At 72.7% G+C, this 55,167-nt stretch carries 58 protein-coding genes and 1 riboswitch (2 of these 59 only partly in view); of the genes, 33 read left to right on the forward strand and 25 right to left on the reverse strand.

What is annotated here, in order from left to right; genetic code table 11:
• Positions 1–163 carry the start of an N-acetylglucosamine-6-phosphate deacetylase gene (nagA, locus tag ACTFAP_RS16715; RefSeq protein WP_436979508.1) on the reverse strand. Its footprint begins 1,016 nt before the window's first position, so the window shows 163 of its 1,179 coding nt (coding positions 1–163); its start codon is at positions 161–163; the stop codon falls past the left edge of the window.
• A complete protein-coding gene (locus tag ACTFAP_RS16720; protein WP_495681321.1) occupies positions 150–1,166 on the reverse strand; it encodes an ROK family protein in 1,017 nt (338 codons plus the stop codon). The genes nagA and ACTFAP_RS16720 overlap by 14 nt, the downstream gene beginning before the upstream one ends.
• 134 nt (positions 1,167–1,300) lie before the next feature.
• On the opposite strand from ACTFAP_RS16720, the gene ACTFAP_RS16725 reads away from it, so the two are divergent.
• From ACTFAP_RS16725 to ACTFAP_RS16745, 5 genes are all read left to right on the forward strand, one after another.
• Positions 1,301–1,765 carry a hypothetical protein gene (locus ACTFAP_RS16725; RefSeq protein ID WP_500466730.1) on the forward strand — a complete coding sequence of 155 codons (465 nt, stop codon included), beginning with the start codon at positions 1,301–1,303 and terminating at the stop codon, positions 1,763–1,765.
• A 233-nt stretch (positions 1,766–1,998) separates the two neighbouring features.
• Positions 1,999–3,279 (forward strand): ABC transporter substrate-binding protein, encoded by a 1,281-nt coding sequence (locus ACTFAP_RS16730; protein ID WP_500466731.1) that lies wholly within the window; start codon positions 1,999–2,001, stop codon positions 3,277–3,279.
• Between the two features lie 100 nt (positions 3,280–3,379).
• Entirely contained in the window at positions 3,380–3,598 is a 219-nt protein-coding gene (locus ACTFAP_RS16735) for a DUF3263 domain-containing protein (protein WP_043177166.1), read from the forward strand.
• A 27-nt stretch (positions 3,599–3,625) separates the two neighbouring features.
• Complete coding sequence (gene otsB, locus ACTFAP_RS16740; protein ID WP_500466732.1) at positions 3,626–4,489, forward strand: trehalose-phosphatase; 864 nt, start codon at positions 3,626–3,628, stop codon at positions 4,487–4,489.
• 121 nt (positions 4,490–4,610) lie between these two features.
• Positions 4,611–5,924, forward strand: a complete 1,314-nt coding sequence (locus tag ACTFAP_RS16745; protein ID WP_495681325.1) for a serine hydrolase — start codon at positions 4,611–4,613, stop codon at positions 5,922–5,924.
• Positions 5,925–5,993: 69 nt separating this feature from the next.
• On the opposite strand, the gene ACTFAP_RS16750 is transcribed toward ACTFAP_RS16745, so the two are convergent.
• Entirely contained in the window at positions 5,994–7,472 is a 1,479-nt protein-coding gene (locus ACTFAP_RS16750; RefSeq protein WP_495681326.1) for a trehalose-6-phosphate synthase, read from the reverse strand.
• Positions 7,473–7,648: 176 nt separating this feature from the next.
• Positions 7,649–8,617, reverse strand: a complete 969-nt coding sequence (locus tag ACTFAP_RS16755; RefSeq protein WP_390125264.1) for a glucosyl-3-phosphoglycerate synthase — start codon at positions 8,615–8,617, stop codon at positions 7,649–7,651.
• A 246-nt stretch (positions 8,618–8,863) separates the two neighbouring features.
• A riboswitch (SAM riboswitch) is annotated at positions 8,864–9,002 on the forward strand.
• Positions 9,003–9,018: 16 nt separating this feature from the next.
• Here ACTFAP_RS16755 and thrC point away from each other — a divergent pair.
• From thrC to groL, 4 genes are all read left to right on the forward strand, one after another.
• Positions 9,019–10,317, forward strand: coding sequence for a threonine synthase (gene thrC, locus ACTFAP_RS16760; RefSeq protein ID WP_390125266.1), 1,299 nt, complete (start codon positions 9,019–9,021; stop codon positions 10,315–10,317).
• Positions 10,314–10,592, forward strand: a complete 279-nt coding sequence (locus tag ACTFAP_RS16765; RefSeq protein ID WP_390125269.1) for a MoaD/ThiS family protein — start codon at positions 10,314–10,316, stop codon at positions 10,590–10,592. The genes thrC and ACTFAP_RS16765 overlap by 4 nt, the downstream gene beginning before the upstream one ends.
• Before the next feature lie 422 nt (positions 10,593–11,014).
• On the forward strand, positions 11,015–11,218 hold the full coding sequence (locus tag ACTFAP_RS16770; protein WP_004986573.1) for a cold-shock protein: 204 nt from the start codon (positions 11,015–11,017) through the stop codon (positions 11,216–11,218).
• Between the two features lie 306 nt (positions 11,219–11,524).
• On the forward strand, positions 11,525–13,150 hold the full coding sequence (gene groL / locus ACTFAP_RS16775) for a chaperonin GroEL (RefSeq protein WP_386538977.1): 1,626 nt from the start codon (positions 11,525–11,527) through the stop codon (positions 13,148–13,150).
• Positions 13,151–13,320: 170 nt separating this feature from the next.
• Here the strand turns inward: groL and murQ are convergent, their stop codons facing one another.
• The gene (murQ, locus tag ACTFAP_RS16780) at positions 13,321–14,259 is read right to left on the reverse strand and encodes an N-acetylmuramic acid 6-phosphate etherase (RefSeq protein WP_495681327.1); all 939 of its coding nucleotides are present in this window, start codon (positions 14,257–14,259) and stop codon (positions 13,321–13,323) included.
• Positions 14,260–14,309: 50 nt separating this feature from the next.
• Positions 14,310–15,260 (reverse strand): MurR/RpiR family transcriptional regulator, encoded by a 951-nt coding sequence (locus tag ACTFAP_RS16785; protein WP_500466733.1) that lies wholly within the window; start codon positions 15,258–15,260, stop codon positions 14,310–14,312.
• Between the two features lie 75 nt (positions 15,261–15,335).
• On the opposite strand from ACTFAP_RS16785, the gene ACTFAP_RS16790 reads away from it, so the two are divergent.
• The 4 genes from ACTFAP_RS16790 (at position 15,336) to ACTFAP_RS16805 (ending at position 16,652) form a co-directional block, all read left to right on the forward strand.
• Positions 15,336–15,716: a DUF8819 family protein gene (locus ACTFAP_RS16790; RefSeq protein ID WP_500466734.1), complete on the forward strand. Its 381-nt coding sequence runs from the start codon at positions 15,336–15,338 to the stop codon at positions 15,714–15,716.
• Positions 15,713–15,982 carry a DUF4031 domain-containing protein gene (locus ACTFAP_RS16795; protein WP_495681329.1) on the forward strand — a complete coding sequence of 90 codons (270 nt, stop codon included), beginning with the start codon at positions 15,713–15,715 and terminating at the stop codon, positions 15,980–15,982. Before ACTFAP_RS16790 ends, ACTFAP_RS16795 begins: the two co-directional genes overlap by 4 nt.
• A gap of 104 nt (positions 15,983–16,086) precedes the next feature.
• Complete coding sequence (locus ACTFAP_RS16800) at positions 16,087–16,401, forward strand: hypothetical protein (protein WP_148236119.1); 315 nt, start codon at positions 16,087–16,089, stop codon at positions 16,399–16,401.
• Positions 16,398–16,652 (forward strand): type II toxin-antitoxin system RelE family toxin, encoded by a 255-nt coding sequence (locus ACTFAP_RS16805; RefSeq protein WP_375879605.1) that lies wholly within the window; start codon positions 16,398–16,400, stop codon positions 16,650–16,652. The genes ACTFAP_RS16800 and ACTFAP_RS16805 overlap by 4 nt, the downstream gene beginning before the upstream one ends.
• 75 nt (positions 16,653–16,727) lie before the next feature.
• On the opposite strand, the gene ACTFAP_RS16810 is transcribed toward ACTFAP_RS16805, so the two are convergent.
• Positions 16,728–17,768 carry a hypothetical protein gene (locus ACTFAP_RS16810; RefSeq protein WP_495681330.1) on the reverse strand — a complete coding sequence of 347 codons (1,041 nt, stop codon included), beginning with the start codon at positions 17,766–17,768 and terminating at the stop codon, positions 16,728–16,730.
• Positions 17,769–17,938: 170 nt separating this feature from the next.
• Between ACTFAP_RS16810 and pstB (ACTFAP_RS16815) the strand changes: the two genes are divergently transcribed.
• The 6 genes from pstB (ACTFAP_RS16815) (at position 17,939) to pstB (ACTFAP_RS16840) (ending at position 23,598) form a co-directional block, all read left to right on the forward strand.
• Entirely contained in the window at positions 17,939–18,715 is a 777-nt protein-coding gene (gene pstB / locus ACTFAP_RS16815; RefSeq protein ID WP_107046973.1) for a phosphate ABC transporter ATP-binding protein PstB, read from the forward strand.
• 58 nt (positions 18,716–18,773) lie between these two features.
• Positions 18,774–19,451, forward strand: a complete 678-nt coding sequence (locus ACTFAP_RS16820; protein ID WP_030729504.1) for a response regulator transcription factor — start codon at positions 18,774–18,776, stop codon at positions 19,449–19,451.
• Between the two features lie 168 nt (positions 19,452–19,619).
• The gene (gene pstS / locus ACTFAP_RS16825; RefSeq protein WP_495681331.1) at positions 19,620–20,720 is read left to right on the forward strand and encodes a phosphate ABC transporter substrate-binding protein PstS; all 1,101 of its coding nucleotides are present in this window, start codon (positions 19,620–19,622) and stop codon (positions 20,718–20,720) included.
• Between the two features lie 159 nt (positions 20,721–20,879).
• Positions 20,880–21,863, forward strand: coding sequence for a phosphate ABC transporter permease subunit PstC (gene pstC, locus ACTFAP_RS16830; protein ID WP_386538993.1), 984 nt, complete (start codon positions 20,880–20,882; stop codon positions 21,861–21,863).
• Complete coding sequence (pstA, locus tag ACTFAP_RS16835; protein WP_495681332.1) at positions 21,860–22,795, forward strand: phosphate ABC transporter permease PstA; 936 nt, start codon at positions 21,860–21,862, stop codon at positions 22,793–22,795. Before pstC ends, pstA begins: the two co-directional genes overlap by 4 nt.
• Positions 22,796–22,824: 29 nt before the next feature.
• Positions 22,825–23,598, forward strand: coding sequence for a phosphate ABC transporter ATP-binding protein PstB (gene pstB, locus ACTFAP_RS16840; protein WP_200365417.1), 774 nt, complete (start codon positions 22,825–22,827; stop codon positions 23,596–23,598).
• Here pstB (ACTFAP_RS16840) and ACTFAP_RS16845 read toward each other — a convergent pair.
• Positions 23,579–23,827 (reverse strand): DUF397 domain-containing protein, encoded by a 249-nt coding sequence (locus ACTFAP_RS16845; RefSeq protein WP_390125289.1) that lies wholly within the window; start codon positions 23,825–23,827, stop codon positions 23,579–23,581. The two genes, pstB (ACTFAP_RS16840) and ACTFAP_RS16845, sit on opposite strands and share 20 nt — an antisense overlap.
• The gene (locus ACTFAP_RS16850; RefSeq protein WP_495681334.1) at positions 23,824–24,666 is read right to left on the reverse strand and encodes a Scr1 family TA system antitoxin-like transcriptional regulator; all 843 of its coding nucleotides are present in this window, start codon (positions 24,664–24,666) and stop codon (positions 23,824–23,826) included. Before ACTFAP_RS16850 ends, ACTFAP_RS16845 begins: the two co-directional genes overlap by 4 nt.
• Positions 24,667–24,831: 165 nt before the next feature.
• On the opposite strand from ACTFAP_RS16850, the gene ACTFAP_RS16855 reads away from it, so the two are divergent.
• The 4 genes from ACTFAP_RS16855 (at position 24,832) to ACTFAP_RS16870 (ending at position 30,092) form a co-directional block, all read left to right on the forward strand.
• Positions 24,832–27,657 (forward strand): helicase-associated domain-containing protein, encoded by a 2,826-nt coding sequence (locus ACTFAP_RS16855; RefSeq protein WP_500466735.1) that lies wholly within the window; start codon positions 24,832–24,834, stop codon positions 27,655–27,657.
• Positions 27,658–27,716: 59 nt separating this feature from the next.
• Positions 27,717–28,172, forward strand: a complete 456-nt coding sequence (locus tag ACTFAP_RS16860) for a nuclear transport factor 2 family protein (RefSeq protein ID WP_500466736.1) — start codon at positions 27,717–27,719, stop codon at positions 28,170–28,172.
• 145 nt (positions 28,173–28,317) lie between these two features.
• A complete protein-coding gene (locus tag ACTFAP_RS16865) occupies positions 28,318–29,154 on the forward strand; it encodes a M23 family metallopeptidase (RefSeq protein WP_500466737.1) in 837 nt (278 codons plus the stop codon).
• A gap of 26 nt (positions 29,155–29,180) precedes the next feature.
• Positions 29,181–30,092, forward strand: a complete 912-nt coding sequence (locus ACTFAP_RS16870; protein WP_500466738.1) for an aminoglycoside phosphotransferase family protein — start codon at positions 29,181–29,183, stop codon at positions 30,090–30,092.
• Between the two features lie 32 nt (positions 30,093–30,124).
• Here ACTFAP_RS16870 and ACTFAP_RS16875 read toward each other — a convergent pair whose 3' ends face one another.
• Positions 30,125–30,757, reverse strand: a complete 633-nt coding sequence (locus tag ACTFAP_RS16875; protein ID WP_495681339.1) for an RloB domain-containing protein — start codon at positions 30,755–30,757, stop codon at positions 30,125–30,127.
• Positions 30,720–32,096, reverse strand: coding sequence for an AAA family ATPase (locus ACTFAP_RS16880; RefSeq protein ID WP_500466739.1), 1,377 nt, complete (start codon positions 32,094–32,096; stop codon positions 30,720–30,722). Before ACTFAP_RS16880 ends, ACTFAP_RS16875 begins: the two co-directional genes overlap by 38 nt.
• A 266-nt stretch (positions 32,097–32,362) precedes the next feature.
• On the opposite strand from ACTFAP_RS16880, the gene ACTFAP_RS16885 reads away from it, so the two are divergent.
• Positions 32,363–34,072 (forward strand): DNA repair helicase XPB, encoded by a 1,710-nt coding sequence (locus ACTFAP_RS16885; protein ID WP_500466740.1) that lies wholly within the window; start codon positions 32,363–32,365, stop codon positions 34,070–34,072.
• Positions 34,073–34,091: 19 nt separating this feature from the next.
• Here ACTFAP_RS16885 and ACTFAP_RS16890 read toward each other — a convergent pair whose 3' ends face one another.
• Positions 34,092–34,259, reverse strand: a complete 168-nt coding sequence (locus ACTFAP_RS16890; RefSeq protein ID WP_400010432.1) for a hypothetical protein — start codon at positions 34,257–34,259, stop codon at positions 34,092–34,094.
• Positions 34,260–34,498: 239 nt separating this feature from the next.
• Here ACTFAP_RS16890 and ACTFAP_RS16895 point away from each other — a divergent pair, with 239 nt between their 5' ends.
• Positions 34,499–36,565 carry a HelD family protein gene (locus tag ACTFAP_RS16895; protein ID WP_500466741.1) on the forward strand — a complete coding sequence of 689 codons (2,067 nt, stop codon included), beginning with the start codon at positions 34,499–34,501 and terminating at the stop codon, positions 36,563–36,565.
• A 181-nt stretch (positions 36,566–36,746) separates the two neighbouring features.
• On the opposite strand, the gene ACTFAP_RS16900 is transcribed toward ACTFAP_RS16895, so the two are convergent.
• The 3 genes from ACTFAP_RS16900 to ACTFAP_RS16910 all read right to left on the reverse strand — a co-directional run bounded on the left by ACTFAP_RS16900 (position 36,747) and on the right by ACTFAP_RS16910 (position 38,966).
• Positions 36,747–37,622 (reverse strand): hypothetical protein, encoded by an 876-nt coding sequence (locus tag ACTFAP_RS16900; RefSeq protein WP_500466742.1) that lies wholly within the window; start codon positions 37,620–37,622, stop codon positions 36,747–36,749.
• 274 nt (positions 37,623–37,896) lie between these two features.
• Positions 37,897–38,211 carry an AzlD domain-containing protein gene (locus tag ACTFAP_RS16905; RefSeq protein WP_390125315.1) on the reverse strand — a complete coding sequence of 105 codons (315 nt, stop codon included), beginning with the start codon at positions 38,209–38,211 and terminating at the stop codon, positions 37,897–37,899.
• Entirely contained in the window at positions 38,208–38,966 is a 759-nt protein-coding gene (locus ACTFAP_RS16910) for an AzlC family ABC transporter permease (protein ID WP_495681345.1), read from the reverse strand. The genes ACTFAP_RS16905 and ACTFAP_RS16910 overlap by 4 nt, the downstream gene beginning before the upstream one ends.
• A gap of 89 nt (positions 38,967–39,055) precedes the next feature.
• Between ACTFAP_RS16910 and ACTFAP_RS16915 the strand changes: the two genes are divergently transcribed.
• Positions 39,056–39,592: a helix-turn-helix domain-containing protein gene (locus ACTFAP_RS16915; RefSeq protein ID WP_495684964.1), complete on the forward strand. Its 537-nt coding sequence runs from the start codon at positions 39,056–39,058 to the stop codon at positions 39,590–39,592.
• Between the two features lie 25 nt (positions 39,593–39,617).
• Here the strand turns inward: ACTFAP_RS16915 and ACTFAP_RS16920 are convergent, their stop codons facing one another.
• Positions 39,618–39,785, reverse strand: coding sequence for a hypothetical protein (locus tag ACTFAP_RS16920; protein ID WP_390125319.1), 168 nt, complete (start codon positions 39,783–39,785; stop codon positions 39,618–39,620).
• A 22-nt stretch (positions 39,786–39,807) separates the two neighbouring features.
• Positions 39,808–40,572, reverse strand: a complete 765-nt coding sequence (locus ACTFAP_RS16925; protein ID WP_500466743.1) for a copper homeostasis protein CutC — start codon at positions 40,570–40,572, stop codon at positions 39,808–39,810.
• A gap of 99 nt (positions 40,573–40,671) precedes the next feature.
• On the opposite strand from ACTFAP_RS16925, the gene ACTFAP_RS16930 reads away from it, so the two are divergent.
• On the forward strand, positions 40,672–41,283 hold the full coding sequence (locus ACTFAP_RS16930; protein ID WP_495681347.1) for an HD domain-containing protein: 612 nt from the start codon (positions 40,672–40,674) through the stop codon (positions 41,281–41,283).
• On the opposite strand, the gene ACTFAP_RS16935 is transcribed toward ACTFAP_RS16930, so the two are convergent.
• A complete protein-coding gene (locus ACTFAP_RS16935; RefSeq protein ID WP_500466744.1) occupies positions 41,244–42,560 on the reverse strand; it encodes a Cmx/CmrA family chloramphenicol efflux MFS transporter in 1,317 nt (438 codons plus the stop codon). The two genes, ACTFAP_RS16930 and ACTFAP_RS16935, sit on opposite strands and share 40 nt — an antisense overlap.
• 61 nt (positions 42,561–42,621) lie before the next feature.
• Between ACTFAP_RS16935 and ACTFAP_RS16940 the strand changes: the two genes are divergently transcribed.
• Positions 42,622–43,233 carry an HAD family hydrolase gene (locus ACTFAP_RS16940; RefSeq protein WP_390125331.1) on the forward strand — a complete coding sequence of 204 codons (612 nt, stop codon included), beginning with the start codon at positions 42,622–42,624 and terminating at the stop codon, positions 43,231–43,233.
• Here ACTFAP_RS16940 and ACTFAP_RS16945 read toward each other — a convergent pair.
• A complete protein-coding gene (locus ACTFAP_RS16945; RefSeq protein ID WP_495681349.1) occupies positions 43,215–43,502 on the reverse strand; it encodes a hypothetical protein in 288 nt (95 codons plus the stop codon). The genes ACTFAP_RS16940 and ACTFAP_RS16945 overlap by 19 nt on opposite strands.
• Before the next feature lie 214 nt (positions 43,503–43,716).
• On the opposite strand from ACTFAP_RS16945, the gene ACTFAP_RS16950 reads away from it, so the two are divergent.
• Positions 43,717–44,100, forward strand: a complete 384-nt coding sequence (locus ACTFAP_RS16950; RefSeq protein ID WP_030729435.1) for a cold-shock protein — start codon at positions 43,717–43,719, stop codon at positions 44,098–44,100.
• Here ACTFAP_RS16950 and ACTFAP_RS16955 read toward each other — a convergent pair.
• The 4 genes from ACTFAP_RS16955 to ACTFAP_RS16970 are packed head-to-tail and all read right to left on the reverse strand — an operon-like array spanning position 44,085 to position 47,749.
• Positions 44,085–44,993 (reverse strand): 1,4-dihydroxy-6-naphtoate synthase, encoded by a 909-nt coding sequence (locus tag ACTFAP_RS16955; RefSeq protein ID WP_500466745.1) that lies wholly within the window; start codon positions 44,991–44,993, stop codon positions 44,085–44,087. The genes ACTFAP_RS16950 and ACTFAP_RS16955 overlap by 16 nt on opposite strands.
• A complete protein-coding gene (locus ACTFAP_RS16960) occupies positions 44,990–45,706 on the reverse strand; it encodes a futalosine hydrolase (RefSeq protein ID WP_500466746.1) in 717 nt (238 codons plus the stop codon). Before ACTFAP_RS16960 ends, ACTFAP_RS16955 begins: the two co-directional genes overlap by 4 nt.
• 7 nt (positions 45,707–45,713) lie before the next feature.
• On the reverse strand, positions 45,714–46,298 hold the full coding sequence (locus tag ACTFAP_RS16965; protein WP_500466747.1) for a hypothetical protein: 585 nt from the start codon (positions 46,296–46,298) through the stop codon (positions 45,714–45,716).
• A 26-nt stretch (positions 46,299–46,324) separates the two neighbouring features.
• A complete protein-coding gene (locus ACTFAP_RS16970; RefSeq protein ID WP_495681353.1) occupies positions 46,325–47,749 on the reverse strand; it encodes an MFS transporter in 1,425 nt (474 codons plus the stop codon).
• Positions 47,750–47,974: 225 nt separating this feature from the next.
• Here ACTFAP_RS16970 and ACTFAP_RS16975 point away from each other — a divergent pair, with 225 nt between their 5' ends.
• The 3 genes from ACTFAP_RS16975 (at position 47,975) to ACTFAP_RS16985 (ending at position 52,871) form a co-directional block, all read left to right on the forward strand.
• Complete coding sequence (locus ACTFAP_RS16975; RefSeq protein WP_390125347.1) at positions 47,975–48,757, forward strand: DUF3027 domain-containing protein; 783 nt, start codon at positions 47,975–47,977, stop codon at positions 48,755–48,757.
• A gap of 92 nt (positions 48,758–48,849) precedes the next feature.
• Positions 48,850–52,014: a sacsin N-terminal ATP-binding-like domain-containing protein gene (locus tag ACTFAP_RS16980; RefSeq protein ID WP_500466748.1), complete on the forward strand. Its 3,165-nt coding sequence runs from the start codon at positions 48,850–48,852 to the stop codon at positions 52,012–52,014.
• Between the two features lie 11 nt (positions 52,015–52,025).
• Complete coding sequence (locus tag ACTFAP_RS16985) at positions 52,026–52,871, forward strand: endo alpha-1,4 polygalactosaminidase (protein ID WP_500466749.1); 846 nt, start codon at positions 52,026–52,028, stop codon at positions 52,869–52,871.
• A gap of 42 nt (positions 52,872–52,913) precedes the next feature.
• Here the strand turns inward: ACTFAP_RS16985 and ACTFAP_RS16990 are convergent, their stop codons facing one another.
• On the reverse strand, positions 52,914–53,732 hold the full coding sequence (locus ACTFAP_RS16990; protein ID WP_495681355.1) for a helix-turn-helix domain-containing protein: 819 nt from the start codon (positions 53,730–53,732) through the stop codon (positions 52,914–52,916).
• Between the two features lie 100 nt (positions 53,733–53,832).
• Here ACTFAP_RS16990 and ACTFAP_RS16995 point away from each other — a divergent pair, with 100 nt between their 5' ends.
• On the forward strand, positions 53,833–54,672 hold the full coding sequence (locus tag ACTFAP_RS16995; RefSeq protein ID WP_500469483.1) for a TSUP family transporter: 840 nt from the start codon (positions 53,833–53,835) through the stop codon (positions 54,670–54,672).
• Positions 54,673–54,829: 157 nt separating this feature from the next.
• Here the strand turns inward: ACTFAP_RS16995 and ACTFAP_RS17000 are convergent, their stop codons facing one another.
• A protein-coding gene (locus ACTFAP_RS17000) for a zinc-binding dehydrogenase (protein WP_500466750.1) crosses the window boundary here: on the reverse strand, positions 54,830–55,167 show its final stretch. The gene runs 604 nt beyond the window's last position; the window shows 338 of its 942 coding nt (coding positions 605–942); its start codon lies off the right edge, out of view; its stop codon occupies positions 54,830–54,832.

Raw genomic sequence — 55,167 nt, forward strand, 5'->3', positions numbered from 1 at the left:
CCGTGGCGTGCCCGGTGGCCCCGTTCCGGTCGTCGGCGGTGGCGGCGGTGGCGGCGATACGGGAGCCCTCGACGGTCACCCGGCCGCCCTCGTCGACGCCGCCGGGGCGTACGACGTGGGCGCCGGCGAGCACGGTACGGGCACGGGCGTCAGTGGCGGTCATGGCTGCGGCCTTTCGGGGCGTGGGGGAGGGCGCCTGAGCCGGCGGGGGTGACGGCGGGGGTGACGGCGTCCCAGGCGAGCAGGCCCGCGCCCAGGCTGCCCGCGGCGTCCCCGAGGGCGGCCGGGACCAGGTCCGGCAGCCGCTGGAAGGTCGCCTTGCGGGTCAGTGCGGCGCGCAGGGGGGTGAGCAGGGTCTCGCCGGCTTCGCCGAGTCCGCCGCCGATGATGACCAGTTCGGGGTCGAGCAGGCTGATGCCGGTGAGCAGTCCGTCGGCGAGCGCGTCGACAGCGGTGTCCCACACGGCGAGGGCGGCCGGGTCGCCGGCGTCGACGGCGCGGGCGGCGTCGGCCGCGGTGGCGGTGGGGTCGCCGCCGGCGACGGCCCAGGCGCGGGTGACGGCGGCGGCGGAGGCCAGGGTCTCCAGGCAGCCGTGCTGTCCGCAGCCGCACTGTTCGCCGCCGGGCCGTACGACGATGTGGCCCAGTTCGCCGGCGCCGCCGTGCGCGCCGGTCTCCATCCGGCCGTCCCCCGTGCTGATGGCGCAGGCGATGCCGGTGCCGAGCGAGACGAAGAAGAACCGGCCGCCGGCGGCCCGTGCCCCGGCTCCCAGGCGGGCCTCGGCGAGTCCGCCGGCGCGGACGTCGTGGCCCACCCGTACGGCGGTGCCGTGCAGCCGTTCGCTGAGCAGGCGGCGCAGTGGTACGTCGCGCCAGCCGAGGTTGGCGGCGTACACGGCGGTGCCGCGCTCCTCGTCCACGATGCCGGGGAAGATGACTCCGGCGGCGAGCGGGGGTGCGCCGTAGCGGTCGCGGCCGGTCTCGTACAGCTCGTGGGCGAAGCCGAGTACGCCCTCGACGACGGCGTCGGGGCCGGCGGCGCGCCGCGTGGGGCGGCGCTCCTCGTACCGGACGTGTCGTCGATCGGGGCCTATCAGGGCGCCTTTGAGGCCCGTCCCGCCGACATCGAGGGCGAGGACGTAACCGTCGTCGTGATCACTGGTCACGCGCCCAGTCTCACCCGGCGGCGCCAAGAGGTCTAGTCCACCTGTCCCCCCTGAGGGCGAACGGGTTGCTCCCGCAGGGTGATACGGGGCGGGTCGGCCGTCCTGTCGTGCGGGCGCGGGGCGTTGGGGAGGACATGAAACGGAGCATCGCGGTACTGCTGGGTTGTCTGGCCGGTCTGGGCTGTGCGGGGTGTGTGTCGGTGCACCCCGGGGGCGGTGACGCCGCCGAGGTCAGCGGGGTGACGGAGGCGGACGGGGGCGCGGACGGCGCCGGGGGTGAGGAGAAGACGGCGCAGGAGGCGGGGGAACGGGCCGCCGCCCGGGACAGCAAGCCCGCGCCCGAGGGCGAACCGCAGCCACATCCGGTTCCCGAGCCCGGGCCGCAGGCCACGGGCGGTTCGGGGGCCACTCCCGCACCGTCGGCCGCGGCGTCGGCGGCGGAGGCGGCGGCCACGGCGCCCCGCCCGGGGGCCGGGATGGTTCCGGAACTGCCCGACGGCGCCGGTGGCGTTCCCTCGTCGTGGGCGCAAGCCTGTGAACTGGGGAAGGACATGATCGACCCGGGCGTGCTCGACCTGTGCCGGTCGGCGGGCCACTGACGGGAACGGATCGTCAGCCGTTCCGCCGGGGCTCTTTGCCCGTCCCGTACGTCTGTCAAACCTCCCCGGGCGCATAGCTGTTGTGAAAGCGATACCGATGGTTACGGTCGTGATCACGACGCCGCAAGGCAGACTCTCCTTCATCGCGCGCGGCCCTCGGCGGGCGCGCTCGGGGCAGAAATGATTTTCTGGACAAAGGGGTTGTGGACGTGCGACGTCGGAAGTTCTTGGGAATGACGGCCGGTCTGACCGGGGCCGTCGGCCTTTCGGCGACCGCGTGCGGGGGCGATGACTCCGGCAGCAGTTCGGAGACCGTACTGAAGCTGGTGGCGGCCGAGGCCGGGGAGGCGTCCGACACCGGCAGTACGCAGCGCTACTGGAACGAATTGGTCGCGGATTTCCGGCTGGAGCACCCGGAGATCATCATCGATGTGACCACGCTGCGCTGGCAGGACGCGAATGCCGAGGTCGCCCGCATGGTGGCCGAGGGAAATGCCCCTGATATCGCCCAGATCGGCGCCTTCGCGGATTTCGCGTCGGCGGGCAAGCTGTACAAGGCGGATGAGCTGCTGCCGATATCCCAGCTCGCGGACTTCATCCCCTCGCTGGCGATCGCGGGCGAGATGCGGCGGGTGCAGTACGGCATGCCGTTCGCGGCGCGGATAGGCCGGCTGTTCTACAACAAGGACCTGTTCGAGGACGCGGGTCTCGACCCGGACGTGCCGCCGGAGACCTGGGAGGAACTGCTGGAGGCGGCGACGGCGCTGCGCACGACGGGGGTTCCGGTGCCGTTCGCCCTGCCGCTCGGGCATGACGACGCGGCGGGCGAGGCGCTCATGTGGATGCTCGCCGGTGGCGGTGGGCTGACCGACAACACCGGTGGCTACACGCTCAATTCGCCGATGAACGCGAGCACGTTCAACTGGCTGCGCGACGAACTGGTGACTCCGGGGCTGACCGGCGACCGGCCCCCGGGCTCCACCACCCGGCAGCAGGCGTACAGCGGCTTCGCTGAGGGCACGGTGGGCATGCTGTTCGCCGACCCGGTGCTGATGCGGCAGTCCGACCGGGGCGGGGTGTCCTACGGGACGGCCGAGCTGCCCGGCTCCGCGGCGCCGTCGACCTCCACGCTGGGGGAGGCGTCGTGGCTGATGGCGTTCAACCAGCGGGGGCACCGGGAGGCGATCGGGACGTTCCTGAAGTACGTCTTCACGGCCGAGAACGTCAACACCTTCGCCGAGCGCTGGGAGCTGCTGCCGGTGACGACGCCGGCCTCGCAGGCGATGCAGGACGAGGAGGAGGGGCGGGAGGGCGAGCGGCTGACGCCGTTCCTCGACGCGCTGCCGACGGCGACGTTCTTCCCGGTGGGCAAGGTGTCGTGGTCGCGGGTCTCGACGCTGGTCGCGCAGGGGATCGGGGCGACACTGGAGCCGAACAGCAATGTGCCGGGGATTCTCGCGGATCTCCAGGAGCAGGCGGAGGCGGCGGACCTGGGGGAGCAGCCGACGTCGTAGGGCGTCCATAAGGGGATAAAATGCCCGGGTGAGTAGTGAACGGGGTACGGACGGGGGCGCGGAGGCGGCGGCGAACGCCGAAGCGGCCGCCGCCGGGGGGCTGTCCGAGCGGGAGCTGGCGGTGCTGGCGGTCGAACGGCAGGGCTGGGCGGGCTCCGGCACCAAGGAGCGGGCGATCAGGGAGCGGCTGGGCATCTCGCCGACCCGGTACTACCAGCTGCTCAACGCGCTGCTGGACGACGAGCGGGCGCTGGCCCACGACCCGGTGACGGTCAACCGGCTGCGGCGGCTGCGGGATGTGCGGCGCGGAGGAAGATAGCCGCACCCGCTGGGTAGGGTCACCGGCATGGGCACTCCTCCCGTACCTTCTGGATCCCCTTCCTCTCCCTCTCTCCCGGAGCCGGTGACCGAGGCCGGCCGTGAGGGGCTCGCGGCGCTGCTCGCGCGCCCCGAGCGGGCGCTGGTGGCGCTGGACTTCGACGGCACCCTGGCCCCGATCGTGAACGACCCGGAGCGGGCGTACGCCCACCCGGACGCGCTGCCCGCCCTCGCCCGCCTCGCGCCCCGGATCGGGGTGCTGGCGATCATCACCGGCCGCCCGGCCGAGGTGGCAGTACGGCTCGGGGGCTTCGCCGGGCACCCGGAGCTGGCGGGGCTGACCGTGCTGGGCGCCTACGGCGCGGAGCGGTGGGACGCGGCGAGCGGCGCACTGCACCGGCCGCCGCCGCACCCGGGCATCGCGGCGGCCCGTACCGAACTGGCCGCGCTGGTGGAGCGGGCCGGGCCCGGCGTCCTCCTGGAGGACAAGGGCAACGCGCTGGCGGTGCACACCCGCACGGCGCCCGACGCGGCCGGGGTGTTCGCCGCGCTGCGCGAACCGCTGACCGAACTGGCGGCCCGGCTCGGCCTGGCGCTGGAGCCGGGGCGGTTCGTGCTGGAGATCCGGCCGCCCGGCATCGACAAGGGCGCGGCGCTGACCGCCCTGGCGCGCGAGAAGGGCGCCTCCGCCGTGCTGTACGGGGGCGACGACCTCGGGGACCTGGCGGCGTTCGACGCGGTGGCGAAGCTGCGCGAGGACGGCGTTCCCGGGGTGCGGGTGTGCAGCGGCAGCACGGAGGTGGCCGAACTCGCGGCGGTCACGGACCTGACGGTGGACGGCCCGGGCGGCGTCGCCGCGCTGCTGTCCGCCCTCGCCCGGTCGATCGGCTGACGCCGCGTCAGCTCCGTGGTGGGGCTGGCCCCACCTCCGGTCGGGGGGCTCTCCGGCTCGTGGTTGTCAGTGACGCTCGGTAGCGTCGAGTGCACTGGCCTTCACAGAACGGAGTCGGGAGATGAGTGCGGTGCGCGACGGCGAGAGCGGCGGCGGCAGGAAGAACGGTGGGGCGGCGCGGCGTACGGCGTGGACCAGGGCGGGGCTCGCCGCCACCGGTCTGGGGGCGATCGCCGCGGTGGCACTGCTGGCCCCGGGCGGCGGCGCGGCGGTGGCCGGCGCCGCCGAGCCCGGCGGGGCGGGGCACGGGGACCGGGTCGCGCGCCAGTTGCAGCGGGACACCCAGGCCGTGGTGACGGCCGGGGCCACCGGGGTCACGGCGGAGACGGTGGACGCGGACGGCCGGCGGACGACGGCGCGGGCCGGGGTCGATGACCTGGAGCGGCGGGGCGAGGTGCCCGAGGACGCGTACTACCGGATCGGCTCCGACACCAAGACCTTCACCGCGGTGGTGGCGCTCCAGCTGGTGGAGGAGGGCCGGCTGGCGCTGGAGGACACGGTGGAGGAGCTGCTGCCCGGCGTGGTCACGGGCAACGGCAACGACGGCGGCCGGATCACGGTCACCAACCTGCTGCGGCACACCAGCGGGCTCCCCAACTACACGGACATCCTCTTCCTGTCCGACCTGGACGCGTTCACGCCCGAGAACTACCGCGAGACCCGGTTCAGCACCTCGGACAACGCGGAGAAGGTGGCGCTGGCGATGACGCAGGCCCCCGGCTGGCTGCCGGACGCCGCGGACCCGCAGGGCGAGACCCGGTGGGCGTACTCCAACACCAACTACATCCTGGCCGGGATGATCATCGAGAAGGTGACCGGGCACCCGTGGGAGCAGGAGGTGCACGAACGGATCATCGAGCCGCTGGGCCTGGCGCACACCCTCACCCCGGGGACGTCCGCGTATGTCCCGCGGCCCACGGCCACCGGGTACATGCAGTTCCCGGGCCGCCAGGAGCTGACCGACACCTCGATCATGGCCGACGCCGGCGCGGACGGCGCGATCATCAGCACCACCCGGGACATGAACACGTTCCTGCGGGCCCTGCTGGGCGGCGAACTCCTGGAGCCGGGAACGCTGGAGCTGATGAAGGAGACCGTGCCCGCCGACGACTTCGCGCCGGGCGGCGGGTACGGCCTGGGCCTCGCGTGGCGCCCGGTGGAGGGCGCCGCGCCGCAGCGCTGCGCGGACGGCGGCCTGTGGTTCCACGGGGGTACGTCGTTCGGCACGGTCTCGGAGACCGGGGTGAGCGCCGACGGCCGGTACTCGGCGGCCGCCGCCGAGTTCACCCTGTGGCTGGACGACCAGGACAAGGCGGAGGAACAGTTCGGGGCGGGCATCGACCTGGTGGACCGGGCGGTGTGCGGGGGCCGCTGACCCGGCCGGGGTCGGCGGGCGCGCACGCCCGCTGACCGGACCGCCGGTGAAACGGCCCCGGCCGCTCGCTCAGCTGCCGCGCAGCGCCTCGACCTGGGCGAGGAACCAGTCGCGGGGGGTCAGCGCGGTCGCGGCCCGGGCGAGCCGCTCGGCCCGCGCCCGGCGTTCGGCCGCGGGCATCGTCAGGGCCCGGTGCAGCGCCTCTGCCGTGCCGGCGATGTCGTACGGGTTGACGAGCAGGGCGTCGTCGCCGAGTTCGGCGGCGGCGCCGGCCTCGCGGGACAGGACGAGGGCGCAGCCCTGTTCGGAGATCAGCGGAATCTCCTTGGCGACCAGGTTCATGCCGTCGCGGATCGGGTTGACCAGCGCCACGTCCGCCATCCGGTAGGCGGCCAGCGAGCGGGCGAAATCGTCCTTCACGTGCAGCACCACGGGCGTCCAGTCGTCCCGCCCGAACTCGGCGTTGATGCCCTCGGCGACCCGGGACACCTCGGCGGTGTACGCGCGGTAGATCTCCAGGTCCTGCCGGGAGGGGTAGGCGAAGGCGACGTGCACCACCCGCCCCTGCCACTGCGGATGTTCGGTGAGCAGCCGGCGGTAGGCCAGCAGCCCGCGGACGATGTTCTTGGAGAGTTCGGTGCGGTCGACGCGCACGATGGTCTTGCGTTCGCCGACCTGGGCGCGCAGCGCGGCCAGCCGTTCGTCCGCGTCGGGCCGGTGGGCGCGCTCGCGCAGGAAGTCGCCGTCCGCGCCCAGGCCGTGGACACCGAGCCGGGTGGTCCGGCCGTCGAGGGTGACGGTGAACGCGTCCGTTCCGGCCGTGTCCTCGGGCACTTCCCGTACCCGCGCGCCGAGCAGGTCGGCGCAGCAGTCGGCGAAGGCCCGCGCCCAGCGCCGGGTCAGGAACGCGGCGCGGTCCGCGCCGAGGATGCCCCGCAGCACCTGGCGGGCGACGGCGTCGGGCAGCACCCGGTAGAGGTCCGGGGGAGCCCAGGGGGTGTGCGAGAAGTGTCCGATCCGCAGATCGGGGCGGCGCTCGCGCAGCAGGGCGGGGACGAGGGCCAGATGGTAGTCCTGGACCAGCACCTCCGCACCCGGGGCGGCCTCGGCGGCCAGCGCGTCCGCGAAGGCGGCGTTGTAGCGCTCGTAGCCGGCCCACTGGCTCTCGAAGGCGCTGTCGTACACCGGCTCCAGCGGCGTCTGGTACAGCAGGTGATGGACGAACCACAGGACGGAGTTGGCGATGCCGTTGTACGCGGCGTCGAAGGTGTCCGGGGGGATGTCCAGCATCCGTACGGACTGGCCGCCGGTGTCGGCCGTCTCCAGGGTGCCGGTGCCCGCGCGGGCGGCGGCCTCGCGGTCGCCGGGGCCCAGCGCCGCGCACACCCAGGTGCCGGCCGCCGAGCCCAGGGCGGAGAGGCCGGAGACCATCCCGCCGCCGCCGCGCCGGGCGGTGAGCGTGCCGTCGTCCGCGAGGGTGTAGCTGACGGGGCCGCGATTGGACGCGACCAGGACCGGAGGAGCCTCGGAGACCTCTGCAACGCCCATGTCCCGACCCTAGCCACCCGTGGCCGGGTACAAACGTGCGCCCGGTCACCCTGGCGTGTCCCCTCCCGCGTCCTCGGCGCCGAGCCCCGGGGAGGGGTGCGCCACGGGCCGGGGTCCGGGCGGTCGTGCCCGGACCCCGGCCCGCTCGTCCGGCCGCGGTGGCCGGAACGCCGGTGCTACGCCGCCTGGCGGGCGGCGTACTCGGGGATGGTGGACATCGGGGGACGTTCCTCGGTGTGGATCGTGTGGGTCAGCGGTGAGAAGCCGCCCTCCGCCAGCCGTTCGAACTGCATCATGCCCTGCTGCACGGGGACGGGTCCGTTGCCCGGCAGCCGGCTCTGCGCGGTGCGCATGATCGCGGCCGCCATCCGGCCCAGGGCCTGGCCGTCCTGGTGACGGTGCTTGCGCACCCCGACATCCACCTGGCCGACCGCGTTCAGTCCGGCCAGGTGCAGGGTGTCGACGAGCAGGCCGAGTTCGACGCCGTACCCGACGGGGAAGGGCAGTTGCTCCAGCAGGGAGCGCCGCGCCGCGTACTCGCCGCCCAGCGGCTGGACGACACCGGCCAGTTGCGGCCAGTGCAGGTTGAGCAGCGGGCGGGCCACCAGCTCGGTGACCCGGCCGCCCTGGTGGGCGCCGGAGGGGGCGTCGCCCAGCGGGCGGTCGTACATGGCCTTGACCAGGTGCACATCGGGCTCGGTGAGCAGTGGCCCGAGGATGCCGGAGACGAAGCAGGAGTCGAACTCCCGCAGGTCGGCGTCGACATAACAGATGATCTCGCCGCTGGTGGCCATGAGGGAGCGCCACAGCACCTCCCCCTTGCCGGGGACGGTGGGCATTCTGGGCAGGATCTCGTCACGGTGGACGACCTTGGCGCCCGCCGCGGCGGCGACCTCTCCGGTGCGGTCGGTGGATCCGGAGTCCACCACCATCAGCTCGTCGATCAGTGGCACGGTTTCCATCAGGTCGCGGCGCAGCGCTTCCACGATGGTGCCGACGGTCGCTTCCTCGTTCAGCGCGGGAAGCACGACGCTGACGCTGCCCGCCGGGCCGGCCGCGGCTTTCGCGTCCAGCAACCGTCGCAGCGAGCGGTCAGCGGCAGTCCAGGACCGGCGGCTCAGCCACTCCTCAGCCTCTTCCAGCACGAATGTCGCTCCTGTTCGCTTCGACCATATAAGTCGGGTAGGTCAGGTAAGTCTTGTCTGTCGGATCTATCGGCAATGGCCGGTTATGGCCCTCATCGGTGGTGCCCAGTTCGGGCGGGAATATGTCTGTCTCCTGTTCGTCTCGCGGATCGGACGGCCCGAGCCATTGTCCGGGGCGTCCGTTACAGTCTCGGACAGTGCAGGTGTCCTCCGCATATCGGAGACGCTGCGCGGTCAACTGAATACAGCTCATCCAGAGGGGCAGAGGGAACGGCCCGTTGAAGCCCCGGCAACCCTTCCGCCGGTCTCGTAACGACGCGAGGCACCCGGTGGGGAAGGTGCCAATTCCGTCCTGTGGCGAAATCCGTCACGGGGAAGATGAGGAGAAGGGCCTCGTACCCATGCCTGTGCTCACATCGCACACCCCCACCACGCCCCCCGGCGGCTCCGCCGTCGATCTCGGGCCCGCCGTGGCACTCTCCTGTCGGGAGTGCGGGGAGCGTTTCCCCCTCAGCCCGATCTTCGCCTGCGAGGCATGTTTCGGTCCTCTCGAAATCGCGTACGATCTGCCCACCGGTGACCCCGAAGCGCTACGGGCCGCCATCGAGGCCGGACCGCACAGCATCTGGCGCTACGCCCCGCTGCTGCCGGTGCCGGCCGATGTCGCCTCCAAGCCCAATCTGAACCCCGGCGACACCCCCCTGGTCAAGGCCGACCGGCTGGCCGCCGCGCTGGGTCACGGCGGCGAGCTGTACGTGAAGGACGACTCGGGCAACCCCACCCACTCCTTCAAGGACCGGGTGGTCGCCAACGCCGTGGAGGCGGCCCGCGCCTTCGGCTTCACCACGCTGTCCTGCTCCTCCACCGGCAACCTGGCGGGCGCGGTCGGCGCCGCGGCGGCCCGGGCCGGATTCCGCTCCTGCGTGTTCATCCCGCACGACCTCGAACAGGGCAAGATCGTGATGGCCGCCGTCTACGGCGGCGAGCTGGTCGGCATCGAGGGCACCTACGACGACGTGAACCGTTTCTGCAGCGAGCTGATCGGCGACCCCGCCGGTGAGGGCTGGGGATTCGTCAACGTCAACCTGCGCCCCTACTACGGCGAGGGCTCCAAGACCCTGGCCTTCGAGATCGCCGAACAGCTGGGCTGGCGCATCCCCGACCAGCTGGTGATCCCGATCGCCTCCGGATCCCAGCTCACCAAGATCGACAAGGGGCTCAAGGAGCTGATCGCGACCGGACTGGTCGAGGACCGGCCCTACAGGATCTTCGGCGCCCAGGCCGAGGGCTGCTCGCCGGTCTCCCAGGCGTTCAAGGCCGGGCACGACGTGGTGCGGCCGGTGAAGCCGGACACCATCGCCAAGTCCCTGGCGATCGGCAACCCGGCCGACGGTCCCTATGTCCTGGACATCGCCCGCCGCACCGGTGGCGCGGTCGAGGACGTGAACGACGCGCAGATCGTGGACGCCATCAAGCTGCTCGCCCGCACCGAGGGCATTTTCGCCGAAACGGCGGGCGGGGTGACGGTGGGCGTCACCCGCAAGCTGATCGAGACCGGGCAGCTGGACCCGGAACTGACGACGGTCGTACTGAATACCGGCGACGGCCTGAAGACCCTGGACGCGGTGGCGGCGACCACCGGTCCCACCGCCATCATCCGTCCGAATCTGGACGCTTTCCGAGAGGCCGGCCTCGCATGAGTGTGACTGTCCGAATCCCGACCATCCTGCGCACCTACACCGGCGGAAGTTCCGAGGTGACCGCCGACGGCGGAACGCTGCGCGACGTCCTCGCCGACCTGGAGAAGAACCACGCGGGAATCGCCGCCCGGGTGCTCGACGACCAGGGCAAGCTGCGCCGTTTCGTGAATGTCTACGTCAATGACGACGACGTGCGCTTCGCCGAGGGCCTGGACACCGCGACGCCGGACGGAGCGGGCGTTTCCATCATCCCGGCGGTGGCCGGGGGCTGCTGACGACCGGTCGGCCCGGCCTGGCCCCGTCCCGTCAGGTCTACACTTGATCACATCTTCAACAACCGCCCCGAAGCTGTCCGCTTCGGGGCGGTTGGGCGTTTCCGGGGCGATAGAGTGAGTCCCGCGCGGGGCCGGCCCGTCCGATGCCGACCGCATATGAATTCACGACACTTCTCGACGGAAACGCGCGGCAATTCACTGCACCAATTGCCGGATCTGCGCAATAAGGCGGGCGAGAAACATTCATCTTTCCTCTGTTTTGCGCAATTTGCCCGTTTGGGCGCTCCAATAATTCTCCGCTCAATGGCCTGTTGCACAGGGCGTCCGTCCAGATACATTCAGCGGCGGTCGACGCGTTCCGGTCTGACCCGGGCCCGCGAAGTGCGGTTCCGTGAAAGGGCCAGCAACATGGGGAGTTTGGAATGGCTCAGGGCACCGTCAAGTGGTTCAACGCGGAGAAGGGATACGGCTTCATCGCGGTAGACGGTGGTGCGGACGTGTTCGTCCACTACAGCGCGATTCAGATGGACGGATACCGCACCCTGGAAGAGGGGCAGCGGGTCGAGTTCGAGATCTCGCAGGGACAGAAGGGTCCTCAGGCCGACATGGTCCGGGTGACCGCCTGAACCGCCGACCGTACTACCACCGCAGCCGGCGAACCGGGGCCCGCATCCAGCGCACACCAGCGCAGGGATGCGGGCCCCGGCACGTGCGCCCCCATCCCACCTGCGACAACACCAAGACGCTTGCACTCTCGGGGGGAGAGTGCTAATCATGGCGTTAGCACTCTGAGGGTGAGAGTGACAGCAGAGACCGGTTCGGTGAGGTCGTGAGCCAGGCGGGGCAAGGAACCGCCGGGCGTACGGCCGTCCGTCGCGGGCGCCGGCGCGGTCCTGGAGCATCCACCCCCGTATATGGGAGGACCCCTTCACATGGCCAAGATCATCGCGTTCAACGAGGAGGCGCGGCGCGGCCTTGAGCGCGGGATGAACCAGCTCGCCGACGCCGTCAAGGTCACGCTCGGTCCCAAGGGCCGCAACGTCGTTCTGGAGAAGAAGTGGGGCGCCCCCACCATCACCAACGACGGTGTCTCGATCGCCAAGGAGATCGAGCTGGAGGACTCCTACGAGAAGATCGGCGCCGAGCTGGTCAAGGAGGTCGCCAAGAAGACCGACGACGTCGCGGGTGACGGTACGACCACCGCCACCGTGCTGGCTCAGGCCCTGGTCCGCGAAGGGCTGCGCAACGTCGCCGCCGGCGCCAACCCGATGGCCCTGAAGCGGGGCATCGAGGCCGCCGTCGAGAAGGTCTCCGAGGCGCTGCTCGGCCAGGCCAAGGAGGTCGAGACCAAGGAGCAGATCGCCTCCACCGCCTCCATCTCCGCCGGCGACACCCAGATCGGTGAGCTGATCGCCGAGGCCATGGACAAGGTCGGCAAGGAAGGCGTCATCACCGTCGAGGAGTCGCAGACCTTCGGGCTCGAGCTCGAGCTCACCGAGGGCATGCGCTTCGACAAGGGCTACATCTCCGCCTACTTCGCCACCGACATGGAGCGGATGGAGGCCGAGCTCGAGGACCCCTACATCCTCATCGTCAATTCCAAGATCGGCAACGTGAAGGACCTCCTTCCGCTGCTGGAGAAGGTCATGCAGGCCGGCAAGCCGCTGCTGATCATCGCCGAGGACGTCGAGGGCGAGGCCCTGTCCACGCTGGTCGTCAACAAGATCCGTGGCACCTTCAAGTCCGTCGCCGTCAAGGCGCCCGGCTTCGGTGACCGCCGCAAGGCCATGCTGACCGACATCGCCATCCTCACCGGTGGCCAGGTCATCTCCGAGGAGGTCGGCCTCAAGCTGGAGACCGCGGGCCTCGACCTGCTGGGCCGTGCGCGCAAGGTCGTCATCACCAAGGACGAGACCACCATCGTCGACGGTGCCGGTGACAGCGACCAGGTCCAGGGCCGCGTCAACCAGATCCGTGCCGAGATCGAGAACTCCGACTCGGACTACGACCGCGAGAAGCTCCAGGAGCGCCTCGCGAAGCTGGCCGGCGGCGTGGCCGTCATCAAGGCCGGTGCCGCCACCGAGGTGGAGCTGAAGGAGCGCAAGCACCGCATCGAGGACGCGGTGCGCAACGCGAAGGCCGCCGTCGAGGAGGGCATCGTCGCCGGCGGTGGCGTGGCCCTGCTCCAGGCCGCCTCCGCGCTGGACAAGCTGGACCTGGAGGGTGACGAGGCGACCGGTGCTGCCGCCGTCAAGCTCGCCCTGGAGGCCCCGCTGAAGCAGATCGCGGTCAACGCCGGCCTCGAGGGCGGCGTCGTGGTCGAGAAGGTCCGCAACCTGCCGCAGGGTCACGGCCTGAACGCCGCGACCGGCGAGTACGTCGACCTGCTGGCCGCCGGGATCCCCGACCCCACCAAGGTCACCCGTTCCGCGCTGCAGAACGCCGCCTCCATCGCGGCGCTGTTCCTCACCACCGAGGCCGTCATCGCGGACAAGCCGGAGAAGTCGGCGGCTCCGGCCGGCGACCCGACCGGTGGCATGGGCGGCATGGACTTCTGAGTCCTGCCCGGGCCGACCGGCCCAGCCTGCCGTAGCGACGAGGGCGGCACCGGGGACCACCAGGTCCCGGGTGCCGCCCTCGGGCGTTCGGCGCGCGAGGCCGGCGACCGGCCGCACATCCGAAGGCCGCCCAGAACGCTGGCCGGGGGCCGCGGGCGCCGGGCGCGGCGTCAGCTCTCGGCCGACGCCGCCGTCAGGGCCGCCCGCAGGTGGCCGTGGGACTCCGTCAGCAGCCGCCCGGCCGTGGGCGCGTCCACCTTGCCGAGGATGGTGAGGATGGCGTTCTTCACCTCGCCGTCGGTCGCCCGCAGCGCCGACTCGATCACCGGGTCCGGGGCCCCGGTGGCCAGGTGCACGATGCGGCGCGAACGGGCCCGCAGCTTCTCGTTGGAGGCGCGGACGTCCACCATCAGATTGCCGTAGGTCTTGCCGAGCCGGATCATGCTGATGGTCGAGATCATGTTCAGCACCAGCTTCTGTGCCGTGCCCGCCTTCAGCCGGGTCGATCCCGAGATCAGCTCGGGGCCCACCACGACCTCGATGCCGTGCTCGGCGGCCGCCGCCAGCGGCGACCGGGCGTTGCACGACAGGCCGATGGTCAGCGCCCCCTGGGCCCGGGCGTACTCCACGGCGCCCACCGCGTACGGGGTGCGGCCGGACGCCGAGATGCCGACCACCACGTCGTCGGCCGTGACACCGCGCCGCCGCAGATCCTCGGCGGCCAGCGCCTTGCTGTCCTCGGCGCCCTCCACCGCCGTCACCATCGCGCTCGGTCCGCCGGCGATCATTCCCACGACCTGCGAGGGATCGGTGTTGAACGTCGGCGGGCACTCACTGGCGTCCAGCACCCCGAGCCGGCCGGCGGTTCCGGCGCCCAGGTACATCAGCCGTCCGCCGCGCGCCAGCCGCTCGGCGGCGGCGTCGATGGCGGCGGAGATCTTCGGCAGTTCGGCGGCGACGGCGCCGGGCACCCCGGCGTCCTCGCGGTTCATGGTGCGGGCGATGTCGAGCGTGGAGCTGCGGTCGATCTCCGCGAGATCCGTGCGGTGGGCCTCGGTGGTCAGGCCGTCGAGTTCGGTGCGCAGCTCACCAAAAGGACTGAGGGACATGGAGGTGCGGCTCTCTTGGTACGGGGGACGGCGGTGTCAGGGGTGCGGGGTCAGCGGTCACGGGTCGGCGAGTGGCGGTGCGCCAGCGCCTCGTAGCTCGCGTGCAGCGCGGGCGCGGCGGTCTCGTACGTACGCTGCGCCACGCCGACGAACAGGCAGTCGACCACCAGCAGCTGGCTGGTGCGGCTGGACATCGCCGCCGGGCGCAGTTCGCTCTCCCGCCCGGTGGAGGTGGTCAGCACATGGTCCGCGTACTGGGTGACCTCACCGTCCGGGCGGCCGGTGATGGCGACCGTGGTGGCGCCGTGGTCGAAGGCCGCCTGGAGCGGTTCGATGACGTCCACGGTGCGCCCCGAGTGGGTGATGGCGACCGCGACATCGCCGGCGCGCAGCTGGACGGCCCCCGTGACCGCCAGGTGCGGGTCGGCGTGGGCGTGGGCGACCAGGCCGATGCGCAGGAGTTTCTGTGCCAGGTCCTGGGCGACGAGGGAGGAGGCACCGATGCCGTACACATCCACGCGGCGGGCGGCGGCCAGCGCGGTGACGGTGGCTTCGAGCTGGGCGAGGTCCAGGGCGCCGGCCGTGTCGGTGAGGGTCTGCCGCTCGTCCTGGGTGAGCTTGGCGACCACGTCGCTGAGCGGGTCGTCGACCGAGATGTCGGCGGTGACGGCGGGCGCGGCGCCGGACGCCTGCTGGGCGGCCAGGCCGGCCAGGGCCAGGCGCAGGTCGCGGTAGCCGGGGTAGCCGAGCATCCGGGCGGTACGGACCACGGTGGCCTCGGAGGTGCCCGTGCGCTCGGCGAGGCCGGTGACGGTGAGGGCGGCGCAGCCGGCCGGGTCGGAGGCGACGGTTTCGGCGACACGCTGCATGGAACGCGTCATGGAGGGGGTCATGGTGCGGACCTTGGCGGCCAGCGCGGCGGGCTCCGGGGGAGCGGGGCGCGGTGGTGCGACGGCGACGGGACGCGGCCGACCGGGACGGCGGACGAAATTTTCCTTCATCGCATTCCTCACAGGGTGAAACATATTTTCGTAGGAGTTGTCGCGTCAAGCCTTCGGGGTGCTCCAATAGTGCGTATGAACCACGAGACGCCGGAAGGGGACATTCACCGGGGCCGCGCGCTGGTACTGGCCGACCTGGCGGCCTGCGACGCCGCCGGGCCCGCCGAGGTGTCCGCCCTGGAGAAGGCGATGGAGCACCGCCGGTGGTGGTGCGAACAGTGGCCCGAGGGCGCCCCGTACCTCCCCGGGCTGCTCGCCCAGGACGTCCAGGACGCCCTGCTGGACGCGCACGGGGCGGCGGGACGCTGGCCGGTGTGCCCGTTCTGCGAGGACCACCACGCCCTCGACCTGGAGCCGGAGCTGTCCGAGGACCCGCACTGGGTGTGCGGCGCGACCGGCCGTACGGTCGCCCCGCTGGGCGGCCTGGACACGGCGGGGGAAGCGGACTCCGCGTGACGGTCTACATCGATCCGCCCAACTGGCCGGGCCACGGCCGGATGTGGTCCCACCTGATCAGCGACGTCTCGTACGACGAACTCCACGCCTTCGCCGCCCGCCTGGGCGCACCGCCCAGGGCGTTCGACGGCGACCACTACGACATCCCGGCCGACAGCTACGCCGAGGCGGTGCGCCTCGGCGCGGTGGAGGTGGGCAGCAAAACCCTGGTCCACCACCTGCGCACCGCCGGCCTGCGGCGGCCCAAGCGCCGCCCGTCCGTCTGACTCCGTGGCCGGACGAGCCTGCGCCGGGCGGCCGGTGCGTGAAAGGTGAAAGCGGCGGATCGGTTGATTCGGGTGATCACCCCCCGATGGGTAGGCTTCCGGGCATGAGTGTGCGGCGAGGTGAAGGCGTGCCCCCGATCGCGGGAGTGACACAGCTGGGGCCCTGGGCGGCGATCGATGTCGAGGACGCGCGCGATCAGTTGCCCGAACTGCTGCAGCGGGTGGCCGATGGCGCTTTCGGGGATGACGGCGTGGCCCTCACCCGGGACGGCCGGATTCTCGCGGTCCTGGTCGACCCCGAGAAGATCGAGGACATCCGGGAGGAGCGGTCCCTTCTCCAGAGTGAGCTGGACCGGGTGCGCGGAGTGGACAACGCGGTGTCGATGAAGCAGCTGATCGCGGAACTGGGGGCGGCGTGAGCCGGATCGACTTCGAGCCCGCCGCGCGCCGCTATCTCTCCGACCGGTTCAAAACAGACCCCGCAGGGGTGCAGCAGGTCCTCGACAGTGTCAACCTGCTGCCCGGAAATCCCCGCCCGGATGGGGCGTTCGCCATGGGATCCGACCGGTTCCGCATCCGGATCGGCTTCTACCGGGTCATCTACGTGGTCAAGCAGCACAAGCCCGTCGTCCTCTTGGTCGAGCACGTGGGTCACGCGAACCGGCCGTAGCGGCGCGGGCAGCCGGCCGGCGGTGGAGACCGGTGTGCTCCGCCCACGCCCGGCATCCGTCCCCGGGTCCCACCCCTACGGGCGGGGCCGGCGGGCGCGCCACACCAGGAGGGCCGCCGAGGCCACCGCCGACAGGCGCAGCAGCAGCGGCCAGGTGTCGGAGAGCTGATCGCCGGCCGTGGTGTCGACCAGCGGCTCGCCCCAGTACGCGTTGACGCGGCCGAACAGCCAGGCCAGGTACCCGCCGAAGACCAGCCCCGGCCCGCCGAACGCCGCCCACTGGGCCTCGCGGCGCGACAGCCTGGGCGACCAGTACGCCAGCAGCCAGCCGATCGCGAGCGGGGCGATCTCGGTCAGGACCGCGCCGGCCACCAGCAGCAGGGCGCCGATCAGCTCGATCGGGCCGCCCATGTGGCGGTTGGTGCCCCGGATCGCCGCGTTCGCCCGGCGCCAGCCCGTCGGCGGGGGCGGGGCGGCGGGCTCGGCGGCCGGGGCCGCCTCCACCGCGGGCGGCGCCGCCTCCACCGCCGGGGCGGGCGGGGCCGCGGCGGCCGGCTTCAGATCCTTGCGCTCCTCCACCGGGGGCCGCAGCATCTCGGGCACCTCGATGCCGCCGACGAACCCGCCGATCTGGCCGTCCGGCCAGTACAGCTCCGGCGGCTTGGGCTGCTCCGTCAGGTCGGGCAGGTCCTCCTCCGGCACCGCCGTCATCGGCTCGGGGGCCTCGGGCGCCGGTTCCGGGTCGGCGGCCGGGGCGGCGGGCCTGGACTTGCGGAAGGAGAAGAGCGGGGTCCGCTCCGTCCGGGCCGGCTCCGCGGGCGCCGCCGGTGCCGAGGGAGCGGCCGGGGCCGCGGCCTGCGCCGGTACGGGGGCGGTCACCGTCCCGCCGCCCGACGCGTTCGCGACGACGTCCTCGGGGCGGCCCATGCCGCGCAGGATCTTCTTGATGTCCGAGCGGCTCTCCTCGCCGTCCACCCGGGACCGCTGTTGTCCGATCTCGTTCCGCAACCGCCCCACCAGCGCCGCGCGTTCGGACGCCGACATGCTGGTGGTGTGGGCCAGGTCGCCCACCTTGCTCAGATAGTCGAGTACCAGCTGTTCGCCTTCGATCCCCACGCGCCCGATGGTAGCGGCAGCACCTATGCCTTCGCCGCTGTTCATCAAGGGTTCACCGGACACCCCGCAATCGGCTACCCACGCCTCGTTACATGTGAACCATGGCGACAGGTCTTGCGACACCCCTATCCCCCCACGGCGGGCGCCGCCCCACCGAGGGCGCCCCCGTTGTGTTCGAGTTGGGCGGGGTGAACGTCTCCTACGGTGCGCACCGCGCCGTCCGCGATGTCTCCATGGACATCCACGAACGGGAGATCACCGCGCTCATCGGCCCCTCGGGCTGCGGCAAGTCCACCGTGCTGCGCTGCCTGAACCGGATGAACGACCTGGTGCCGGGCGCCGCCGTCTCCGGCAAGGTCGCCTACCGCGGCAGCGATCTCTACGCCGACGACGTCGACTCCATCGAGGTCAGGCGGCGGATCGGGATGGTGTTCCAGAAGCCGAACCCCTTCCCCAAGTCGATCTACGACAACGTCGCCTACGGCCTGCGCTTCGGCCCCGCCCGGGTGACCCGCAAGGAGATGGACGACCGGGTCGAGGCCGCGCTCACCAGCGCGGCCCTGTGGGACGAGGTCAAGGACAAGCTGTCCAGCAGCGGGCACGCGCTCTCCGGGGGCCAGCAGCAGCGCCTGTGCATAGCCCGGGCGGTCGCGGTCCAGCCCGATGTGGTGCTGATGGACGAGCCCTGCTCGGCGCTCGATCCCATCGCCACGGCGAAGATCGAGGACCTGATGCAGAAACTCGCGGACGAATTCACGCTGGTGATCGTCACGCACAACATGCAGCAGGCAGCCCGGGTCTCCGACCGCACCGCTTTCTTCACTGCCGACACCGACAGCGAGGGGGTACGCCATGGGCGCCTGGTTGAGTACGACGCGACCGAGAAAATCTTCAACCGGCCCGCTGACCAGCGTACCGAGGATTACATCTCCGGCCGGTTCGGATAATCTCCCGCCGGAAGAGGATGATTCCGCCCCTGGCATTGCGCTCGGTATCAATCCGCTGGTGCTGCTCGCGGATTCCGACGAGCGCATCAGGCAGGGTCTCACCGCCCAGCTGGCGAAGTACCAGGTCTCCGTCGTGCACTGCGCCGACGGCGCGGCGGCACTGCTGGAGGCCGGCCTGCGCCGCCCCGACGTGCTGCTGGTCTCCGCCGGGCTGCCGCTGATCGACGGCGCCACCGTCACCAGGATGGTGCGCCGCCGGCTGTCCATCCCGGTGGTGCTCGGGGTCAGCCCCGAGGACACCGACCAGGTCGGACCCGCCCTGGCGGCCGGGGCCAGCGCCTGCGTGGCGCGCCCCTACCGGCCGCGCGAGGTCGCCCAGTTGCTGAGCCTGTCCGACCGCGGCCACCGCGGCGGCTGGGACCAGCCGCTGGTGTGCGGGCCGCTCACGCTGGACCCGGGGACGTACGAGGTGCGCGTGCACGGGGTGGTCACCGCGCGGCTGCCGCTGCGCGAGTTCCAGCTGCTGCACCTGCTCATGCTGCACGCCGAGAAGGTCATCACCCGGGACCGTATCCGCGCCGAACTGTGGGGCGACGGAGCCAGCAGGTCGAATACGATCACTGTTCACATTCGGCGGCTGCGGGAGCGGCTCGGCGACGATCCGCACCACCCGGAGATAATCCAGACGGTGCGCGGCGTCGGCTACCGCCTGGTGCCGCCGGGGCAGTTCGCGTAACGGGTGGGCACCGCTCGCCCAGGTGACGCCTTTCTTAACGATTTCGGCTCTGTTTGTGAAACTGCCGGTTCCGCCGAACCTATCTTTCTGTTCACCTTCCGGACCGCACGCCTTCGCCACACGCTCCTACGTTCTCCCCGAGACATTCAAAGTCAAAGGAGCAATGGCATGCGCAACTGGCGCGCCAAGACCGCCGCGATCGTCGCGGTGTCCGCCCTGGCCCTGACCGCGTGCGGCGGCAGCGACGACAACGGCGGCGACAAGGGTGGGGACGACAAGGGCACCGGGGGTGGGTCCTCGCTGTCCGGCACGGTGACCGGCGCCGGCGCGTCGTTCCCCGCCACCGTCTTCCAGGACTGGATAGCCGCCTACCAGGGCGACAAGTCCGGCGTCACCGTCAACTACCAGAGTGTCGGCTCGGGTACCGGTGTCGAGCAGTTCATCGGGCAGTCCATCGACTTCGGCTCCTCCGAGGAGTACCTGAGCGATGAGGCGCTGGCCGATGCCGAGGCAGCCCGCGGCTGCCCGGCCGTGCAGTTCCCGGTGGTCTTCGGCTCGGTCGCCATCGCCTTCAACGACCCGGCGCTCGACGGTCTGGTGCTCAGCCCCGAGGTGATCGCCTCGATCTACGACCGCGAGATCACCAACTTCAACGACCCGGCGATCGCCGACCTGAACCCGGACTTCGACCTCCCGGACCAGGACATCCTGCCGGTCCACCGGTCCGACTCCTCCGGCACCACCTTCGTCTTCTCCCACTACCTCAACACCGAGGTCCCCGCCTGGGCGGACACCTACGGCGAGGGCAAGGAGATCGAGTGGTCCGGTGACACCATCGGCGGCGAGGGCAACGAGGGTGTCTCGCAGCAGATCTCGCAGAACCCCGGCGGCATCGGCTACGTGAACCAGTCCTACGCGCTGGAGCTGGGCCTGCCCACCGCCAAGGTGATCAACGCCGACGGTGAGGCCATCGCGCCGACCCTGGAGGCCACCACGGCCGCCTCCGAGGAGGCCGAGATCCCGGACACCTTCCAGTTCACCATCAACGGTGTGGGCGGCGAGGGTTACCCGATCGCCGGTACCAACTTCATCCTGGCCTACACCTGCGGCTACGAAGACGCCACGGCCGACATCATCAAGGACTTCTGGTCCTGGACGCTGACCGAGGACGCGGACGCGCTCGCCCTGGAGCTGGGCTACGCCCCGCTGGGTGCCGACCTCAAGGAGCGGGTGCAGGCGCAGATCGACCTGATCAACAGCCAGGGCTGAGCCCGCTGACCCCGGGTCGTCCGTCCCCCCAGTCCCCCCGCCGCCCGGGGCGGTAACCATCCGCCCCGGGCCTTCCCCGTACCCGCGCGCGTACCCCCGCCCGGTATCCGTCCATGTCCCCCTTGTGCCCCGTGGCAGCAGACAGGAGCAGCAGCAACGATGTCGGCCACACTGTCCCGTCAACGAAAGCGGATAGCCGACCCGGCGTTCCGCTGGTTCGTGACCCTCGCCGGCGCCAGCGTCTTCGTCATCCTCGCCGGGATGGTCATCAGAACGACCAATGACGCCTGGCCCATCTTCCAGTACACCGGCTTCTTCGACTTTCTGACCGGTGACCAGTGGCTGGCCGGATCCAGCCGCACCGACAGCGACTTCACCGGTACGTACGGGGCCTGGCCGTTCATCTACGGCACCATGGTCACCGCGCTGATCGCCATCGTGATCGCCCTGCCGCTGGCCCTGTGCGTCGCCTTCTACATCAACCAGCTGGCCCCCAAGCGGCTGCGCAACCCGCTGTCGTACTCCGTGGAGATGCTGGCCGCCGTGCCCAGCATCATCTTCGGCATGTGGGGGTTCTTCTGGCTGCTGCCGAATGTGCTCCGCCCGTTCCTGGAGTGGCTGGAGTCCACGCTCGGCTGGTTGAACATCGCCGGCTGGAAGCCCTTCGAGGGGCCGGTGTTCGGCTCCAGCTATCTGGCCGCCGGCATCGTGCTGGCCATCATGATCCTGCCGATCATCACCGCGATCGTCCGCGAGGTCATCGCCGTGAACCCGGTCGACCAGCAGCACGCCGCCTACGCGCTCGGGGCCACCCGCTTCGAGGTGATGCGCAAGGTGGTGCTGCCCTCCAGCTTCTCCGGGATCGTGGCCGCCAGCATGCTCGGCCTGGGCCGCGCGGTCGGCGAGACGGTGGCCGTGATGATGCTGATCGGCTCCACCAAGAACTGGGACGGCTCGCTGCTGTCCGCCGGTGACTCGATGGCCGCGCACATCGCCGCCCGGTTCGGGGAGGCGACGCCGGAGACCACCAAGGCGCTCATGGCGATCGGCGTGGTGCTGTTCCTGTTCACCATGATCATCAACATCGGGGCCCGACTGCTGGTGTGGCGGATCGGCCGAGTCTCGGGGGACGCCGCCGTATGAGCACCACCGACACCACCACCGCGAAGACCACGTCCACCGGCCACCGCAGCCTGCTGGTGAAGCAGGGCAACGCGAACGCCCGGGGCGTGAAGAACCGTATCGCCATCGGGGTGCTCACGGCCGCCATGGCGATCGCCGTCGTGCCGCTGATCCTCATCATCATCGAGGTGACCCGGCGCGGCATCGGCGCCATCCACTGGGACTTCTTCACCACCGACGAGCCCAGCTACCGCCAGGAGGGCGGCTACCGGGCCGGCTTCGTGGGCACCGCGTACGTCATGGGCGGCGCGATCCTCATGTCCGTCCCGCTGGGTCTGGCCACCGCGATCTACGTCGTCGAGTACGGCCGCGAGACGCGCGCCGGGCGGCGGCTGTCCGACCTGATCCGGTTCTTCACCGACGTGATGACCGGCATCCCCTCGATCTTCGTCGGTCTGTTCGTCTACGGCTTCCTGGTCTCCTCCACCGGCGGGCTCGGCCAGGGCTTCAACGCCTTCGCCGGTTCGGTCGCCATCGCGATCATCATGCTGCCGATCGTGGCGCGTTCCTCGGAGGAGATGCTCAAGCTCGTCCCGGACGAGTGGCGCAACGCCTCGTACGCGCTGGGCGCCAGCAAGTCCCGTACGGTCCTCACCACCGTGCTGCCGGCCGCAGCACCGGGTCTTGCCACCGGCTCGATGCTGGCGGTGGCCCGCGGCGCCGGTGAGACCGCGCCGCTGATCATGACCATCCTCGGCTCCCAGTACCTGGTGAGCAGCTACTTCGAGGGCGCGCAGGGCGCGGTGCCGCTGCAGATCTACCGGGGCGCGCGGCAGCAGTTCGAGGCCGGCATCGAGCGGGCGTGGGGCGGCGCGCTGTCGCTGTTCCTGCTGGTCCTGCTGCTGGTGGTGCTGGCCCGCTGGCTGGGTTCGAAGGCCAACAAGCTCAAGTGACGCGAGACAGAAGGGGGAAGGGAGCAGTCATGTCGGTGTTCGACATACAGGGGCTCGGGGTCTCCTACGGGGCCTTCACGGCCGTCAAGGACATCAGCCTGGAGATACCGCGCAACAAGGTCACCGCGCTGATCGGCCCCTCGGGCTGCGGCAAGTCCACGGTGCTGCGCTGCCTGAACCGGATGAACGACCTGATGGACGCCACCGTCAGCGGGAAGATCATCTACAACGGTGAGGACATCTACGGGCCCGAGGTGGACGCGGCGGAGGTGCGGCGCCGGATCGGCATGGTGTTCCAGCGGCCGAACCCGTTCCCCAAGTCCATCTACGAGAACGTGGCGTTCGGGCCGCGGCTGAACGGCTTCAAGGGCGATCTGGACCAGCTGGTCGAGGAGTCGCTGCGTTCGGTGGCGCTGTGGGACGAGGTGAAGGACAAGCTCGGCGACCCGGGAACGGCGCTGTCGGGCGGCCAGCAGCAGCGGCTGTGCATCGCGCGGGCGATCGCCGTGCAGCCGGACGTGCTGCTGATGGACGAGCCGTGCTCGGCGCTGGACCCGATCGCCACACTCAAGATCGAGGACCTGATCCGGGAGCTGGAGAGCTCGTACAGCATCGTGATCGTCACGCACAACATGCAGCAGGCGGCACGGGTGTCGGAGATGACGGCGTTCTTCAGCGTTGACATCGACGACGAGCAGGGGATGCGCACGGGCGCGCTGGTGGAGTACGACACCACGGAGAAGATCTTCAACAATCCGGGCAGCACCCGGACCGAGGACTACATCAGCGGCCGGTTCGGCTGAGCGGAGGCGGCCGGTGGGGGAACGGCCGCGGGAGCGGGAGCGGGGCGAATCGTTCCTGCTTCACGGCGGCGAGTAACGCCGCGCCACGGGCCCGGGAACCGTCCAGGACGGTCCCGGGCCGGGTGCTCTCACGCAGCAGGACCCGCCCGCCGGGGACGCGGGCGAGCTCGACGCAGTTCTCGCCGCCGTTCCCCGACGAGAACGAGGACTTCTGCCAGCGTGTGGTCATAGCTCCCGCGCGATGTGGTGGATCAGCGAACGCGACTCGCCCGGGCTGAGGGTGAAGTCGTGGACGCCGTCGAAGAACTCGCGGTACCCCTCCAGCTGGTCGTCCGCGGTGAGCAGGATTCCGCCGATCGGGGTGTCCATCTGGACGGTGTCCAGCTGCGGGACCACCCCGTGCGCGTACAGCAGCGGCTGGGTCGCCTCGTAGAAGCGTTCATTGGTGAACGGGATCACCCGCAGGGTGATGTGCGGGAGTTCGGACGCCTTCATCAGATGCTCCAGCTGGGTGCGCACCACCCGCCGGCCGCCGAACCGCATGCGCAGCGCCGCTTCGTGCAGCACGACGTCGAACGGCGGCGGGGCGGACCGGTCCAGGACGGACTGGCGGCGCAGCCGGTACTCGACGTACGGCTCCACGTCGTCGGCCGTGTTGCTGCCGTTGACGGCGCGGATGTACTCCTCGGTCTGGAGCAGGCCCGGGACGTTGACGGTGTGCAGGATGCGCATCCGGGTGCTGTGGAACTCCAGCTCCGCGAGGTCGAGGAAGCGGGGCGGCAGCACGCCGCGGTACTCGTCCCACCAGTGCTGCCCGCGGTGCTCCCCGGCGATCGCCGACAGGGCGTCGAGCAACGGCGTGTCGGCACAGCCGTAGTAGTCGGCGAGTCTGCGGATGCGCTGCTCGCTGACGCCGATCCGGCCCGACTCGATGTGGCTGATCTTGCCCTGGTCGGTCCCGAGCATGGCGGCGGTCTCGCGCGCGGTGCGGCCGGCGCGTTCGCGCAGCTTGCGCAGTTCTGCTCCCAGGCGGGCTTGCCGGGCGGTAGGACGCTCCCTCGGCGGCATGGTGGTTCTCCGGTCCTGTTGATCGCTGGCGCTGGCCTGAGTTTGCCGTCCCATTACTCCCCGAGTCCACTTGCATGCACAGGGGTACAGGTATCCCGGTGGGCTATGAGGTGATTGGTGGTTGTTTCCTGTCCGTGGAGGGGTGGGACCGGTACCGTGGGCTGGATGACCACTGAGCAGCGTTCGCGCGGTCCGCGCACCCTGGCCGAGGAACTGCGGGCGCGCAGCGACGAGCAGCTGAGCGGGCTGTTGCGGGCCCGCGCCGATCTGCTCTCCCCGCTGCCCGGGGACATCTCGCAGCTGGCCACGAGGGCGGGCACCCGGGCCTCGGTGATCCGCGCCCTGGACCGGCTGGACGTCTTCACCCTCCAGGTCGCCGAGGCCCTCGCGATCGCCCCGCAGCCCTGCCCGTACGACACGCTCGCCGGGCTGCTGCCGGGCGGGGAGCGGGAGCTGCCGCGCGCGCTGGCGGCGCTGCGCGGGCGCGCCCTGCTGTGGGGCGCGGAGCGGGAGCCGCGGCTGGTGCGCACCGCGCAGGAGGTGCTGGCCCCGACCGCCGCCCGGCCGGGCACCACGGGGCTGGGGCCGACCGTGGCCGAGGCGTGCGCGGGGATCTCGCCGCGCCGGGTGCAGGAACTGCTGACCGGGGTGGGGCTGCCGGGCACCGGCGACGCGGTGAGCGCCGTCAACGCGCTCACCGAGCTGTTCGGGGACGAGCAGCGGTTCACCCGGCTGCTGGAAGAGGCGCCGGACGGCGCGCTGACGGCGCTGGACCGGCTGGCGTGGGGCCCGCCGTACGGCGAGGTCTCGGCCCGGCCCGGGCCGCAACTGCGCTGGCTGCTGGACCGCGGGCTGCTGCTGCCGCACCAGCCGGGCACCGTCGTCCTGCCGCGCGAGGTGGCGCTGCGGCTGCGCGGCGGCCGGGCCCACCGCGAACTGCGTCCCCGGCCGCCCCAGGTGACGGTGCGTGGACAGTACACGCCGGACACGGTGGACGCGGCGGGCGCGGGCGCGGCCCAGGGCGCGGTGGCGCTGATCGACGAACTGCTGGGCGGCTGGGCCGCCGACCCGCCCGCCGTGCTGCGCACCGGCGGGGTCGGCGTACGGGACCTGAAGCGCACGGCGGTGGCGCTGGACATCCCGGAGCCGCAGGCCGCGTTCTGGGCCGAACTGGCCTACGGGGCCGGTCTGGTGGCCGGGGACGGCGAGGCGGACGAGCGGTACGCGCCGACGCCCTCGTACGACGTGTGGTCGAGCGAGCCGGGGCAGCTGCGCTGGGCGCGGCTGGCGGCGGTCTGGCTGGCCGGCACCCGCGTCCCCGGCCTGATCGGCGGCCGGGACGGCAAGGGCCGCCCGCTGTCCGCGCTCGGCCCCGGCCTGGACCGCGGCCCGGCGGCGGAGCTGCGCCGCCGGGTGGTCGAACTGCTGGCCGCCGTGGAGCCGGGCACCGCCCCCGAACCGTCGGCGATCCGCGACCACATCGGCTGGGAGCTGCCGCGCCGGATGCCGGCCGAGGCCCGCGACGCGCTGTGCGAGGCGGCACTGGCGGAGGCCGAACTGCTGGGCGTCACCGGCAGAGGCGCCCTGACCTCCTTCGGCCGCGCCCTGCTCTGGCCGGCGGGGACGCCGGCGGCGAGCGCACCGGCCGGAACGCCGGACGGAACGCCGGCGGCGAGTGCACCGGCCGGGACACAGGCCGGGACACAGGCCGGGAGTACACCGGAGGCGGACGCGGGCGCCACCTCGGAGACCTTGGGGACCTCGGACACCGCTGACGTCGACGACGCGGTGGGCGGGGGAGCGCAGGCCGGACCGTCCGGCCGGGCCGCCGGAACCGGAACGAGGCCCCGGCACGCCGGTGCCGCCCCCGGCGGCGTGCCGGCCCCCGGCGGGTCCCCGCGCTCCGCGTCCGCGGCCGGTCCCGGCGCCGGGGTGGACGCCGCCGGCGTCCCGGTGCCCGGCCGGGCGGAGGCGTTCGCCCCGCCGGCCCCGTCCACCGGCGGATGGCTCGGCAGGGCCGCCGAGCCCACCGTCTTGGAGGCGGCCCGGCTGCTCGGCCCGCTGCTGCCCGAACCGCTCGACCACTTCCTCCTCCAGGCCGACCTGACCGCCGTCGCCCCGGGCCCGCTGCTGCGCGAGCCCGCCGCGACCATGGCGCTGGCCGCCGACATCGAGTCCAAGGGCGGGGCCACCGTCTACCGGTTCACCCCCGACTCCGTACGCCGCGCCCTGGACTCCGGCTGGTCGCCCGCCGCGCTCCACGACTTCCTCGCCGCGCACTCCCGCACCCCCGTGCCGCAGCCCCTCAGCTACCTCATCGACGACGTGGCCCGGCGGCACGGCCGGCTGCGCGTCGGGGTGGCGGCCGGGTATCTGCGCTGCGAGGACGAGGCGCTGCTCACCCAGGTACTCGCCGACCGCCGCACCGAGACGCTGCGGCTGCGCCGCATCGCCCCCACCGTGCTGATCTCCGGCGCGCCGCCCGAGATCCTGCTGGCCCGCCTGCGCGAACTGGGCTTCGCGCCCGCCGCCGAGTCCGCGGAGGGCGCCGTGCTGACCGTGGCGGCGACCAGCCACCGCACCCCGCCGCGCACCGCGCCCGAACCCGTGCCGGACGGCCCGCCGGCCGCCGACGACCGGCTGCTGACGGCGGCCGTCCGCGCCATCCGGGCGGGCGACGACAGCGGCGGGAGCGCGAAGGCGACGGCGTCCGGCGCCCCGGCCGGCGGGCGGACGGCGGTACCGGCCCCGGTCGGCGCGCTGCCGCGTACCTCTCCCGCCGACACCCTGGCCGTCCTGCAGGCGGCGGCGCTCACCGGCGCGCTGGTACGGATCGGCTACGTCGGCGCGGACGGCATCGCGGGGCAGCGGATCCTCGCCCCGGTGCGGGTGGAGGGTGGCTTCGTGACGGCGTTCGACCACACGGCGGAGGAGGTCCGCACCTATCCGCTGCACCGCATCACCGGTACGGCGGAACTCCCCGAGGGGTAGCCGGCCCGGCCGTGCGGCGGGGTTGACCTCAAGTGACCTTGAGGTACGAGGCTGGTGCCATGACCACGCAGAGCGGCCGGACGGCCGACGACACCACCGCCATCGCCACCCTCATCAGCCGCTACTTCCGGGCCCTGGACGAACGCGACTTCGACGACGCGGGGGAGTGGGCCCGGCCCTTCCACACCGACGACGTCGAGGCCCTCTTCCCGGTCGGCCGCACGCGCGGGCACCGGGCGGTGACGCGGCAGACCGAGGAGGCGCTGCGGCGGTTCGCGCGCACCCACCACCTGAGCACCGACATCCTCACCGACACCGACCCGGCGACGGGACGGGCCACCGCCGCCTGGAACGCCCTCATGACACACATGCACCACGACCCGGCGCGCGGCGTCTTCACCGTCGGCGGCCGGTGCCGGGCCGAGCTGGTCCACAGCGAGCCGCAGGGCTGGCGGTTCCGGCGGATGTCCATCGAGGCGGTGTGGACCACGGGCGAGCCCCCCGTACTGCCCTGACGGCCCGCCCCACCGACAGTCCTGCCGCCCGTAACCCTCCGGCGCCTGTCCGCTTGCTGCCAGCGGGCGGCGCGTACGGCGTGCGGCCACCGGGGACATCCGGTCCGAACCCCGCACCCACGGACCGACCTCGGGAGGACCACCCGTGCGTTCCCTCCGCATCGCCCTGATCGCGCTCGCGGCGCTCATCGCCTCGATGCTGCTGCCCGGCACGGCCGGCGCCGACCCGGCCACGACCGTCGCCCCCACCTTCAAGGCACCCTTCGGCTGCGGCCAGACCTGGACGTACAGCCACCACTCCGCCGAGGTACGGCGCGCCCTGGACTTCGTGCGCACCGACGGCGGGGCCACCGCGGGCGCGCCGGTCCTCGCCTCCGCTGCCGGCACCGCCACCCGGCACAGCCAGGCCGGCGGCGCCGGCAACTACATCGTCATCGACCACGGCGGGGGCTGGCGCACGTACTACTTCCACCTCGCCGCGTACTCCGTGCCCCACGGCGCCGCCGTCGCCCAGGGCCAGCAGATCGGCACCACCGGTTCCACCGGCAACTCCTCCGGCGCCCACATCCACTACGAGCAGCTGCTGAACGGCGTCGGCCAGGACATCCGCATCAACGGAACGGCCCTGCCGTACCCCGGCTCGTACCACCAGCGGTACCTGACCAGCGACAACGGCTGCGGCGGCGGGGGCGGGGGCCGCTTCTGGGTCGACACGTTCGCACAGACCCAGGGCTACGCGGCGCCGAACACCGCCTCCCCGCAGGGCGTGCTGCTCCAGGGCACCCACTACGTGTACTGCAAGGTGTGGGGCGCCCGCTACGACGGCGTGTACGGCCACAACCACTGGTGGCTGCGCACCGACCTCGACCGGACCCACCCGGGCGGCAACGGGCGCGGCGCGTACGTACCGGCCTACTACCTCTCCCGCTGGGGCAACGACGAGGCCCGGGACAACAGCGGCAACGTGATCCCCGACTGCTGAGGGCGTCCCCGCCCTAGGGTGACGGCATGCGCACGCCGATCGACGTACCGCGGCCCCTGACGGACTCCTACCGGCAGTTCCACGGCGAGCGGGGCCAGGAGTGGATCGCCGCCCTGCCCCGCCTGGCCGCCGGCCTGCTGGAGCGCTGGGACCTGCGCCCGGACGGGCCGCCGGCGCACGGCGTGTGCGCGCTGGTGCTGCCGGTGGTCCGCGCCGCCGACGGCACGCCGGCGGCGTTGAAGCTCCAGATGGTGGACGAGGAGACGGCGGGCGAGTCCCTCGCCCTGGGCGCCTGGGAGGGGAACGGCGCCGTCCGGCTGCTGGCGTACGACGCGGCGAGCGGCTCCCTGCTGCTGGAACGGCTCGCCCCGCGCTCCCTGGCCGACGTGCCGGACCTCCCCGCCGCCCTGGAGACCCTGTCCCAGCTGCTGGCCCGCCTGGTCACCGCCCCGCCGCCGCCCGGGCTGCGCACCCTGGCCGACATCGGCGCCCGGATGCTGGAGCGCGCCCCGGCGGCGATCGCGGCGTTCCCCGACCCCGGCCACCGCGCGCTGTACTCTGACTGCGCCGCCGCCCTGCGCGAGGTGCTGCCGGAGCCGGGCGGGGCGCTGCTGCACTGGGACCTGCACTACGCGAACGTGCTGGCGGGGGAGCGCGAGCCCTGGCTGGCGATCGACCCCAAGCCGCTGATCGGCGACCCGGGCTTCGAACTCTTCCCCGCCCTGGTCAACCGCTTCGCGGAGATCGAGGCCGCCCCCGACCCGCTGCGCGCCGTCCGCCGCCGTTTCGACCTGATGACGGAGATCACCTCCCAGGAGCGCCCCCGGGCCCGCGCCTGGACCCTGGCCCGCATCCTGCAGAACGGCCTGTGGAGGGCGGAGGCCGGAACGCCGGCCGCGCCCCCGGATCACGTCCTGATTCACGCGGCGCTGCGGTAGCCGCACCGGCCCGTGAGGCGCCGAGGAAGGGTTCAGCGGGCCAGGTCGCGCTGTGTGATCAGCCCTTCGACCAGCAGGTCGACATCGGTCCAGGGATTGGCTCCGTGTTCTTGATCCGACATGCCGCGGAGTTTCCGGGCCCGGGCACACGCCTCACTGTGCAGGGGGCGCAGGGCTGAATAGTCCAGATGCTTTCGGTCGCTCCGATAGCCGCAGCTCTGCTGCTTCCCCAGTAACTTCTGTGCCTCGGCAGAGGTCCGGTAGCCGGTGACCTGCTGGAAGTGGAGCAGGAGCCACAGCTCAAAACACGGGTTCGACAAGCTGACCCGTATGCCGTTGCGGGCCGCCGTGCGCAATGCCTCGTCCAGGCCGGGGTGTCTGACGGGCGCTTCCACATCCATGACGCACCAGACCTCGTCATAGGGCTCACACCGGTCCGTCCGGCTGGTGGGGGCCCGGCGCTTGTGTTTGACGGCCGCCCGGACGAGTTCGGTGGGCACACCATGTGCGGGGCCCAGTTCGATCCGGACAGGGACACCCTGCAGATCTGCGCGAAGCCCGCGGAAATACTGGTCCTCGGTGCGCTCTCCCTCGCAGTAGATGAGGATCCGTCGCAGTTCCGGACGTTTACCGGGTCGTCGTGCCAGTGGCGCTCCCCGCCCCACGTTCCCCTCCCCGCAGAATATTCTCTGTCAAACGTCCCAGCAGTTCGTCGTCCAGGAACGGGAGCGCTCCGTAGCGTCCGGACAGGTAGCGCTTCTCCAGATTGTCTCTGGCGCTTTCGGAGTCCCGCACATAGAAATCAGTGACGGGGAAGAGCCGGGTCGCGCTCGTCGTCGAGTCCTTCTCGGTGAACCAGACCTGGTCCCGGTAGAGCTCGGTCCGTGCGTTCTGTCCGAGCAGAGAGGTCTCATGTGTGCTGAATACGAGCTGAGCACCGTTCCGGTTGGTCTCACGGCTTTGAAAGAGCCCGACCAGCGCGTCCGCCAGGTAGGGGTGCAGCCGGGCATCGAGCTCATCGACACACAGCACGCTGCCTCCGGCGAGCGCGGCCATGACGGGCCCGAGCATCCCGATCCAGGTGCGCGTCCCGCTCGACTCCTCGCCGATCTCCAGGCCGAAGACCCCTTCCGAGGTGCGGTGCTGAACCTGCACCCGATGCCGTGGGACGCCGCCGACCTGGACCCGCTTGCCGAGCGCCTCCCGCAGGGCGGCGGCGACCCGTCCGTGTTCCTCCTTGATCCCCTCGTCCTGTTCGCGGATGCGCAGATCCTCCACTCCGAGGTCCGCGAACTGGAGCAAGGTCATCAAAGGAGCGCGCAGCATCCGCCCGGATTCTCCACCGTTGCTCCGGTACAGATCTATCGTGTAGTCGAGCCGATCCGCGAAATCCTCGTCCGAGGCCGAGCGCAGCCCGTCACGAAACCATTTGTGGAGGCTGCCCAGAAGATCGTGCCCCTGTGCCGCCGCAACCGAGAGATAGAGACTGTTGGGTCGGAGCAGTTGCGAAATGGTCTTTCTGCGTCCGGTCAGCGACCGTCCGAAGCTCATGGGCTCGGTGTCCCGGCCGGTTCTTGAGTAGAGCTTCCTGCGCCTTCCCTCCGGAAAGCTGTAGAGCCATTCTTCCTGGATGCGCTCGTCGTCGACGGTGAAACCGAAGGCGTACCGTGCTTTGCCGACGATGAAATCCAGCTCGAAAGTGCTCGGGAAGGACGTGTGGTCGCGGCGCAGAACGAACGGCCGCCGCGGGACGCCGCCCGCGGGGTCCCAGTGACGGAAGGAGGAGAGTACGGCGTGCCGCATCCAGGTCAGGGCGTCCAGCGCGTTCGATTTGCCGGACGCGTTGGGCCCGTAGATGGCGGCGACAGGAACGGTCCGGAGATCCGAACCCGGTACCTCGTACTCCGCCCGCTCGGCGTGCCGGTCGCCCGCGATCAACGACAGCTCTTGTTCGTCACGCAGTGACGCGTGGTTGGTCACCTGGAAGCGCAACAGCACGGGCATCTCCCTGGGTACGCATCATTGTCGTTTTGATGGGCGTTGTCGTCGAGAGAAGACGATACTGCCACCGAAATGACAATGGCTAGTGCATCTCACTCTTTGGAGTGGGGACGTCGGAGCATGCTTGTCGCCCGATTCGTCGTGGTCCGCTCCTCGCGCGGCGACGGGCCGATGTCAGGCTTTCGGGAAGCCGTCGGCTTCGTACGCTCTTGCGGCACACTGGAAGCTTGGCCTAGGGGAGATTCCCGGGGGAGACGGAGGTACGGCGCGTGTCAGGGCCGCTCATTGTGCAAAGCGACAAGACGCTCCTGCTCGAAGTGGATCACGAGCGGGCCGAGGAGTGCCGGCGGGCCATCGCGCCCTTCGCCGAGCTGGAGCGGGCCCCGGAGCACATCCACACCTACCGGGTGACCCCGCTGGGGCTGTGGAACGCGCGGGCCGCCGGGCACGACGCCGAGCAGGTCGTCGACGCCCTCGTCACCCACTCGCGGTACCCGGTGCCGCAGTCGCTGCTGGTCGACGTGGCCGAGACCATGGCGCGCTACGGGCGGCTCAGCCTCGTCAAGCACCCGGCGCACGGTCTGGTGCTGCAGAGCACCGACCGGCCGGTGCTGGAGGAGATCCTCCGGTCCAAGCGCATCAAGCCGCTGGTCGGGGAGCGGATCGACGCCGATCAGGTGGCGGTGCACCCCTCCGAGCGGGGCCAGATCAAGCAGGCGCTGCTCAAGCTGGGCTGGCCGGCCGAGGACCTGGCCGGGTACGTGGACGGTGAGGCGCACCCCATCGAGCTGGCGGAGGACGGCTGGAGCCTGCGCCCGTACCAGCGGCAGGCGGTGGACGGGTTCTGGCACGGCGGTTCCGGGGTGGTCGTGCTGCCCTGTGGCGCCGGGAAGACGCTGGTGGGGGCGGGCGCGATGGCGACCGCCAAGTCCACCACGCTGATCCTGGTGACGAACACCGTCTCCGCGCGGCAGTGGAAGGCCGAGCTGATGCGCCGTACCAGCCTGACCGAGGAGGAGATCGGCGAGTACAGCGGCACCCGCAAGGAGATCCGGCCGGTCACCATCGCCACGTATCAGGTGCTGACGGTGAAGCGGAAGGGCGTGTACCCGCATCTGGAGCTGTTCGACTCCCGGGACTGGGGCCTGGTCGTCTACGACGAGGTGCATCTGCTGCCGGCGCCGGTCTTCAAGTTCACCGCCGACCTCCAGGCGCGGCGGCGGCTGGGGCTGACGGCGACGCTGGTGCGCGAGGACGGGCGCGAGTCGGACGTGTTCTCGCTGATCGGCCCGAAGCGCTTCGACGCGCCGTGGAAGGAGATCGAGGCGCAGGGGTACATCGCACCGGCGGACTGCGTGGAGGTACGGGTCGATCTGACCGAATCGGAGCGGCTGGCGTACGCGATGGCGGAGGCCGAGGAGAAGTACCGTTTCTGCGCCACCACCGACTCCAAGCGCCGCGTCACCGAGGCCCTGGTGCGCAAGCACGCGGGGCAGCAGACCCTCGTCATCGGCCAGTACATCGACCAGCTGGACGAGCTGGGCGAGTCGCTCGGCGCCCCGGTGATCAAGGGGGAGACCAGCAACGCGCAGCGCGAGAAGCTCTTCCAGGCGTTCCGGGAGGGCGAGCTGAGCGTGCTGGTGGTCTCCAAGGTCGCGAACTTCTCCATCGACCTGCCGGAGGCCACGGTCGCCATCCAGGTGTCCGGGACCTTCGGGTCGCGCCAGGAGGAGGCACAGCGGCTGGGCCGGGTGCTGCGCCCCAAGGCGGACGGGCACGAGGCCCGCTTCTACTCGGTGGTCGCCCGGGACACCATCGACCAGGACTTCGCCGCCCACCGGCAGCGCTTCCTCGCCGAGCAGGGCTACGCCTACCGGATCATGGACGCGAGTGAGCTGCGGGATTCCCCCGAGCCGGATGTCCCCGGGCCGGATGGCGCCGAGCGGCAGCCCTCCGAGCCGGACGCGGACGGCGTCTGACAGCGGCGCCCGCCGTGGGCTATCCCCTGCTCCAGGGGCCGGGGGAGGGGTCGGCCCGCCCCAGCAGCACCACCTCCAGTGCCGTGCCCGCCCAGACCCGGGCGGCGCGCAGCACGTTCCCCAGCCGGTGCCGGGGATGCGGGAGGAGCCCGGTGGCGGAGGCTCCGTGAACGTTCGCGGTACTCATGTCTCCACCGTGCCTCCGCACCCCCCGGCGCGGCATCGGTCTGTGGTCTGAAGGTCCGGCCCGTGCCCCCTTAGGGTCCACCCCGAGACGACGGGACCGCGCGCACAAAAGCGTTTGCGTTCGCGGCGGGCCGCGCCTAAGGTGCTGCGTCTGCCTCCCTCCCGGTCGGGAGTGGAGCCGGCCGCACGGTAACCGGCCGGCACCCCCTTTCTCGTCACTTTCGCCTCGGAGGCTTCGCCATGCCCGCGGACCAGCCGTCCCTCTCCACCCCCCTGGACGCGGAGCGCGCCCACCTCGCGGCCTCCCGCGCGGCGCTGCGCACGATGCGCGCCGAGGCGGAGGGCCTGGACATCAGCGACGTCACCGCGAACTGGGTCAACGCCGAGGTGCTCGCCTCCGAGCTCGCCGCGCGCATCAAGTCCCTGGCCGACCTGGCCCACACCCCGCTGTTCTTCGGCCGCGTCGACTACGAGCACGACCTGGGCGAGGCGGACGACGAGACCGGCCGCCGCTTCTACATCGGCCGCCGGCACGTGCACGACGCGGGCGGCGACCCCATGGTCATCGACTGGCGCGCCCCCGCCTCCCGCCCCTACTACGGCGCCTCGAAGAAGGACCCGCAGGACGTCGCGCTGCGCCGCCGCTTCGGCTACGACGGCGGCGAGCTGACCGCGTACGAGGACGAGCACCTCACCGACCCGGCGGAGGCCGAGCGCTCCTCGGCGCTGCTCCAGCGCGAGATCGAGAAGCCGCGCGTGGGCCCGATGCGGGACATCGTGGCCACCATCCAGCCCGAGCAGGACGAGATCGTCCGGGCCGGGCTGAGCGGCTCGGTGTGTGTGCAGGGGGCGCCGGGCACCGGGAAGACGGCGGTCGGCCTGCACCGGGTGGCGTATCTGCTGTACGCCTACCGCGACCGGCTCGCCCGCAGCGGCACCCTGGTGATCGGACCGAACCGCTCCTTCCTGCGCTACATCGAGCAGGTGCTGCCGGCGCTCGGCGAGCTGGAGGTCAAGCAGGCGACGGTCGATGACCTGGTGGCCGGCGGCGGCATCGAGATCCGGGGCACCGATCCCTCCGGCACGGCCCGCCTCAAGGGCGACGCCCGGATGGCGGAGGTGCTGCGCCGCGCGGTGCGCTCCGGGGTGCGCACCACCCCGTCGGAGGGCGTGGTGGTGGTGCGCGGCTCGCGGCGCTGGCGGGTGCCGGTGGACGAGATCGCCGCGATCGTGACGGAGCTGCTGGCCCGCGACATCCGGTACGGGGCGGCCCGCGACGCGCTGCCGCAGCGGATCGCGCACGCCGTGCTGGTCCGGATGGAGGCGGCCGGGGAGGCGCCGGATGACCGGGTGCAGAACGCTGTGGCCCGTAACCCCGCCGTGAAGGCGGTGGTCAAGGAGGTGTGGCCGCTGGTCGACCCGGTGAAGCTGGTGCTGCGGCTGCTGTCGGACGCGGAGTTCCTGGCCCGGGCGGCCGAGGGGATCCTGGACGAGGAGGAGCAGAAGCATCTGCTGTGGGAGCGCCCGGCGCGCGGGGTGAAGTCGGCGCGCTGGTCCCCGGCCGACGCCGTCCTGATCGACGAGGCGCGCGACCTGATCGAGCGGACCGGGTCGCTGGGGCATGTGGTGCTGGACGAGGCGCAGGACCTGTCGCCGATGCAGTACCGGGCGGTGGGGCGCCGGTGCAGCACGGGTTCGGTGACGGTGCTGGGCGACATCGCGCAGGGCACCACGCCGTGGGCGACCTCGGGGTGGGAGGAGGCGCTGGCGCATCTGGGCAAGCCGGAGGCGGTGGTGGAGGAGCTGACGCAGGGGTTCCGGGTGCCGCGCAAGGTGATCGCGTACGCGTCGCGGCTGCTGCCGGCGATCGCGCCCGAGCTGTCGGAGGCGACCTCGATCCGGGACTCGGAGGGTTCGCTGGTCCTGCGCGAGGTGCCGGTGGAGGAGCTGGACGGGGCGGGGGTGGCGGCGTGCCGGGAGGCCCTGGGACGGGAGGGCTCGGTGGGCCTGATCGCGGCGGACGCGCGCGTCCCGGTGCTGTCGGCCGCGCTGACGGCGGCCGGGCTCGCGCATCTCACGCCGGGGCAGGAGACGTCGGAGTCGGCGCGGCTGACGCTGGTGCCCGCGTCGCTGGCGAAGGGCCTGGAGTACGACTACGTGGTACTGGACGAGCCGGCGGCCGTCGTGGACGGCGAGCCGGACGAACGGACCGGGCTGCGGCGGCTGTACGTGGCGCTGACCCGTGCGGTGTCGGGGCTGACGGTGGTGCACGCGACGCCGCTGCCGGAGGAGTTGGCGCAGGCGTAGCCGGCGCCGGGAACTGCCGCTCGGCGGGCCCGTCCGGTCGCTGCGGGCCGGCACGGTAGGTGGTACCCGCCGGGCGGGGCGGCCCGCCCGGCGCCCCGCGCCTGCGACGACGCCTTCCGCCGGTGCGCGACCGGCCGTCCGGGGCGCGCAATCGGGCGGGCCTTCGAGGCGGGCGACCAGGTCAGCTGAACAACGTCATGGCGAAGTCGCCGGTGTTCCCCTCGAAGTCCTTGGCCTTCTGCCAGCCGGCCGCGTGTCGGCTCCGCTGCTCATCGATACGCCGCCGCTGCTCCTCGGCGTCGGCGACGTGGGGGGTACGCGCGTAGTTCAAGCGCACCACGCCGTCCTTGACGTCGTCGCGGTTGAGCAGCGCGCCCCCGAAGAGCTGTCGCTCCAGGTCGTGCACGCTGTCCTCCTGGAGATGGTGGGCCCCGATCTCCTCAAGGTTCCGGGCGAGTTGCTCGGCTTCCACGCTGCCGGCGCCTGCCCCCTCCTTCCCCTCCAGCGAGTCCATCAGCGAGTACTGCCCGATGTAGCTCTGCATGATCCGGCAGGTGGTCCCGCGCTTCTCCACGAAGAACGCGTGGCCGTTGCCCTGGATCTGCAGATTGGCGTTACCGGGACTGCGGATCTCGGCGATGAGCTGGTGCAGCGGTGCGCTGGACGGCCTGCTTTCGGTCTGGAAGGTGAACTGACGCAGCAGATTGGCGGTTTCGCCGCAGATGCTCGTGAACTCCGGCGCGAACCGGGTCAGGGCCTCGCGTACCGGCAGCTGTGCGTACCGCTCGTCGAAGCCGATGCTCATGATGATGTTCTCCGAGGCGAACAGCTCCATTTCCAGCAGGCGCGGGGGAACATGGAGCTCCTGCGCCATCCGGCTGATCACGTCGCGCAGCTCGGGCGCGGCGTGTCCGGCGGCGGGCCCGGGACGCTCCGGCGACTCCTCCGCCGTCCGCTGGACCGGCGCGGTCCCGTCGTGATCGGCGGAGTGGGCCGAGGCCGCCCCGGTGACCAGGGCGGAGAACGCGGTGTTGCCGATGCTGCGTTGCAGGGCCATGGCCGAGGCGCGGCCGGTCGGCGCGGCCGACGGTGGGGCGGGGGCCCTGGACGCGAGCGGCTTCTCCGCTTCCCGGTGCTTTCCGAAACCCCGACCCCGCATGACAGTCCTTTCCGACGACGCGATGAGACTCGTCCCTGCATACACCGCGACGCGGCCCCGTGTGCGGCCAACGCCCTTGTGGGCACCGCACATGGGGCGTTCGGGGCAGCGGGTGGGCCGACGGGGCCCCGGGGAGCTGCCTCCCGGGTCCGCGCCCTGTGTGCGGGACGCGCTAGTGCACCCCGCACAGCCGCAGGACGGCCGTGGTGGCGACCGCCGCGAGGACGACCACGGGCAGCGGGGCGCGGCGTACGGCGAGCACGGCGGCGACCAGGACCCCGGCGGGGCGTGACCAGCCGGCCGCGCCCTGGCCCTCGGTGAGCGCGGCGGTGGCCACCAGCGCGATGAGCAGCAGGGTCGCGGCGTCGGTGAGCAGGGCGCGGGTGCGGTCGCCGAGGGCGAGGCGGTCGTGCAGCAGCGGGCCCGCGAGCCGGAAGGCGAGGGTGCCGCCGGCGAGGACGGCGATGGCGGTCAGCGGCAGCGTCACGGTGTCTCCGGTGCGGGCGGTGCGGGCGGTGTCACCGGCGCGGATGGTCCGGGCGGTGCCTTCGGCGGCGGGGTGTCGCGCAGCAGGGTGAGGGGGAGCGCGGCGAGCGCGAGCAGCACCGGCACTCCGGTGGGCAGCAACGGGGTGGCGGCCACGGCGAGCACGGCGCCCAGCAGCGCGGCCCGGCGGCGGGCGCGGCGCTCGGCGCCGCGTCCGGTGACGGACGGCAGCACCAGCGACAGCAGGATGGCGGGCAGGGCCGCGTCCAGGCCCAGCGCGTCGGTGTCGCCGAGGGCGTCGCCGGCCAGCGCGCCCAGCACCGTGAAGACGTTCCAGACGAGGAACCCGGCGATGTTGCCGGCCCAGAAGGCGGCCCGGCGCAGGGCCGGGTCCTGGTGCCGCAGGACGAAGCCGACCGAGGCGTCGGTGAGGGTGTGCGCGCCGATGAGCCGGCTCCACCAGCGGGAGCCGAACGAGCCGGCCACGGCGAAGCCGAACGGCAGCAGCCGCGCGTTGAGCACCAGGCCCGCCAGGACGGCGGCCACCGCTCCGCCGCCCGCGAAGATCACCCCCACGGTGACGAACTGGGAGGCGCCCGCGAACACGAACAGGGACATGACGACGGGCACCCACAGGGGCAGCCCGCCGGAGACCGCGATGGCGCCGAAGGAGGCGCCGATGAGGGAGTAGGCGACGGCGATCAGGACGACGGCCCGCCGGCTGTCGCGATCAAGCGTTCGCCATATCGAAAGCATGTCCAGTAGAGTGAACGCACAGGAGGCCGTTCGTCAAGGCGAACAGCCGGTAGCGCCGACCGAACGACAGGGAGCCGTCAGTGGACCTCATCGGCACCATCGCGGCCTCGATCCGCCGCGAGCGCACCCGGACCGGTCTGTCCCTGACCGAGGTCGCCCGGCGCGCCGGGATCGCCAAGTCCACCCTGTCCCAGTTGGAGAACGGCACCGGAAATCCCAGCGTGGAGACGCTGTGGGCGCTGGGGGTGGCGCTCGGCGTCCCGTTCAGTCACCTCGTGGACCCGCCCCGCCCCGTCACCCGGGTCATCCGGGCCGGCGAGGGCCCGGCGACCCGCTCGGAGCGCGCCGACTACACAGCGGTCGTCCTGGCCACCTGCCCGCCCGGCGCGCGCCGCGACATCTACCGGATCCTCATCGAGCCGGGCGAGCCCCGGATATCGGACCCGCACATGCCGGGAACGGTCGAACACGCCGTCCTGGCCACCGGGCGCGCCCTGATCGGCCCCGCCGACTCCCCCGAGGAACTGCACCCGGGGGACTACATCTCCTACCCGGGCGACGCCCCCCACACCTTCCGCGCCCTGGCACCGGACACCTCGGCCGTGATGGTGATGGAACACATCTGACCCGCCGGCCCTCGGTCGCGGGCCGTCAGCCGTTGAGCAGCACCAGCGCGCCGAGGGCCATCGCGGCCACCGCGATGCCGCCCTGCTTGATCTTGGGGCCGCGCTTGGCGGTGCGGTTCATGACGGTGGCCACCAGCAGCATCGTGCCGCCCGCGAGCAGGCCCCAGGCGCCGATGTGTTCGAGTACGGACATGGGCCCGAGTGTAGGCGGGTGATCAGCGGCCGTACATCTCCGTGTTGGCTCGGTTCGCTCCGTTCGTCCCGGCCGCGCTCGCCGCCCCCGCGCCGTCCGCCGCCTCGTCCAGGGCCCGCCGCCAGGTCCGTACCGCCGCCGCCGACACCGGGGCCGCCCAACTGCCGCCCTCGCGCGCCGCACCGCCGATGTGGAAGACGTCCACCCCGGCCGCCCGCAGCGCCGGGAGATGGCCCAGCCGCAGCCCGCCGCCCGCCATCAGCCGGGGCCCGCCGGGCGGCGCCGCGGCCTCCGCGCACAGCACCGGCAGCCCGTCCGTCACCCCGCCGGCCGCGCCGGCCGTCAGCACCGTGTCCAGGCCCGGCAGCCCGCGCAGCGCGGCCCGCGCCGCGGCCCGGTCGGCGCTGTGGTCCAGCGCGCGGTGGAACGTCCAGGGCGCGCCCGCCAGTTCCCGCGTCAGAGCCCGTACGGCGGTCAGGTCCACCGCCCCGTCCCGGTCCAGGAAGCCGAGCACGAACTCCCGCGCCCCGGCCGCCCGCAGCGTCCCGGCCGTCTCGCACAGCCGCTCGGTCCCGGCCGCGCCGAACCCGGCCCCGGAGCGCAGCATCACCCGTACCGGCAGTGCCGTCGCGGCCAGGACGGCGGTTACCGTCGCCACGTCGGGGGTCAGCCCGTCGTACTCCATGCCGGTCACCAGCTCGATGCGATCCGCCCCACCCTCCCACGCCGCGCGGGCGTCCTGGGCGGTGAGGGCGATGACTTCGAGGAGTGGCCGGGTGTCAGACATGGCTGAGCCCTTCCCCGGCCGGGGCGCCGTGATGCGGCCGGACGCGGGCGAAGACGGCGCGGCCGTGAACGGCGGCCGCTTTCCGTGCACAATGCCCGGGTGAGTGGTCATGAGGACGACAGCGCGCTGATCGAACGGTTCCCGGGGCCGCCCGCCCTGGCCCAGGAGTTGCTGGGGCGCTGGCGGGAGCCGCACCGCAGCTACCACACGGTCACCCATCTGCGGGCCGTGCTGGACCGCCTGGAGGAACTGGACGTCCAGCGGTACGCGGCCGACCCGGACGCGGTACGGCTCGCCGCCTGGTTCCACGACGCCGTCTACGACCCGCGCGAGGCCGCCACCAACGAGGAGGAGAGCGCCGAACTCGCCGAGGACCGGCTGCCGCCCGGCGAGCGCGGCGCCGAGGTCGCCCGGCTGGTCCGGCTCACCGCCACCCACGACGCCGGCCCCGGGGACACCAACGGCGCGGCGCTGTGCGACGCCGACCTCGGGGTGCTGGCCGGCTCACCGGCCCGGTACGCCGCCTACGCCGCCGAGGTCCGCCAGGAGTACGGCTTCGTGCCGGACGCCGCCTTCCGCACCGGCCGCGCCGATGTGCTGCGCCGGCTGCTCGCGCTGCCGCGTCTCTTCCACACCCCGCACGGGGCGGCCCACTGGGAGGCCACCGCCCGCTACAACGTCGCCGCGGAGCTCTCGCTGCTCACCGGCTGACCCGCCGTACCGCCGGTCACCACCCGCGAGCGTCGCACGGACAGCCGGGACTGGGCGAAGGCCAGTCCGAGCCCGCCCAGGGCGATCAGCGCGCCCACCCACGCCGTCCACGTGTAGCCGAACCCGGCGTTGATGACCAGGCCGCCCACCCAGGGGCCCAGCGTGTTGCCGGCGTTGAACGAGGAGGTGGCGGTCGCGCCGGCCAGGGTCGGGGCGCCCTCGGTCACGTTGAAGATCCGGGCGTTCAGGGCCGGGGCGCACAGGAACGAGGCGAAGCCCAGCAGCCCGGCCAGCAGCACCGCCGCCACCGGGAACTGCGCGGTGAGCGCCAGTACGGCCAGCACCGTCGCGGCGCCGCCCAGGCCCGCGTACAGGGTGCCGAACATGTGCGCGTCCGCGACCCGCCCGCCGACGATCGTGCCGCCCAGCGCACCCGCCCCGTACAGCACCAGGACGCCTGGGACCCAGGACTCGCTGAGCCCGGTCACATCGGTCAGCAGCGGCGCGAGGTAGGAGAAGAGGCAGAACGTTCCGGCGGCGAACAGCACCGTGGTCGCCATCGCCAGCAGCACCGCGCCGTCCCGGTAGACGCGCAGTTCCTCGCGGAGCCGGGGGCGTGCCGTGGCCTCGCCTTCCGCCGCCTTGCGGTCCCGGGGAACGAAGAGCACCACACCCACCAGCGCGACCGCCGTCATGAGGGTCACCGCCCAGAACGAGGACCGCCAGCCCAGGTGCTGGCCCAGGAACGCGCCGCCGGGCACGCCCGCGATGTTGGCGATGCTCAGTCCGCCGATCATCACCGCCATGGCCCGGGCCCTGGCGTCCACCGGCACCAGCGAGATCGCCACGGCCGCGCCCACCGCCCAGAAACCGGCGCACGCGAGCGCGCTCACCACCCGGGAGGCGAATAGCAGCGCGTACCCGTCCGCGAGCGCCCCCACTACATGGCCGACGCCGAACGCCGCCAGCAGCCCGATCAGCGTCACCCGGCGCGGCAGCCGCTGCGTCGCCACCGCGAGCACCGGCGCGCCGACCACCATCCCGATCGCGAACGCCGAGATCAGCAGCCCGGCCGTCGGGATCGACACGTCCAGATCGTCGGCCACCTCGGGCAGCAGCCCGGACAGCATGAACTCGGAGGTGCCGAGCGCGAAGACCGCCACCCCCAGGATGAGGACGGCGGTGGGCAGCCGCGTACGGGTGGCGGGGGCGGGAGCCGGGGCGGCGTCAGTGGATGCGGGCACGGGAGGGCCAACAGTCGCCGTCGCCGTACGCATTCCTGGGCCCGCAGTGATCCGGGCCACGCCGCGCGGCGGCCCGTTCCCGCACACTGGGCGCATGGCACTGACCGTTGGATTCGACCTCGACATGACGCTCATCGACTCGCGGCCCGGGATCCGCGCCACCTACGAGAAGCTGTCGGCCGAGACCGGCGTCGCCATCGACGCGGCGCTCGCCGTCACCCGGCTCGGGCCGCCGCTGGAGGAGGAGCTGGCGCACTGGTTCCCCGCCGGGCGCGTCCCGGAGATGGCCGACCGCTACCGCGCCATGTACCCCGAGTACGCGATCCCCGGCACCCCCGCCATGGCCGGGGCGGCCGAGGCCATCGCCGCTGTGCACGCGCGCGGCGGCCGGGCGATCGTGGTCACCGCCAAGTACCAGCCCAACGCGCAGCTCCACCTGGACCGGCTCGGGCTGCGCCCGGACGCGCTCATCGGCTCGCTGTGGGCCGAGGAGAAGGCGACCGCGCTGCGCGAGCACGGCGCCACGGTGTACGTCGGCGATCACATCGGGGACGTACGGGGCGCCGCCGCCGCCGGGGCGCACTCGGTCGCGGTGGCCACCGGCCCCTACGACGCGGCGGCGCTCACCGAGGCCGGGGCCGGCACCGTACTGCCGGACCTGACGCACTTCCCCGGCTGGCTGGACGGCTACGGCGCGACCGACTGAGCGGTCACCGCCGGTGGAAGGGAGGCCGCAGCCGCCCGGTCCCTGCGGCGCTGCTGGGCCACCGAGCGCAGCAGCCCGCAGGCGGCGACGGCGAATCCCAGGCCCATCAGCATCGACACCGCGTACGCGGCCGTGGGGAAGGGTTCTGTTCCGGCGAAGAGGGGAATGAAGGTGATCAGGGTCGCGACCGCGCCCACGGCGAAGATCACGCCGCCGATCCGTACCAGCAGATCCCCACGATCGAGGGTGTTGTCATTGGAGCCGCTCACCCCTCAAGAGTGAAGTGTGACCCCGCCTTCTGGCAAGAAAAGCCATTCACCTTGATCGTGAAGGGTGGGAGCATGGGATCCGGGACGTGTGTCGGTGGCCTCTTGCCAGGGGCGCTTCGGCGATTAGCCTTGGAACAGCGGGTCCTTGAGGGCCCGCCGCGTTGTGTATTGCTCTTGTGATGGTTCCTGCGGACGAGTGCGAGGACGAGGACACGTGCCTACCGGCAAGGTCAAGTGGTTCAACAGCGAGAAGGGCTTCGGCTTCCTCTCCCGCGACGACGGCGCTGACGTCTTCGTCCATTCCTCCGCCCTGCCCAGTGGCGTCGACAGTCTCAAGCCCGGTCAGCGGGTCGAGTTCGGCGTCGTCGCCGGCCAGCGCGGTGACCAGGCGCTGTCGGTGGTCGTCCTGGACCCGGTGCCCTCGCTCGCCGCGCAGCAGCGCCGCAAGCCCGATGAGCTGGCCTCGATCGTGCAGGACCTGACCACCCTCCTGGAGAACGTCACCCAGCAGCTGGAGCGCGGCCGGTACCCGGACAAGGACAGCGGCCGGAAGATCGCGGGCATGCTGCGCGCGGTCGCCGATCAGCTCGACGTCTGACCCGTCGCCGCCGCTTCCGCCGACGCCGCCGCAGCGGCCTCCGGGGGCAGCAGCAGTTCCCCGGCCACCGGCGGTACCAGGCCCTGACCGGCAGCCCTGGTCAGCAGTTCCCGTACCGCCGCGTGGCCGGCCTCGCCCAGTTCCGCCGTGAAGTCGTTCACGTACAGCCCGATGTGCTGGTCCGCCACGGCCGGGTCCATCTCCTGGGCGTGCGCCAGCACGTACTCCCGGGACGCCGCCGGGTCCGCCCACGCCTGCCGCACCGAGGCGCGGATGGCGTCGCTGATCGCCGTCAGCCGCTCGGTGCCCAGGGACCGCTTGCCGATGATCGCGCCGAGCGGGATCGGGTGTCCGGTGGTGGACTCCCAGAACTCGCCCATGTCGGCCAGCTTGTGCAGCCCGTACCCCTGGTACGTGAACCGCGCCTCGTGGATGACCAGGCCCGCGTCCACCAGCCCGTCGCGGACCGCCGGCATGATCTCGTGGAAGGGCAGCACCCGGATCTCGCCGATGCCGGGCGCCGGCACGCTCGCCGCCGCCCACAGCCGGAAGAGCAGATACGCGGTGGACCGCTCGCTCGGGACGGCCACGGTCTTCCCGGCCAGGGACGTGCCGGGCTCGCGGGTGAGCACCAGCGGACCGCAGCCCCGGCCCAGCGCCCCGCCGCAGGACAGCAGCGCGTACTCCTCCAGCACCCAGGGCAGGACGGCGTAGGAGACCTTCAGCAGCTCGCCCTCGCCGCGCTCGGCCAGGCCGTTGGTGATGTCGATGTCGGCGAAGTCCACGCTCACCGGCGGCGCGCCCGCGACCAGACCGTGCGACCAGGCGTGAAAGACGAAGGTGTCGTTGGGGCAGGGGGAGTGGCGAAGCGTCAGCGTGCCGGTGTCCGTCATGGTGCGGTGCTCCGTTCTGCCGTCCGAGCCCCGAGGCCGTCCTCCAGGGCGGGGACCATCCTGGCAAACGCCTCGGTGAGCGCGGTCAGCGCCTCCCCGATCCGCCAGGCGGCCCGGTCGCGCGGGCCCACGGCGTTCGAGACGGTACGGATCTCCAGCACCGGTACGCCGGCCCGGGCGGCGGCCTCGGCCACCCCGAACCCCTCCATCGCCTCGGCGGCGGCCCCCGGATGGCGCCGGACCAGCTCGGCGGCGCGGGCCGCCGTGCCGGTCGCGGTGGAGACGGTGAGCACCGGGGCGTGCACGGCGCCCAGCGCCGCGGCCACGGCCGGGGCGAGTACGGGATCCGCCGGGTACGCGGCGGTGCCGAAGCCCAGGGTGCCCAGGTCGGTGAAGTCCTCCGGGCCCTCGCCCGGGGTCTGCGCGCCCAGGTCGGCGGCGACGAGCGCGGAGGACACCACGGTGTCGCCGATCCCGGCGTGCGGCGCGATGCCGCCGCCGATGCCGGCCGAGATCACCAGGTCGTACGGGGCGGGGCCGGAGCCGGCGGGGGCGAGCGCGAAGGCCGTCGCGGCGGCGGCCGCGGCCGGACCCGCGCCGGCGGCCAGCACCGCGTACCGCCCGGCGCCCCCACCGGGATCAGCACCACCCACCGCCCGCAGCACCGCGTCCCGCTCGGCGGCCACGGCCGTCACCACCAGGACGCGGCCCACGGCCGGCTCAGTCCTCGCTGTCGGGGCTCAGCTGGGCGTTCCACACGCCCTTGACGCTGTCGTACAGGGCGGCCTGCACCGCTTCCTGCCCCTCGGCCTGGGCGATGGCGGTCAGCTTCTCCAGGCTGAAGTCCTCGGTCACCTCGGCGACCGACACCCGCAGCGTGCCGTCGCCGGACTGCTGCATCGCGTTCTGCGACAGCGACCACAGCAGGTCGCCGGAGAGCGTGCGGTAGGTGCTGGTGTAGCGCTGGTACTCGATCGGCTGGTCGTTGACGAACAGCAGCCAGCCCGAGTCGGCGACCTTCGGGTCCACGCCGATCCGGAACGCGTCGCCGGTGGTGTAGTCGAAGACCGGTACGTCCGTGGCGGCCGTCAGGCACTTCTGGGCCTGCTCCGCGCCCAGCGTCTCGCCGTGGCCGTAGCAGTCGGCGTCCGCCTCGGGGGAGGTGGTGTTCGTGTTGAGCGTGAAGTGCGCGTTGGGCGTCGGCTTCTCACAGGCCGACAGGACGACGAGGCCCAGCGACACGGCGCCGACGGCGGCAGCGGTACGAATGGCCCGTCGGCCCCGGCTCCTGGAGATCGCAGTCATGCGGGCAGATTACCGGGCAGCCCCGGTCACCTCACGCGCGGGTGCGGGGAGCCGCGCCGCGCGGTCGCCAGCAGGCTGCCCATGGTCGGCACCGCCCCGGCCACCACCAGGACCGCCGCGACCGCCATGCCCAGGGTGCCGTTGAGCGGCAGGGCCATCGCGATGGCGCCGCCGATCACCCACGCCATCTGCACCATCGTCTCGGAACGGGCGAACGTGGAGGTACGGACCACTTCCGGGACATCGCGCTGAATGATCGCGTCCAGTGACAACTTGCCCATCGCCTGGCAGATTCCTGCCACGGCGCTCACCGCCGTCACGGTCGCCGCCCCGTACGCCACCACCGCCGCCACCGTCGAGGCCAGCGCCAGCACCATCATCATCATCAGGATCGCCTCGGGCGCCCGGTCCCGCAGCCAGGAGCCCAGCACATTGCCCAGACCGTTGCCCAGCCCGGCCGCCACCCCCACGATGCTCAGCGACACGGCGGGCGACAGACCCGACAGGCCGTGCTCGCGCAGCAGGAACGCCATGAAGAACAGCAGGAAGCCGGTCAGGCAGCGCAGCGAGGAGTTCGCCACCAGCGCCTTCAGCACCGGGGTGTCCATCCCCGCGCCCAGCAGCCGCGTCCCGCGACCGGTCTCCTTCGTGCGCTCCGCCCGCTCGGCGCGCGAGCGGGTCAGCTCCGCCAGGTGCACCTCGCGCTCGCCGCGCGCCAGGTCCACCTTGTGCGGCAGCCGGAAGGACATCACCGCGCCCGCCACCGTGACCACGAACGCCGCGTACAGCGGCCATTTGTCGCCCAGCAGATGCAGCCCCAGACCCACCGGGGCCGCCGCCCCGGCCGAGATCAGCCCGGTCAGCGTGATCCGGGCGTTCGCCTTCACCAGCGAGATCTGGCTGGGCAACAGCCGTGGCACGACGGCGGCCCGCACGATGTTGTACGCCTTGGACGCCACCATCACGCCCAGCGCCGCCGGGTACAGCTCCAGGCTCGCCCCCGAGGCCACGGCGCTGGCGATCACCAGCGCGAGCATCCCGCGCACCAGCAGCGCCCCGGCCATCGCCGCCCGCCGGCCGTGCGGGATCCGGTCGAGCATGGGGCCGATCACGGGGGCCAGCAGGACGAACGGCGCCATGGTGACCGCCAGGTACAGCGCCACCCGGCCCCGGGCCTCGCCGGTGGGGACGGAGAAGAAAATGGTGGAGGCCAGGGACATCGTGATGAGCATGTCGCCCGCCGAGTGCACGGCGTGCAGTTCGATCAGCTTGCCCAGACCGGATTCGCCCGCGCCCTGCGCGTGGGTGGCCTTCCTGACCCGGCGCCCCAGCGCCGTCGGGGGCCTGCGCAGGGCGCGCCCGATGGCCCGGCCGGCTCGGGTGAGACGACCCGGGCCGGATCCGGTCTCGTTCCTGGCATCCGACGCGTCCGAGGTGCGGGCAGCAGCCACGGGCAGCAGCCTACGTCCTGAGCCGTCCCGCGCACCCAGGCTCGCGGCCCACGCGCCCCGGGTGTAACCCGTGCGGTAGCGTGGTCAGACGGTGCGCCTAGTCTCGAACAGTACGACGTCGCAGCGGCCGGACCTCCGTTCCGGGCCCGCTCCGTCAGCTCCGTCCGCCTTCAGGCGCCCGCACCGATCAACGGCGTAGGAGGGTCGATTCTTGTGAGTGCCGGGATGCGAAGCCGTACCCCCGACCGGCTGTGCGCGGAGGCTGTGGAACTGGCCCGCGACGCGGCGGCGGAGGCGGCTCGTCCGCAGCCGCTCGGACCCTATCTGGGGGCGGTCGCGGAAGGCGACCGCCTCGTCACCCATCTCTTCGAGAGCCAGGACCCCGGGTACCGGGGCTGGCGCTGGTCGGTGACGGTGGCCCGCGCCTCGCGGGCGAAGAACGTCACCGTGGACGAGGTCGTGCTGACCCCGGGCCCGTCCTCGCTGCTGGCACCCGAGTGGGTGCCCTGGAGCGAGCGGCTGCGCCCCGGCGACCTGGGGCCCGGCGATCTGCTGCCGTCCGAGGCGGACGACCCGCGCCTGGAGCCCGGGTACGCGCCGGAGCCGGTCGAGGAACTGGAGGAGACCGAGGCGCCGGTGGAGGGCGAGGCGCTGCCGGAACGTGCCAGCATCGCCGCCGTCGCCCGTGAACTGGGCATGGCCCGGCCCCGGGTGATGTCCCGGCTGGGTCTGGGCGAGGCGGCCGAGCGCTGGGAGGAGCACTACGGGCCGCGCACCCCCATGGCGCAGGCGGCTCCCGCGTCCTGTGTGACCTGTGGCTTCCTGGTGCCGGTGGCGGGCTCGCTGCGCCGCTCCTTCGGCGTGTGCGGCAATGAGTTCTCCCCGGCGGACGGCCACGTGGTGGCCCTGTCCTACGGCTGCGGCGCCCACTCGGAGGCCGCCGTGGTCCCCACCCCGCCGCCCGCGCCCCAGCCGGTCATCGACCACATGACGGCCGACCCGCTGTGAACCCGTAACGGGGCCGGTGCCGGGGGCCGTTACGGGGCCGGGTTGCGGCCTCCCGGCCCGGCGTGTCGGTGCGCACGGGTACTGTCGCTCCCGTGACCGTGACCCACGACGACCCGTTCGACACCGGACGGCTGCGGCAGACCGTCCTGAACGCCTGGAGCGCGTCCCCGGCGCGGTTCCGGGAGGACGCCAACGCCGAGGAGGACCTCGCCCGCGGCGGCTACCGCGACCGGGTGGTGGTCGAGCTGGCGCAGAACGCCGCCGACGCCGCCGCCCGTTCCGGCGCTCCGGGGCGGCTGCGGCTCGGCCTGCGCGACGGGGTGCTGGTCGCGGCCAACACCGGCGACCCGCTGGACGCGGCCGGCGTCGCCTCCCTGTCCACACTGCGCGCCTCCGCCAAGCGGGACGGCGAAGCAGCGGGTGAGGGCGGTGGCGCCGCCGCGACCGTGGGCCGGTTCGGGGTCGGCTTCGCCGCCGTCCTGGCGGTGAGCGACGATCCCGCGATCGTCAGCTCCACGGGCGGGGTGCGCTGGTCGCTCGCCGACTCCACCGCGCTCGCCCAGGAGACCGCGGCGGACAACCCGGAGCTGACCGCGGAGCTGGAGCGCCGCGCGGGCGGGCGGCACGCCGTACCGCTGCTGCGGCTGCCGTTCCCGCAGGCCCCGGACGATCCGCTGGCCGTGGTGCCCGAGGGGTACGACACCGCCGTGGTGCTGCCGCTGCGCGACGCCGCCGCCGAGGACCTGGTCACGCGGCTGCTGGACGCCGTGGACGACACGCTGCTGCTGGCGTTGCCGGGGCTGACCGAGGTCATCGTGGAGACGCCCGGCGGCACCCGCAGCCTCACCCACCGCACGTTCGGCCCGTACACCCAGATCACCGAGGAGCCGGGTCCGGCGGGCAGCGCGGTGCGCTCCACCCGCTGGCGGGTGGCCACCGCCGAGGGCGAGGCCGCCCCCGAACTGCTGGCCGACCGGCCGGTCGAGGAGCGCCACCGGCCGCGCTGGGCGGTGACCTGGGCCGTCCCGGTGGACGCCGAGGGCGCCCCGGTGCCGCCCACCAGCCCGCCGGTGCTGCACGCGCCGACCCCCACGGACGAGGCGCTGGGGCTGCCGGCGCTGCTCATCGCCACCTTCCCGCTGGAGCCGACCCGCCGTCATGTGGCGCCGGGGCCGCTGACGGAGCATCTGCTGCACGAGGCGGCCGACCTGTACGCGTCGCTGCTGGCCGACTGGCGTCCGGTGACCGCCGGCATCCTCGACCTCGTCCCCGGGCCGCTGGCCCGCGGTGAGATCGACGGGGCGCTGCGCGCGCTGCTGCTGGAGCGGCTGCCTGGGACCGCGTTCCTGCCGCTGGCCGCGCCGCCGGAAGCGGGCGGGGACGGCACCGAGACGCCCCAGGCGCTCCGCCCCGACCAGGCCGAACTGCTGGAGCGGGCCGGCGCGGAGACCGTCGCCGTGCTCGCCGAGCTGTTCCCGACCCTGCTGCCGGCCGGGCACGAGCGCCGCGCGGAACTGCGCATCCTGGAGGTGATCCGGGTCCCGCTGGGGGAGATGATCGACCGGCTGGCCGGTGTCGAGCGGCCCGCCGCCTGGTGGTGGCGGCTGTACGACTCGCTCTCCGGGGTGGACCCGGAGCTGCTGTCCGGGCTGCCGGTGCCGCTGGCCGACGGGCGGACGACGATCGGGCCGCGCCGGGTCCTGCTGCCGGTGCCCGGCACCGAGGCGGCCGGTCTGGGCCGGCTCGGGCTGAAGATCACGCACCCGGACGCCGCGCATCCGCTGCTGGAGAAGCTCGGCGCCAACCCGGCGACCCCGCGCGCGGTGCTGAGCACCCCGCAGGTGCGCGGCGCGGTGGCCGCCTCCGCCGACTTCGACCTGTGGCACGAGGACGCGCTGCCCGCCACCGAACTGGCCGAGCTGGTGCTGTCGCTGGTGCGCGACGCCGATCTCGCGCCGGGGGACGAGCCGTGGCTGGCCGCGCTCGCGCTGCGCGACGAGGACGGCGAGCTGGCCCCGGCCGGGGAGCTGGTCTACCCGGACAGCCCGTTCCAGCGGCTGATCCGCCCCGGCGAGCTGGCCGCCTGCGACGCCGAGCTGGCGGCCCGCTGGGGCGAGCAGCCGCTGACCGCGGTGGGCGTGCAGGCGACGTTCGCGCTGGTACGGGCCACCGATGTGGTCCTGGACCCCGATGAGCTGGAGCCGCGCGACACCGATTTCCCGGAGCCGGACGACGCGGGGGTGCTCGACGCGGTCGACGTGTGGTGCGAGGACCTGCTGGACGCGCTGCCGCAGACCGATCTGCCGCCGGTGGCGCTGGAAGTGGTGGCGGTCCGCGACCTGGAGCTGATCGACGAGGCGTGCTGGCCGCAGGCGCTGTCGCTGCTGGCGCGGCACCCGTGGCGGGAGGCGCTGACGGCGCCGGTGCAGATCCGGCTGCCGGACGGCACGGTGACCACCGCCCGCCCGTACACCGCCTGGTGGCTGCGCGGCGCCCCGGTGCTGGAGGGCCGCCGCCCGGCGGGTCTGCGAGCCGCCGACGCCGATCCGCTGCTGGCCGGCCTCTACGAGGAGGCCCGGGTGGCGGACGTGGACGAGGAGATCCTGCGCGCGCTCGGGGTGCGGACGACGGCCCGCGCGCTGCTGGCCGAGCCGGGTGGCGCCGCCGAGCTGCTGGCCCGCCTCGCCGACCCGGAGCGTACGGTCACCGCCGCCCGGCTGGTGCGGCTGTACGCGCTGCTGGCGGAGCTGGATCCGGACGAGGTGACGCTGCCCGAGGAGCTGCGGGCGGTGGTGGACGACGTACCACAAGTGGTGCACGCCGCCGACGCGGTGGTGGCGGACGCGCCCGATCTGCTGCCGCTGGCGACCGGCCGGGCCCTGCTTCCGGTCCCGCCGGCCGGGGCGGCGGCGCTGGCGGCGGTGCTCGATGTGCCCGCGTTGAGCGCGGTGCTGCCCGCGGCGCCTCCGGAGGGCGGGGTGGAGCGGGAGGTGCCCGAGGTGGCGCGAACTCTCCTGGGGGCCGGGACACCCCGCACCTATGTCGAACACAATGAACTGATGATCGATGGCACGGAAGTGACTTGGCGCCACCCGGCGGACGGGGCGGACTCACGGGTCCACGCCTCCACCGTCGAGGGTCTGGCGGCCGGTCTCTCCTGGGCCACCGGCCAGTGGCAGCGACGCTTCGAGCTGGCAGCACTGCTCGAAGACCCCACACGTTCCGAGGAACTGGCGACCGCAAGGTGGTTCGACTGATGCGCCGATGGATGTCCCGCAAGCCCCTGACCGTGCTGGCCGCCTCGGCCGCCACGCTGCTGACCCTGAGCGCCTGCTCCGCGGCGAACGCCACCGAGGACCGGGAGAACCGGGCGGGCGAGCCCACGGCCTCCCAGGACACGGCGGCGGAGCAGGAGTTCTGGACCCCGGAGCCGGGCACCGACTGGCAGTGGCAGCTGATCGGCACGGTGGACACCTCGGTGGATGTGCCCGTCTACGACATCGACGGCTTCGACAACTCGGCCGCCGTCGTGGACACGCTGCACAGCGAGGGCCGCAAGGTCATCTGTTACATCAGCGTGGGCTCCTGGGAGGACTGGCGCCCCGACGCCGGCGACTTCCCCGACAGCGTGATCGGCAACCCGCTGGACGAGTGGGAGGGCGAGCAGTGGCTGGACATCCGTCAGCTGGACGTGCTCGGCCCGCTGATGGCCGCCCGCTTCGACATGTGCGCGGACAAGGGCTTCGACGCCATCGAGCCGGACAACATGGACGGCTACATCAACAACCCCGGCTTCCCGCTCACGAAGGAGGACCAGATCGCGTACAACCTGATGATCTCCGAGCTGGCCCATGAGCGGGGCCTGTCGGTCGGCCTGAAGAACGGCGTGGACATGGTCCCCGAGCTGGTCGACGCGTTCGACTTCTCCGTCAACGAGGAGTGCGCGTACTACAAGGAGTGCGGCAAGGTCAGCCCGTTCATCGAGGCGGGCAAGGCGGTCTTCCACGTCGAGTACGAGATGACGACCGAGGAGTTCTGCCCGGTCACCCAGCCGCTGGGCTTCAGCTCCCTTCAGAAGAACTGGGACCTGGACGCCTGGCGCGCCACCTGCTGAGCCGGGCCCGCCGCACCACTCCACCGCTGCCCCGCCGTACGGTCACCCGTGCGGCGGGGCAGCGCCGTTCGGTTCGCCCTTCTGCCCGCCGTACGGCGCCCGCTCCGCCGCGAAGCGGGACGGCGGGACGCCGAAGGTACGGGTGAAGGCCGCCGTGAACGCGGCGGGGGTGGCGTATCCGAGCCGCCCCGCGACCTCGGTGACCGAGGCGGTGGCCAGCAGCGGCACCGCTGTCAGCATCCGCGCGCGGGCCCGCCACACGGCCGGGCTGTCGCCGGTCTCGGCCCGGAACCGGCGGGTGAGGGCCCGCTCGCTCATCGCCGCCCGCGCCGCCCACTCCGCGTTGCTGACGCCGGTGTCAGGAGCGGCCAGGTACGTCCGGCACAGCGCCGCCAGCGCGGCCGAGGCCGGGATCCGCACCTGGAACGGGAGCGGGCGCAGCGCCGCGATCTCGTGCAGCAGCAGCGCGATCACGCACCCGGCCCGCCCCGAGCGGTCGTAGTCGGCGGGGAACCCGGTGGCGGTCAGCAGCAGTTCGCGCAGCAGCGGCGGCACGTCCACCACCCGGCAGGCCGCAGGCCACCAGGGGACGGCGCGCGGCTCGACGTACAGGCTCCCGGTGCTCACCCCGAGCATCCGCACCCGGTGCCGGGTGGCCGCCGGGATCAGGACGGCGCGCTGCGGCGGCACGGTCCAGGTGCCCTCGGCGGTGTCCACGATCATGACCCCGGTGGCGCCGTACAGGAACTGCGCCCGCCGGTGCTCGTGCCAGTCCAGGACGTGCCCGGGCGGATAGTCGGTGCCGATCGGCAGCACGTCCCGGTCCAGGTGGTCGACGTCGGCCAGCGCGATGTTCCTCACCCGGGCCACCCTAGGACCTGGGCGCCGCCGGCCGGGACGCGAAGGAATCATGCCGACCATCGCATGCGGGACGCACCGTCCCCTTGATGGGCTGGTCCGCGTGGACTTCATGGCTCTGCTCGGCATCGGGCTGCTCACCGGCGTGACGACGGCACTGTTCGGATTCGGCGGCGGCTTCGTCGCCGTCCCGGTCGTGGTGTGGGCGGACGCCGCCCTCGGACCGGACGCGATGCGGGTGGCGGTGGCCACCTCCGCCCTGGTGATGGTGGTGAACGCGGGGTTCGCGACCGCCGTCACCCCGCGCCGCACCCTGGCCGCGCTGCGCGGCGGCGGACCGCTGCTGGCGCTGCTGGCGGCCGGGGCGGCGGCCGGCGCGTTCGCCGTGCGGTACGCCCCGGCCGGGCCGGTGCGCTGGGCCTTCCTCGGCTACCTCGCCCTCACCATCGCCGACCTGGCGCTGCGCCCCGGCTTCCTGCGCCCGCACCCCCGTCCCGCTTCCCGTCCCGCTTCCCGTCCCCGCGCCGTGGCGGACACCGCCGCGCCCGCCCGTGGCCCGCTGCCCGCCGTCCTCGGCCTGCCGATCGGCGCCGTGGCGGCCTTCCTCGGCGTGGGCGGCAGCGTCCTGACCGTCCCCGCGATGCGGCGGGCCGGGCACCCGATGCGGCTGGCCACCGTGCTGGCCAACCCGCTCACCCTCGTCATGACGCTGCCGGCCACCGCCGTCTCACTGAGCGGCACCCTCGACAGCGCCGCCGCACAGGCGCACACCCATCTGGTGGGGATCGTCGACCTGCGCGCCGCCGGGGCCCTGCTGCTCGGCGCGCTCCCGGTCATCGCCCTGCTGCGCCGCCGCCCGCCCCGCATCCCCGACCGCGCCCACGCCTGGGCGTACCTGGCCCTGCTGTGCGTGATGACGGCCGCGATGACGTTCGCCGGTTAGGGCCTGTCTGGTGGATCACTGTTTTGACAGATGAAGATGCCGGCGAGGTGGAGTCCCGTCCGGGAGGCCGCCGCCGACCACTGAGCCCGGCCCGCCGGTCCGCTTCACCGCTGCCCCGCCCGTCACACGACGGGCGGGGCGGCGGCGGGTCCGGCGGCTACGCGTCGTACACGGCGACGAGCCGGCCGATGACCTCGCCGCGTTCCAGCCTGCCGATGCCCTCGCCGATCTCGTCGAACCCGATCCGGGTGATGCGCGAGGCGACCTTCCCGGCGGCGATCAGCTCCAGCACCGCCGCGCAGTCCTCCAGGGTGCCGGCCTGGGAGCCGATCAGATGCACCTGGTTGAGGGTGAGGGCCTGGAGGTTGATGCTGCCCTCGGCGACCCCGAGGCCCACCAGAACGACCCGGCCGTCGCGCCGGACCGTGCGGACCGCCTCGTCGGTGGTGGTGCCGAAGCCGGCGAAGTCGACGATCACATCGAGCCCGGCGTCCG

The organism is Streptomyces sp. PH9007 (genome assembly GCF_059813725.1).

Bases quoted from the DNA above. Each gene is read 5' to 3' on its own strand.
- ACTFAP_RS16985 (WP_500466749.1), top strand. From the start codon at position 52,026: ATGTCCCGCAAGCCCCTGACCGTGCTGGCCGCCTCGGCCGCCACGCTG.
- pstS (WP_495681331.1), top strand. From the start codon at position 19,620: ATGCGCAACTGGCGCGCCAAGACCGCCGCGATCGTCGCGGTGTCCGCC.
- ACTFAP_RS16750 (WP_495681326.1), bottom strand. From the start codon at position 7,472: ATGGGCGTTGCAGAGGTCTCCGAGGCTCCTCCGGTCCTGGTCGCGTCC.
- ACTFAP_RS16900 (WP_500466742.1), bottom strand. From the start codon at position 37,622: ATGGCCCTGCAACGCAGCATCGGCAACACCGCGTTCTCCGCCCTGGTC.
- ACTFAP_RS16765 (WP_390125269.1), top strand. From the start codon at position 10,314: ATGAGTGTGACTGTCCGAATCCCGACCATCCTGCGCACCTACACCGGC.
- ACTFAP_RS16890 (WP_400010432.1), bottom strand. From the start codon at position 34,259: ATGAGTACCGCGAACGTTCACGGAGCCTCCGCCACCGGGCTCCTCCCG.
- ACTFAP_RS16955 (WP_500466745.1), bottom strand. From the start codon at position 44,993: ATGACGGACACCGGCACGCTGACGCTTCGCCACTCCCCCTGCCCCAAC.
- ACTFAP_RS16910 (WP_495681345.1), bottom strand. From the start codon at position 38,966: ATGCTTTCGATATGGCGAACGCTTGATCGCGACAGCCGGCGGGCCGTC.
- ACTFAP_RS16895 (WP_500466741.1), top strand. From the start codon at position 34,499: ATGCCCGCGGACCAGCCGTCCCTCTCCACCCCCCTGGACGCGGAGCGC.
- pstA (WP_495681332.1), top strand. From the start codon at position 21,860: ATGAGCACCACCGACACCACCACCGCGAAGACCACGTCCACCGGCCAC.
- murQ (WP_495681327.1), bottom strand. From the start codon at position 14,259: ATGTCCCTCAGTCCTTTTGGTGAGCTGCGCACCGAACTCGACGGCCTG.
- ACTFAP_RS16935 (WP_500466744.1), bottom strand. From the start codon at position 42,560: ATGCGTACGGCGACGGCGACTGTTGGCCCTCCCGTGCCCGCATCCACT.
- ACTFAP_RS16920 (WP_390125319.1), bottom strand. From the start codon at position 39,785: ATGTCCGTACTCGAACACATCGGCGCCTGGGGCCTGCTCGCGGGCGGC.
- ACTFAP_RS16975 (WP_390125347.1), top strand. From the start codon at position 47,975: ATGCGAAGCCGTACCCCCGACCGGCTGTGCGCGGAGGCTGTGGAACTG.
- pstC (WP_386538993.1), top strand. From the start codon at position 20,880: ATGTCGGCCACACTGTCCCGTCAACGAAAGCGGATAGCCGACCCGGCG.
- ACTFAP_RS16925 (WP_500466743.1), bottom strand. From the start codon at position 40,572: ATGTCTGACACCCGGCCACTCCTCGAAGTCATCGCCCTCACCGCCCAG.
- groL (WP_386538977.1), top strand. From the start codon at position 11,525: ATGGCCAAGATCATCGCGTTCAACGAGGAGGCGCGGCGCGGCCTTGAG.
- ACTFAP_RS16850 (WP_495681334.1), bottom strand. From the start codon at position 24,666: ATGCCGCCGAGGGAGCGTCCTACCGCCCGGCAAGCCCGCCTGGGAGCA.
- ACTFAP_RS16730 (WP_500466731.1), top strand. From the start codon at position 1,999: ATGACGGCCGGTCTGACCGGGGCCGTCGGCCTTTCGGCGACCGCGTGC.
- ACTFAP_RS16845 (WP_390125289.1), bottom strand. From the start codon at position 23,827: ATGACCACACGCTGGCAGAAGTCCTCGTTCTCGTCGGGGAACGGCGGC.
- ACTFAP_RS16790 (WP_500466734.1), top strand. From the start codon at position 15,336: ATGAACCACGAGACGCCGGAAGGGGACATTCACCGGGGCCGCGCGCTG.
- thrC (WP_390125266.1), top strand. From the start codon at position 9,019: ATGCCTGTGCTCACATCGCACACCCCCACCACGCCCCCCGGCGGCTCC.
- ACTFAP_RS16785 (WP_500466733.1), bottom strand. From the start codon at position 15,260: ATGAAGGAAAATTTCGTCCGCCGTCCCGGTCGGCCGCGTCCCGTCGCC.
- ACTFAP_RS16745 (WP_495681325.1), top strand. From the start codon at position 4,611: ATGAGTGCGGTGCGCGACGGCGAGAGCGGCGGCGGCAGGAAGAACGGT.
- pstB (WP_200365417.1), top strand. From the start codon at position 22,825: ATGTCGGTGTTCGACATACAGGGGCTCGGGGTCTCCTACGGGGCCTTC.
- ACTFAP_RS16860 (WP_500466736.1), top strand. From the start codon at position 27,717: ATGACCACGCAGAGCGGCCGGACGGCCGACGACACCACCGCCATCGCC.
- ACTFAP_RS16800 (WP_148236119.1), top strand. From the start codon at position 16,087: ATGAGTGTGCGGCGAGGTGAAGGCGTGCCCCCGATCGCGGGAGTGACA.
- ACTFAP_RS16770 (WP_004986573.1), top strand. From the start codon at position 11,015: ATGGCTCAGGGCACCGTCAAGTGGTTCAACGCGGAGAAGGGATACGGC.
- otsB (WP_500466732.1), top strand. From the start codon at position 3,626: ATGGGCACTCCTCCCGTACCTTCTGGATCCCCTTCCTCTCCCTCTCTC.
- ACTFAP_RS16855 (WP_500466735.1), top strand. From the start codon at position 24,832: ATGACCACTGAGCAGCGTTCGCGCGGTCCGCGCACCCTGGCCGAGGAA.
- ACTFAP_RS16965 (WP_500466747.1), bottom strand. From the start codon at position 46,298: ATGACTGCGATCTCCAGGAGCCGGGGCCGACGGGCCATTCGTACCGCT.
- ACTFAP_RS16940 (WP_390125331.1), top strand. From the start codon at position 42,622: ATGGCACTGACCGTTGGATTCGACCTCGACATGACGCTCATCGACTCG.
- ACTFAP_RS16870 (WP_500466738.1), top strand. From the start codon at position 29,181: ATGCGCACGCCGATCGACGTACCGCGGCCCCTGACGGACTCCTACCGG.
- ACTFAP_RS16725 (WP_500466730.1), top strand. From the start codon at position 1,301: ATGAAACGGAGCATCGCGGTACTGCTGGGTTGTCTGGCCGGTCTGGGC.
- ACTFAP_RS16880 (WP_500466739.1), bottom strand. From the start codon at position 32,096: ATGCCCGTGCTGTTGCGCTTCCAGGTGACCAACCACGCGTCACTGCGT.